Source organism: Bradyrhizobium rifense (genome assembly GCF_008123425.1).
GTDB classification, from domain to species: Bacteria; Pseudomonadota; Alphaproteobacteria; order Rhizobiales; family Xanthobacteraceae; genus Bradyrhizobium; species Bradyrhizobium rifense.
Genome location: NZ_VSSS01000049.1, coordinates 1 through 57,671, shown reverse-complemented (window position 1 = coordinate 57,671; position 57,671 = coordinate 1). Strand labels below are relative to the sequence as shown.

The following is a 57,671-nucleotide window of genomic DNA, read 5'->3' as shown; positions in this document are numbered from 1 at the left end:
CTCGCAAGGCGTCTGAACTGAATTCGTGTGGATCGCGCTGGCATGATTGGGATGGTTCGCTGCAAACGTGGCGCGCGGTTGATGTTGAGAGAGCCTTTTTCTCCCAGGGAAGAAAAGTTTGAAGTAGTGGGGCGTTCAAGCGTCATGCGCTCTGACCGAGCGGCATTCTCGTGAGGGCAAAAAAGCTAGCTTGCTGGGCAGAAGGTGGGGGCAATCGTTCAACGAGCAATGGAGTATATTTTTACGTACTAACGATCTTTCCTGCTTGTTCTCGCAACGGCGGGCCTGCAGGCCGGAAGCCGAAAACCTATCGCCATGCCGCGACACGACCGAATGATGGCGCGTTGCTGGCCCGGCTGACGGAATTGGCCTGCAAGCCGCCGCTTCGGCTACCGGCATATGGGGCTGATATTTGCTCGGTAAGAGGTCCGGATCAATCGGAACAAACTGTACCGGCTCTACAAGAAGAGCGGCTGATCGTGCGTAAACGTAGTGGCGGCACACGAGCTCTGTCTGGGTAACGGACGCCGATGACGATCCCGCAAGATCAGAACCTACGTTAGCCGCCCGACTTCGTGATGCTTAAGCGAGGACGGCAAAATTGGACAAGGTTCAAACTTAAGCTTTCGCACGCCAAAAAAGAAGGAGCCGTCTGATAAGGGTTTTCCGCCGCTACCTTTCGTAGGTTTTCTAGGTGAAAACCAAGCGCCAATAATGATTAATGATCGGGTCGTTTCGTTTAGCGATTCCCAAGGTTCATCGAAAAGCGTTGCCCTAGAATCAGTATTTAAAGACACGACTCCGAGATTTTTGTTGTTTGACACATCTGAAGGCGCCCTTTGGGCGATGGGGGCGGCAGGCTCTGGGAACATTGTTATGCAACGTGCGGAGCTTGATCCTGACAAATCCCAGTTTCTCGCACAGGATTCTATGAAACTCCCGGTGGGACTCATGTGGCCGGTCTTCTCTCCGTGGAAGAGCTGGCTTGTAGACATAGATCAACATCAGCAGGTGTCTGAACTCCGGGTTCGGGACAGAACCGGCAAAACTCTCAATTCGTGGACTCTGCCGAAAACCGATTGGCAGGATCCGACTAGCTTCGTTGTCTTGAGAAACCAGCCGTTAAGGTCGATCAGCTTCGTTCGCAATTCCAACTGGGTCGCAGCCCGAACCGGACCATCCTCAATTGCTATTTATGATGTTAACAAAGATGGGGAAGCTCCGTTGGCGACTCTGAAACTACCAGAGGAGGCGCAAGGAGATCCACTTCGGCCTTCCTGGTTTAGCAGACGTCCTCCGACAGCGAGCGTACTAGACAAAGGAGTACTCACGCTCGCATGGGCTACTCGGCGAGTAATTGAGGTTGTTAGGTGGTCTCAATCAAGCGGGAAAACGACTTCCGAAGAGCCGCTGGTATATTCGCCGGATTCTGGCTCTACGATTGCGGATCTGAGATTCTTTCCTGGTAACTATCTCCTCGTAACTGTGACGGAGCCGGGCACTTTCGCCGTTGGCTTCAGATTATTCGATTTGAATCTGGCAACGCAAAACGAAATTGAAAGCATGAATGATGCGAAACTACTTCGGACGGCTTGTGATCGACTAAGCCCGGATCGCGGCGGCGCTACGGAGATCGCCAGGATCTGCAGCACCTTAGGGGGCTAATTATGGACCTGATTGGCCGAATTAGCGCCCTCGTTTCGACAACGGTATCTGGCCCACTCCCAGTTCCCACAATTGTGGATTTTGGTGCCGACGGTTCGCCTCGCTCAAAGCAAACGGACACGATTGAACCGTTCAAACACTATTTTCGGTTCGACATAAATCAAATGTATATCGCAAAGGGTCGAGAGTTTTGGATAGATTTTGATCCTCTTGTAACCGACAGACCACTTGGCTGGCGATCGATGTACGTCCATCAAAGGTGCATTTGTAGTTCTGCCGCTAGACAACGTCGGGCTACCTCCTTGATCTTCAGTGCGCCGTTAGACAGTTCGCTAACCGGTAAGGGGCTAGAATCGTTCGAGAAGATGTAGCCTGAAAATCGCAGTGTCGGTGGTTCGATTCCGCCCCTGGGCACCATTGCTACGATATTCCGCGATTTTCTACGACATTGTAAGATTCAGCTCCGCCTCAGGAGCGCAATGCCGTTCGACAACTGATTGATTGCAGCACGCTGCGTTGGCGGAGCTTGGTCACTTGGCGAGGGCTCATTCGCAGAATGAGTAACATTGAACGACTGCTTCTGGCGGATAGTGTTGCAAAAGTCCCAAAACGCCGTGCGACTGAATTTCCGCTAAACGACAAAACAAGCGGCAACCGTCAATCGATGTAGCCTCAAACACGCCACCGAAGTCGCCAGTGAGTTCGCCACAGAATGAATTGGTCCCCCACGCAGAAATCGTGGTCATCGTGTCGGTTCCTTCAGAGAGGGGTCGAGATAAGGCCGGAGCTACGCTGCTGGTGGGTGACCGGACAGCATATCGAGGCTTCCCGTCTTGTGGCCTGAGCTGAAGCTCTGTGCGAAACCAGCCTCGGTCGCCGGATGGGCGGCCCGTCGACGTGCTTCGTTCACATTCAAGTAGCTGCCTTGGGTGGGTTGCGGAATCCGATGGCCAGTCGGTTGTAGGCATTCATCAGCCCGATCGCGATCGTCAGGTCGGCCAGTTCCTTTTCAGAGAACGCCGCCGACGCAGACTCGAATTCGCCATCCGGTATAGTGGTGTCGGCGACGCGCGTGACTGTTTCAGCCCAAGCCAGAGCCGCACGTTCGCGTGAGTCGAACAGGGAGCCTGCCTCGCGCCAGGCAGTGACGAGCACCAGCTTTTCGACGGCCAAGCCGCCCTTAAGCAGGTCGCGAGAATGCAAGTCGATGCAATAGGCACAGCCGTTGATCTGCGAGACGCGCAGATAGACCTGATTGACGAGCTGAGCGGGCAAATTCGATTGCGCGATATAGGCGTGAACGCCGCCAAGGGCCTTTACGCCGACCGGAGCAATGGTGGTGTAGTTCAAACGTTGGGTCATGGGACGTTCCTCAAGGTCGGGTTAGATAACGCCAGCGTTTAGGCCGGACCAACCGGTTCTGGCGGGCGGATGACTGGGCGGATTCACCACACAACCGAACTCCCGAGAGTTCGACGAGGCTGGTGTGAAACGCGACCGGCGCTGGTCAGAAGAGTTACGCGAACGCGAGAACGTCCGAAATCGGCCGACGCGGCTTCTGCGGCCAATTCGCCTCCGTCGGATAGCCGACGGCAACGAGGAGTGCCGGGACCTCATTATCGCTGAGACTAAACTCACGTGACACGCCGACCGGATCAAACCCGATCATCGGCGTAGTGCCCAGACCCATCGCCTGCGCGGCGTGAATCAGTCCGCTTGCGCCAAAGGTCGCCGATCGAATTGCCTCATCGCGCTGGGTCTGAGGCTTCTCGAAGTAAAGCGATTTTGCTGCGGCTTCCCAGCCCGGCACCATCTCGACAGGCATGAAACCTGCCGCCACCGAGCCCGCCAGTCGATCAGCCATCACGTCAGCCACGGCCAGTTCACCGACCATGATGAAAGTGACGGCAGCTTCGGTAACCTTGGGCTGATTAGCCGCAACCGCCCGCAGCCTTGCTTTGGCTTCCGGCGACCGCACCGCTATAAAGCGCCAATTCTGCAGGTGGAACGCGGTCGGGGAGAATGTCGCCAAGCGCACCAGCTCACGAATTTCATCGTCGGGAATGCTTTTCGACGCATCGTAAAGGTTGGTGGTTTTCTGGCGCTCGATCGCTTCAATCACAGAGGTATTCATCGCGTTATTCCTTTAGTTGAGCATTGTTTCGTGGATCGGGGCCGCGGGCGTCTTCGGACGGTGCAGCGCATGAAATTTGATCAAGGGAGATCGGCGGCCGTCACACGCAGCACTGCCGCGCCGGTGGTTCGGCGCTCTTCGAGATCATGGTGAGCTTCGATTAGCTGGCTAAACGGATAAAGATTGCTGGGATCGACCTTGAGAATTCCCGTCGCGATTGCGTCGAATAGGTCGGCTGCGGCGATCGCCAGATCTTCTGCGGTGGACGTGTAGTGAGGGAGAATGGGCCACGTCAGATAAAGCGCGCGTGGTGCCAACTCGAACGGGTCCAGTGGTTCCGGGAATCCAGACGCCTTCCCGAATTGCACAAGCGTTCCGCGCGGCCTGAGAACCGCCAGCGACCCACGGAACGTGTCCGCCCCGACGGAGTCGAAAACAGCTGCCACGCCATTGCCTGCGGTGAACGCGAGCGCTTCGGCGACGAAGTCTTCGGAGGAATAATTGATGACGTGGTCGCAGCCGGCATGACGTGCAAGCTTCGCCTTAGCGTCGCTGGACGCTGTGCCGATCACCGTTAGACCAAGTGCTTTCGCCCATTGAACGAAAATCTGACCTACACCGCCCGCTGCTGCATGATACAGAACGGTGTCACCGGGTCGGAGCTCGAGCACCTCTTTGAGCAGATAGCGAGCGGTGAGCCCCTTTAGAAAGGCACTAGCTGCCTGGTCGTCAGAAACACCTGCCGGAATGCGGACAAGCCGGTCTGCGGAATGCAAGCGGGCCGTAGCGTAGGCGCCAAATGCGATATCGCCATAGACGACGCGGTCACCCACGCTGACGTTCTTGACGTTTTTGCCAACGGCTTCGACTACCCCGGCGGCCTCGTCGCCGATGATCGCTGGAAAGGCAGGGACCGGAAGAGTACCTCTACGATAATAAACGTCGACGAAGTTGAGACCTATGACGGTGTTGCGGATCAATGCTTCATCGTCGCCCGGCTCACCCACGACGATGTCCTCGAACCTCAGGACTTCGGGAGGACCATATTCGTGAATACGGGCGACTCTCGCGGTGGTTGGCATGACATTTCGCCTTTCAAAGCGCCAGTGATCATCGCTCGCCTGCTCGCAGAGCGGCGCGAATGTTACTTGGCAGTTGGTGGAGGATGGTCGCGGCCGGTGTGATTTGCCGCCAAGGCGGAGGACCGGCCGCGGCAGCGTCTAAAGCTTGATGCGATGTCCGCTGGCTGACGAGATCGCTGCCTGTTCAAGCAGCCGCTGCATGAAGAGGGCGTCCTCGAAGCTGGGCACGGTTCGCGAGCCGCTTGCGAGATCGCGGGCATGAACCTCGAAGAGATCGGCGAGCTCCAGCACGCCGCTAGGAAGATCAGAGGGTGGCAACCAGTTGTACGATGCGGGCACTGCGAGTGGCGCCATCTTGGTGTCCGCTACGCGGGCACCGAATAGATTATATTTTTCGCCCACGTCCCCGAACGCCGAGGTGTTGGTGATCTGCAAGTCACCATCATCACCCGTGATATCGATCTGAACGCCGGTGCCATGATGCTTCCCGCCCTCGATATGAACGGCGAACACGGCTCCGCTTGCGAGGATGCCTTGCAGCAGCAATTGATCCGGAACCTTCGTGCTGATCTCCTCGCCCGTTTCGACGATTTTGATTTCCGGCCACTGGTTGACAGAAACGGCCGAGATCTCAGTCGGACGGCCTACGATCGAGAAGAGGGGGTCCATCAAGTGCGCGCCGAAAATTGAGGTAACGCCCATGAAATTTTCGGGGAAGGCGCTCCAACGAATCGCCTTGCTGCGATTTTTGCCGAAACTGCTCACCGTCACATGCATCCTGACCGAGCGCACACGACCGACGTAGCCATCGCCGAGAAGATCCTTCAGATAGCGCAGCCCTGGCGCGAACCGGCGTTGGGTGCCGAGAATGGTTTGCACACCAGCTTTTGCCGCAAGGTCGACCAGTTCAGCCGAGGTCTTCGAGACCGGCGTCAAGGGCCACTCGCAGTACACGGTCTTCCTCGCAGCGATCGCTGCGCGTACCGCTTCCTCGTGCTGCGGACCTGTCGTGAGCACGAGGACGATGTCGACGTCTGGATGGCGAACCAATTCATCGAACGACCCGACGACATGCCTGATACCGAAGGTGTCCGCAGCAGACTGCGCGGCGTCGCGACGCTGGCTATAGACAGCCGCCATTTCATATTGCGGCATGAGGCTGAGCACGCGAACGGGGCCGTTCAAAGCCCAGTTTCCGACGCCGATCAGGCCAACACGGATGATCGTGTGGTTGGCAGAGGGGGCACTGCTGTCGGCTATCGTCGATGAGGTGGACATGGGCTTCTCCTGCTTGTTGAAGCCAATATCGGTTGTATTTGCCTCGTCGATAATTAGGCTATTCTCGATTGGACCTTTCGGGATTTGCGAGAAATGGACACGCTGGAGGCCCTCCGCCTGTACGTAGCTATAGCTGAGACGGGCAGCTTTTCAGCAGCCGCCCGCCAAGTGTCTGTTTCGACCTCAACGGTGACGGTCGCGCTTCAGCAGTTGGAAGAGCAGGCGCGTGTTAGTCTGATCACGCGATCGACCCGCAGATTGAGCTTCACGTTCGAAGGGCGACGTTTTCTCGCCGATGCTAGAAAGCTCTTGGCAGACTGGGACGCATCCATCGCCGGGGTTCAGGACGGGCCCTTGCGCGGCCCAATCCGGATGACGGCCACGCAACATTTTGGCCGGACCGAGGTAGCGCCGCTGATCGATCGCTTCCTCGACTTACACCCCGCCGTACAAATTGCGCTGCACTTGTCCGATGGTGTCGTCGATCTCGTGGAGCAGGACATTGACCTAGCACTCCGCAATGGCCCCTTGGCGGATTCGGCTCTCAAGGCTCGATTGATGCTTCGAGGGCGCCGCGTGGTGTGCGCCGCGCCATCCTATTGGGCAAGCCATGCTGCACCCAATCACCCAGATGACCTGGCCGCGCACAATTGCCTCGTCCACCCGCGCCCTGGATCGACCTTTTCTTCGTGGTCTTTCACCGTTGAGGGACGACCCGTTACGGTTCGTGTTGCGGGCGATCGCGTTGCTAACGATGGCGGCGTTCTTCGCCAATGGGCGCTCGACGGCCACGGCGTCATCATGCGAAACGATTTGGACATCCGCAAGGAGCTTGCCTCTGGCGCACTTGTCACCGCTCTCGACACGTTCGTGACTTCCAACGCCAATCTGTACGCTGTCACCGCAGGCAGCGTCTCCAGTCAGCGTGTGCGAACGTTCATCGATTTCCTGGCGAAGAATCTGGTCGCGGACTGACCTTTCCGGTGCCGCTTTAACGACATTGCTCGCAAATCCCGAAAAGTCCTGTCGACGTTCATCCGATTATCATCGTCTCGACAATGCGCGATATCCCACGTGCGCCAGAAACGACGGGCGGAGCCGCTGCCTTCGGTCTGGTGTGCTCAGCGCTGTGAGCGTGAATCGAGATGAAGGACGCCCGTGATGAAGAAGATCCCCGTCTATGTGAACCCGTACGATAAGGTCCACTTTGGACCGTCGACTGTCATGGCTCTGCACCGCTTCGGCATTTTCGATCCCGACGTCGCGCGCAGGGTCCCGACGCTGTCGCCTTTTTCTGCGAAGCTGACAGCTCATCTTCGTTTCCAAGGAATCCCCTTCGAACCCGTCGCCGAGCAGGGCGTTGGCAATGCGCCGCGTGGAAAGGTACCTTTCATCACGGTCGATGGCGTGAAAGTCGCCGATTCCGACCTGGTCATTGGCTTTCTGAAGACGGCCTTTCCAGATCCCGACGCCGGTTTGAGCGACCATCAGCGCGCTGTCGGCCACCTCGTCCAGCGGACGCTGGAGGACCACCTCTATTGGATCGCGCTGATCTACGAATTCTATGATCAAGAAGGTTCGGACTGGTTCTTCGAGCACGCCTTCGGCGGAATGGGCCCCGGCCTTCAGGGGCTGCGGGACGACATGGAAGACCGCACCTACGGGCAGGGCATCGCGCGTTATACGCCCGACGAAATCGTGGACAAGGCGTCCAAGGACCTCGCGGCCGTCGCCGAAATTCTGGGCGAAAATCGGTATCTTCTCGGGACCGACCGGCCGACGTCTTTTGACGCGGTCGTCTTCGGAATGACCATCCTGGTCTATCAGCTCCGCGAGATGCATCCCAGGCTGACCGACTACGCCCGAAGCCTCCCGAATCTCACACGGTACATCGGCAATTTGCTCGCCGAGTTCTTCCCCGACCTCGATCGCGACTTCTAGGTCTATTGCCTAGAGTTTGCGGAGTCCTGGCCCTTATTTGAAGGAAACACGCTCATGGTCGAGCAATCCATTCCGGCTGACTCCGTGTCAGCGCTTCGCGAGAGTGCTCTCGCCGCCGCTGGCGTCCGCGGCATTTTTACAAACCTGATCGACGGAAAGGGTGTCGGTGCTCGCAACACCCTGGATGTTCTTGATCCCGCCACCGGCGAGCTGCTCGCCAAAGTGCCCGACATTGAGCGCGACGGAATGGATGCAGCGTTCGCGGCCGCCCGCCGAGCCTTTTCCTCGTGGAGCAAACTGACCTGGGAGGCGCGACGATCGATCCTCGAGAAGGCGTTCGAGAACGTCAAAGCGCATCGTGAAGAGCTCGTCACCCTCCTCATGGCCGAGGGGGGCCGCCCGAGAAGCCTCGCCCTGTGGGAAGTCGCGGCTGTTTTGGATGACTTCGCGCCGGGCGTTCTCGCGCAAAGCCTTCCCGACGTGGAAACCACCCAACCGGGCGTTGGCCGGGTCACCCGGCACTATGCGCCCCTCGGTGTCGTCGCGGCCATCAGTCCCTGGAATCTGCCATTACTTCTATCGTACGACAAGGTCGTTCCCGCCCTGATCGCGGGCAACACAGTCGTCCTGAAGCCGTCTTTCTACACACCGCTGACCGTGTTGCGCGTCGCGGAACTGGTGCGCGACATTCTCCCCGCCGGCATCCTGAACGTGGTGACTGGAGGCGACAATGTCGGCCCCTGGATGACGTCCCACCCCGAAGCCGACAAGATCTCGTTCACGGGCTCCACTCAGACCGGCCGGCGGGTTTTCGAGTCCGCCTCCCAGACGCTGAAGCACCTGACCCTCGAGTTGGGCGGCAATGACGCCGGGATTGTGCTGCCGGACGTCGACGTTGATGCGGCGATCGCTCCCATTTTCTGGGGGATGTTCTTGGTAAACGGTCAGGGTTGCATCACGATCAAGCGGCTGTTGGTGCATGAAAGCCGCTACGATGAAATGGCCGCGGCGCTCTCGAAATTTGCCGCCGAGCAAGTCCTGGGCGATGGATTCGATCCCGCCACCACGATCGGGCCCATCCAAAACCGGGCGCAACTTCTGCGGCTGCAGGCGACCTGGGCGGCCATTCAAAAAGATAGTGTCGCCGTTCTTTACCGCGGCGATGAGATCGAAGGGAAAGGCAATTTCTTTCCAGTCACGATCCTCGACAACCCATCGCCCCACGCCGACTACGTGAAGCTCGAAAACTTCGGTCCTCTGAGGTCGCTGATCAAGTACGGCACCATCGACGAGGCGATCGAGATCGCCAATTCCACAGACTACGGGCTTGGGGGATCGGTTTGGGGCCGCGACCCGGCCGAACTGGACGCGGTCGCTCATCGGATGGAGGCCGGGACGGTTTGGATCAACCAGCACTTGGTCGTAAATCCGAACGTGCCGTTCGGCGGTAACAAGGACTCGGGCTTTGGCGTGCAGTATGGCGCCGAAGGCCTGAAGGAATATTGTTACTTGCGGGTGATTTCAGCCAAGACCTGAGGTCCATATCCGCGATTTGGCGTGAACTGCAACGGTCCCTATCGGTTCACGCCAACGCCAAAATCCCGCCCTGTTTCAGCCGTCCCTCGCGCCAGCAATTGAAGCGGCCGGGAGATCAACCAGGAAGAAACCAAATGACCTCAGTGTCCGATACCTTTGACTACATCGTAGTGGGAGCAGGCAGCGCCGGCTGCGTCGTGGCCAGCCGCCTGGTCAAAGACCATGGGGCGACGGTGTTGCTTTTGGAGGCCGGGCCGCTCGACGACAATATGCTGATCCACATGCCCGCTGGCGCCGTCAAAATCGTGTTCGGCAAATCGCCCTACATCAAGCGCTACACCTCGACGCCCCAGCCCGCGCTCGAGGGTCGAGCCGTCGACATCATGCAAGGGAACGTCGTTGGCGGGGGAAGCTCGGTGAACGTTATGACCTACGCTCGCGGCTCCAAGGACGACTATGACCGTTGGAACACGTTGTCCGGCGATGCGGGCTGGGGCTGGGATGACCTGGTCCCCTACTTCCGCAAGCAGGAGGGCAACGTCAGGCTGGAGAATGCCGCGCACAGCGGAGACGGGCCTCTCAAGGTTTCCGACCCGGCCTACATCTCCGAGGCCGCCAACATCTTCGTCCGGACGTTGCAAAAACTGAAAGTCCCTTTCACCGACGATTTCACGGGCGGTGAGCTGCACGGCGTGGGGTACGAACAATCGACGACCTTTCGAGGAAAACGCCGCAGCTCGGCGGACTCGTTCTTGAGGCCGGTGATCGGCGACGAGCGGTTGACCCTGGTTACCGAAGCGAGGGCCAACCGGGTGCTGTTCGACGGTCAGCGGGCGATCGGGATCGAATACGTCAAAGACGGGAAGGTCCATCAGGCGAAGGCGACGCATGAAGTCGTCTTGACGGCCGGGGCGCTCGCCACGCCCAAGCTCCTGATGCTTTCAGGGATCGGACCCGCCGATCACCTGGCCCAGTTCGACATCCCAATCGTCGCCGACCTGCCCGGCGTCGGCCAGAATCTGCAAGATCACAACGAAGTCTTTCTGTCTCTTTCGACGAAGGGCCCGTTTGGTTATTTCGGCGAGGACGCAGGGATCAAGCTGATCCGGAACGTCATTCAGTATTTCGCTTTTGGCACAGGCCCTATCGCTTCCACGGGATCCGAGACGATGGCGTTCGTCAATTTGGACGATCCCGCCGGGCCGCCCGATATCCAAATCTATTGCATTGGTCTGATGTGGCCGACACTGACGGTCAAGCCACGCAACGCCGTTACGCTTCTGGCCAATTTGGTTCGCCCGCTTTCCTACGGGTCCGTCCGCTTGAAATCGGCGCTTCCAGAGGATGACGCTGAGGTCGATCCGAATTGGATGAGCGATCCAGAGGACACACGACGCCTATTGAAGGCGCTAAAGTATCTCCGGACGATCGTCGCAACAGCACCGTTCATTGACATCGTGGAAGAAGAGCTGTCGCCGGGACAGGCAATAACGGACGACGCGGAGCTCGTCGAATACATGAAAGCGACGACGCAGAGCAACTTTCACCCGGTCGGCACCTGCCGAATGGGTAGGGCGGAAGACCCCACGACCGTGGTCACGCCCGACTTGCGGGTCAAGGGGATAGACGGCCTTCGGGTCATGGACGCCTCCATTATGCCCAGGATCATCAGCGCCAACACGAACGCCACCGTCATGGCGGTCGCCGACAAGGGCGTCGATCTTCTGACTGGGACCTACACAGGGCGCGTTGCCGCCGCGCAGTAACCGGACGCCTTGGCCCTGGAAGCTCGCGGCAATTTCGGTCGAGGCGACGGCCTGTTTGGTATGGCGGATCATCGAAAGGTGGCCAGACAATCGCTGGTGGCCATCGATCCTCGATTTAATGCCGATCCACCAGTTTTCGATTACAAGAAACCGTTCCGGTTCTAACAGGAGGAAAAACTGACAGTGCGTCGCCGTGACGACCGCAAGCGGGCGATCGGTATCGGGCGCCACGCCACCATACTAAGGACAAACAGGGGTTCGTCGTGTCGGTGGTTGCGTTGGATTCCTCCCTGGGCACCATTTTCCCAGACAGATGCGTCAACGCGACCGGGCCGCGGCGACACAGAGACCACACTTCAGGGCCGCACCTCCCCGCTGCGCGACAGCGACACAAGCAGGGCGCCCGCCGCCGTCGCCGCCGCGAGATAACCAACGGCGCCGAACGGGCCGAAGCCGTCGACCAGAATGCCGCCAACGACTGCGCCGACCGTGATCGCGACCTGGAAGGCCGATACAAGCAGGCCACCGGCAGATTCGGCTTCGTCCGATGCTACCCGCACCATCCATGTCTGGAAGCCAACCGGGAGCACGCCGAAGGCAAAACCCCAGAGGCCAACCGCGACGCCCGAGACAAGGCCCGAGCTGCCAAAAACAAGAAGCACCAGCGCGAGCACGGCGATGGCTGCAGATCCAGTGACGATCGCTACCTTCGCGCTGCGGACGACAAGCGTGCCGCCCGCGAAATTGCCGAGGAAACCGCCCACGCCATAAGCCAGCAGGACGAGTGAAATCGTCGTGACCGGAAGCTTTGGCACTTGCTCGAGGAAGTGGCGGACGTAAGTGAAACCGGCGAAATGGCCCGAGATGCTGATGGCGACTGCGATCATCACGAGCCGGACACTTGGCCGCCGCATCAATACAAAAAGCGTGCGCACATCCGGCGACGTGAGCGGCGGCAAGCGCGGCAGCGTCAGCACCTGAAAGACCAGCACGACGGCGCCGACCACAGCCGCAAGCAAAAACACGTTCCGCCACCCCCAGAGATCGCCAAGATATGCCCCGATCGGCGCAGCGCTGACTGTGGCAATCGATACTCCGCTGAAGATCAGTGAGATCGCGCGCGGCAGCGCGTCCGCCGGGACAAGCCGCATCGCGGTAGCCGTTGCCATCGCCCAAAAGCCGCTGAGACTGATGCCGAGCAACGTGCGGGCGAACAAAAGTATCGTCAGGTTGCTTGCTGTCGCCGACAGCAGATTGGATACGATCAACAGCACCGTCAGCGACCACAGGACGACGCGGCGATCCATGGCGCGTGTCACGATGGCTGTTGCAAGCCCGGCGACGATCCCGACAAGGGACGTCGCTGTCACCACCTGCCCGGCAGCGCCGACCGAGACACCGAGATCGGCGGCGATCGGCGTAAGCAGGCTGGCAGGCAGGAACTCAGCAGTGACCTGGCTGAACGCGCCCAGCATCAAGGAGACGACAGCCGCCCACGCCGATGCAGTCGGCGCATTGGTTATTGGAGAAACATCGGCAGCAAGTGCGGCATTGGCGGAATCGGGCATGATCGTCTCCAGAGGGAACGCCCATAGATGGACGTGACCGTTTGGAGTTTCCATGCTAGGAAACCCGCAATGCTTGATAATTCGTCCAAAGATACCTCCACGCACCCCCTCACTGAGATGCTCCGGGGGCTGAAGCTCGAGGGCGTCGATTACGCGCGCTGCCGCATGACGGCACCGTGGGGTCTATTATTTCCCGCGCAGTCAAAGGCCCAATTCCACTTCGTCGCGGGACGAGGCTGCTGGCTGCGAACTCCCGACGGCACGTGGGTCCCCCTTGAAGAAGGTGATGCGGTCTTGCTGCCGCGCGGCGCGGAACACGCATTGGCGAGTTCGCCTGATGCCTTCCCCGCGCCCGTGGAGCATTGCCACTTCGAGCCGGTTTGCTGCGGCATCCTCGACACCTGCAGCGACGGCAATAGCGATGGCGAAGAAACCGTGCTGTTCGGTGCCGGCATGACCTTCAACCTCGACAGCCAGCATCCCCTGCTTCTGATGATGCCTGAGCTGATGCAGATGCACGAACTCGCCACCGACGAGCCCGCCATCCCGCATTTGCTCGAGGCCATGACCGCCGAACTCGCGCTGGATCGCGTCGGTGCGGGTGGAATGCTGACGCGGCTGGCCGATGTCGTTGCCGCGGCGCTGATTCGCAACTGGGTGGAGAAAGGCTGCGGCTCCGAAGGTTGGGTCGCGGCAGCGCGCGACCCAGGTATCGGGCGCGTTCTCGCCGCGATCCATCGCGATCCGACCGGGGATTGGACAGTCGAGGCGCTGGCGGACGTCATGCATGCGTCTCGCTCGGCATTTGCGTTGCGCTTCGCCAATGTGGTCGGCCAAACGCCTGCCCGGTACGTGGCGCAGTTGCGGATGCAGGAAGCAAAGCAGTGGCTGCTTCGCGACCGCTTGAAGATCGCGGTCGTCGCACGCCGGCTTGGATATGAATCGGAAGCAGCGTTCAGTCGTGCCTTCAAGCGTATCATCGGCGCGCCGCCAAGCTATTTTCGCGCTGCACCGATTGCGGCTGACCACGGGGAACGGCCGGGTCGGACAGATCGCCCATCTGACAATTGAATGCGATCGAGGGCCTCTTGGGAAGTCCGGCGCTCGGCCTTCTCGGCGGCTACTTGAGTCTCTGGCAGACGGGCGCCGACTGCGAACCGGGACGCCAGGTCAGCTTGGGTGACCTAGCGCGCGGGCATTCAGCGCGCTCACTGTCCGCTGGACCTGCGTGATCAATCGCAAGATCGCTGAATTGAGTGCACCGTCACCGCAATCCCCCGAATTCCGTCGTGACGCACTTGCCGGGTCGGCAGCGATGACATCAGAAAACGACGAAAATTTCAGAATCGGCCAATCGGGCTAACAATCGGCTAGCCGAATTCTGCATCGGGCGAGAACGAGCCTGCCGCGTCCGGTAGCTTTCTTTGGGGATGGCGGCGCCGGAGTCGGACCGGAGCGGTGAAACGCCGCGCACGGTAGAAGTCACCTCGCGGTTGCGCCAGCCAGTGGCTCGTGTCAAGGATGTGCCGCATAACATCAGCTACGTCATTTGGGGCTTGTAGTCGGATGGATGACAGGACGCGGTCGTTACGCTCGCTCGTCATCGAACGGCCCCCACCGGCCGGGCCTTCGTCACGGCGGCAAAGATGGCTGCTGCCAGCCGTGGGGATAACGGTCTCCCTGCTTGTGCTGGGAAGCGGCGCAGCGTTTTGGCTCGTCGGTTCGTTGCCGTCCGCGCAGGCACCGGCAGCCGAGGTCCCATCCACCCAGATCGCACAACAGGAGCATCCAGCCCAACCAGCCGCGCCCAGCGCGGGCAGTCTGATCGCGTCCGGATATGTGGTGGCGCGCCGGAAGGCGACGGTCGCGGCCGAGGTCACGGGCAAGGTCGTCGAACTGCTGGTCGACGAGGGCATGGTGGTGGAGGCCGGCCAGGTTCTCGCCAGGCTCGACGATGTCCTGGCGGACAAGGACTACGCGCTGGCGCAGGCACGCGCCGAGGCCTCCGATGCGGCCGTGGCCGCGATTGCGGCCGACTTGGCCGACGCCGAACGAATCCTCAATCGAACTCAGACGCTGTCGGGGAAAAATTATGCCACCGAGGCCGATCTGACCAAGTCGCAGGCGAGAGCCGGCGTGCTGCGTGCCCAGCTCCGCCAGGCGCAGGCTCAGCTGGCGGCGGCGCGACTCGAAGCCCAGCGCTCCGGCGAGGTGCTCGGCAAGCACCGGATCCGCGCCCCGTTCACCGGCATCGTGGTCGAGCGCAGCGCGCAACCCGGCGAGATGATCTCGCCACTGTCGGCCGGCGGCGGCTTCACCCGCACCGGCATCTGCACCATCGTCGACATGGACTCGATCGAGATCGAGGTTGACGTCAACGAAGCCTCGATCGGCCGCCTGCATGCCGGCACCCGCGTCGAAGCCGTACTCGATGCCTATCCGGACTGGCGCATCCCAGGCGCCGTCATCGCCATCGTGCCGACCGCCAATCGCGAGAAGGCGACCGTCAAGGTTCGTGTCGGCATGGATGTGAAGGACACGCGCGTTCTGCCGGACATGGCGATCAAGGTGACCTTCCGGGAAGACGCCGCGCCTGCGGCGGCACAGTCCGATTCCTCCTCAACCAGCGAGAGCAGTACCCATGTCATCGCCAAATAGCCCGATGGTTGGCATCGTCGATCTTTGCAAGCGCTACACCAAGGGCAAGGAGACGATCACCATCTTCAATGGTCTCAACCTTGCTATTCCACGCGGCGATTTCGTCGCCATGATGGGACCGTCGGGGTCCGGCAAGACCACCTTGCTCAATCTGCTCGGTGGCATCGATCGGTCCGACACCGGCGAGATCGAGGTCGCCAGTGAACGCCTTGACCGCCTGTCCGAGAGCGAACTTTCGCGCTGGCGGGCATCCCACATCGGCTTCATCTTCCAGTTCTACAATCTGATGCCGATGCTGACCGCGGCGCAGAATGTCGAATTGCCGCTGTTGCTGACGCGGCTCGGCCGAAAGGAGCGGCGCCAGCGGGTCGAGACCGCGCTCGGCGTGGTCGGGCTAGCCGACCGGGTCAAGCACTATCCCAAGGAAATGTCGGGCGGGCAGCAGCAGCGCGTCGCCATCGCGCGCGCCATCGTCTCCGACCCGGCCCTGCTGTTGTGCGACGAACCGACCGGAGATCTCGATCGTGACACCGCTGACGAGATCCTGTCGATCCTGCAGGTGCTCAACCGGGATCTCGGCAAAACCATCGTCATGGTGACCCACGACCCGGCGGCGGCGCGATACGCCAAGAGATCGCTGCATCTCGACAAGGGCAACTTCATCGAGAAGGAGCTCGCGGCGTGAACGACTTGGTCTTGATTCGCAAGAACCTGTTCCGCCGGAAATTGCGGGCGATTCTGATGATGGTGTCGATCCTGATCGCATTTGCGATTTTCGCCGTGCTGGCGAGCTTCGAACGCGCCTTCAACGCAGGCCAGGACCGCGCCACGCCGGACCGCTTGGTGGTCCTCAACAAAATCAACTTCACCCAGCCCTTGCCGATTTCCTACTACAATCGTGTTGCTGCCGTCGACGGCGTCGCCCAGATCAACCACTTCAGCTGGTTCGGGGGCTATTATCAGGAACCGAGGAATTTTGTCGCTGCCTTTGCGGTGGATCCGGAGAACTGGATGAAGCTTCGCGACAGCGACTTCGTGTTTTCACCCGAGATACGCGCCGCCTTCATCCGCGAGCGCACCGGCGTTCTGGTCGGGGCGCGAATGATGGAGAAGTGGGGCTGGAAGATCGGGGATCATATTCCGATCTCGAGCAACATCTGGTCCCAGAAGAATGGCTCTCACGCCTGGGACTTCACCATCATTGGCAGCTTCACCGCCCGCATTCCGCAGGCCGACACCAACGTCATGGTGATGAGCTACGACTATTTCAACGAGACGCGCTCGTTCGGCAAGGACCTGATCAGTTGGCTGGCGCTGCGCACCACCTCTGTGGCCGCCAACGAGCGCGTGACCAACGCCATCGACGGGATGTTTGCCAATTCCCCCTACGAGACGAGGACCGACAGCGAGAAGGCCTTCAGCAAGGCGTTCGCCGCTCAGCTCGGCAACATCGCGCTGATCGTCGAACTGGTGGTCGGGGCGGCTTTCGTGACGATCCTGATGATCGTCGGCAACACCATGGTGATGACTGTGCGCGAGCGCACGCGCGAGATCGGCGTGTTGAAGACGCTGGGCTTTTCTGGTGGCCGCATCTTGCGCATGGTGCTTGGCGAATCGATCCTGTTGGCGCTGCTCGGCGGCCTGCCCGGCCTCGGCGTCGCGCTCCTTCTGATCGCCAGAGTGCGGGACAGCCTGATGAGCTTCGTTCCGACGCTGTCGCTATACCCCGATATCGTTGCAGCGGCGGTTGGACTGATGGTCGTGTTCGGTATCATCACAGGTCTCGTACCGGCGCTCAACGCGATGCGCCTCAATATCGTCACCGCGCTAGGCCGGAACTGACTCGATGCGCTCGATTTTCCTGCAGATTCTCGCCGTCACCACCATCAACCTCAAGAGCCTGCCGCAGCGTCTGTGGCTGTCACTAGCGACTGTGATCGCTGTCGGCCTCGTCGTCACGGTACTGCTGGCTTTCCTCGCCATGGCCAATGGGTTCCAGCGCACCATCGCGGACTCCGGCGCGGAGGACATCGCTGTTGCGTTACGCAGCGGTTCGCTTTCGGAGATCAACAGCGTGGTCCTGCGCGATCAAGTCAGGCTGATCGAGGATGGTCCTGGCATCGCCAGGGGCGCCGACGGCAAACCGCAGACTTCAGGCGAACTCTACCTGACGGTCGATGGAACCAAGCGCAGCACCGGGACCAAGGCGAGCCTGCCGCTGCGCGGTCTTGGCCCCCAGGGCCCCGCGCTACGCCGCGGCGTTGTCATCACCGCCGGCCGGATGTTCAATCCGGGCACCAACGAGATCATTGTCGGCAAGGCGCTGGGCAAGGAGTTCGAGGGCTTTGATCTCGGCCAGACGGTGACCTTCAACAGCACGCGGTGGACGGTGGTCGGAATCTTCGCCGCCGATGGCAGTGTGTTCGAATCTGAGATATGGGCCGATCTGCCGGTGCTGCAGAGCCTGTTCAAGCGCGTCGGCGCCGTCCAGACCGTACGCGCGCGGCTGATCAACCCGGCGGCGATCGAGGCGCTGCGCGCATACAGCGACAGCGATCCTCGTCTCAAGCTCGACGTGATGTCCGAGGCCGCCTATTTCGCCCAGCAGGCGTCGAATACGTCGGACCTGATCCAAAAGCTCGGCTGGCCCCTGGCGATCGCGATGGCGTTCGGCTCGCTGGCGGGTGCGCTCAACACGATGTACTCCTCGGTCGCGGCGCGGGCGACCGAGATCGCGACCCTGCGCGCGATCGGGTTCAGCGGCTTTTCGACCTTCGTCGGCACGCTGGTCGAGTCGCTGATCCTGGCTGCGGTCGGCGGCGTGATCGGGGCCGCGGCCACCTATCTGGTCTTTGACGGCTTCACTGCCTCGACCATTGGCGGAAGTTTCAGCCAGGTGGTGTTCAATTTCCAGCTCAGTCCGCGCCTGATCGGCCAGGGTCTGTTGCTCGCGCTCGTCGTCGGCTTGTTCGGCGGACTGTTTCCCGCGCTCCGCGCCGCCCGCATGCCGATCGTTGCCGGGCTCTACGGATCGTAGGCTTGCCGAACATCGGGAAGATTTCCCAACGCACTGCGGGCAGGGCTCGTTGGACTGCGCTTCCCTGCTCTGATCCGATCCGGCTGAACGGCTTTCTCGGGGGCGGCGCGATGAGTTCGCTCTTCGGCTAGCGAAGAAGCATGCATGTCGTGAACAGCGCCCCGGATCCACGAGCACCGCTCCAGCGATGGGTTGCAGCGATGAGCAAGAGCTTGCGCACGAATGCTGCCAGAGCGGCAATCCTTGTGGCCGGACTTTTCATCGCGCCCGCCTTGCTCGCCGGTGATCGTCAATATGGTCCAGGCGCAGGTGATACTGAGATCAAGATCGGCCAGACGATGCCCCATAGCGGTCCGCTTTCGGCATCCTCCGTGATCGGCAAGGTGCAGGCAGCCTATTTCCGCATGATCAACGATCATGGCGGCGTCAACGGACGCAAGATCACCTTGATTTCCTACGACGATGCGGCAACGCCGTCCAAGACCGTCGAGCAGGTCCGCAAACTCATAGAGAGCGACGATGTGTTGTTCACATTCCAGACGCTCGGCAATGCCTCGAACATCGCGGTCCAGAAATATCTCAATGACCGCAAGATCCCTCAGCTTTTCGTGGCCGGGCGGTCGACGCGTTTCGAGGATCCGATCAACTTCCCCTGGACGACGGGATTTGCTCCCAATCTGCGCACGGAGGTTCGCGTTTACGCGCGCTTCATCCTGGATAACTATCCGAATGCCCGAATCGGCCTGCTCTATCAGAACGATGAGAGCGGCAGGGATTATCTGACCGGGTTGAAGGAAGCGCTCGGCGCAAGAGCAGCCGAACTCATCGTTAGTGACGTTTCATACGATGTGTCGGACTCGACGGTCGACTCGCAGGTCGTGCGCCTCAAGGCGGCCGGTGTCGACGTCCTCGTCAACATGGCTGCCTCGAAATTCGCCGCCCAGGTCATCAGAAAGATGGCGGAGCTTGATTGGAAGCCCGTTCACCTTCTTGGCGTCGGCTCGTCCTCGATCGACGCGGTCCTGAGTCCCGCGGGCATCGAGAACGCAAAGGGCATCATCTCGGCGAGCTCGTTCAAGGAAGCCGATGACCCGACCTGGCGTGATGACGAAGGCATGACGCGATGGAGCGCCTTCATGGACGGTTATTATCCGGGAGGCGACCGGAAAAGCATCTTCACGGTCTACGGCTATAGCGCCGCTGAGCTGCTGGTGCAGGTCCTGAAGCAATGCGGCGACAATCTCTCGCGCGAGAATGTCATGGCGCAAGCGACGAGCCTGAAAAACATGAAACTTGATCTGCTGCTCCCGGGGCTCTCCGTCAACACCGGCCCGACCGACTATCGCGTGGTCAAGGAGTTCCGAATGATGCGTTTCACGGGCGATCGATGGGAGGCGTTTGGGCCGATTGTCACCGATTGATCCGTGCGGCTGTTAGCGGCCTTCTATCCCGGCCCCGCCCCCTTCTTCCCACGCCCCAGCGCAAACTGCCCTACTGGGCCCTCGACGTGGAATTCCAGTCCCGTCATTCTTGCAAACAGCTCGATGTTGTTGGTGCCGATGGCGCAGCCGTTGAGGCCCATGTCGGTGGCGGCCAGGTAGAACGTCTGGAGCAGGCAGCCAGTGTCTTTCAGGATCAGCGAATAGGCGATCGAAGAGTATTTCCAGGAGATCCGCCCGAAGCGCGCGGCGATCGTGATCAGGATCTGCGGCGGACCGGATGCGTCCATGGCGAACTCGGCGGCCATCGAGAGCGCCCGGAGTTGCTGGGCGGAGGCGTCGATCGCGACCAGGGCGTGGCCGCCGGCGTCGTAGTGATACAGTCCACGCGCAAGCCCCTCGCAGTTCGAGACCGTCAGGTACAGCTCCAGCTCATACGCGCTGCCGGCCGCCGGATACGGCCTCGAGCTGTAGGTGACCTCCGGGCCACTATCGGCATCTGCGCCGCTCTTCCATTCCGACAGCACGCGGGCGGTGGTGTCGAGAAACTGCGCGAGCTCGGCGAGCGTGACCGGATGCTGGTCGTCGAAATCCCGTGTTGAATGGCGCGCGCGCAACAGTTTTGCGAAGGGCGACGCCGGCTCCGACGTCGCGAATTTGCGCAGCGAGATTGTCTTGCCGGGCCAGGGCGGGCGCACGGCTGGCAGCGGCGGAATAGCCCCCGCATGCGCGTAGGTGCCGCCGACCGGATTGGCGTGCCGGCCCTCCGTGCTCCGCGCGTGAAACACGAGGTCGTGGAAATCCCAGAGAGCGAGATTGCGGTCGCGTTCGTTCGCCCCAGGGCCGTCTCTGTCTTTCGCATCGAGCCTGATCAGCATCTCGCTGTCGAGCAGCAATCCGAGCAGATCGAGGTTCAGGGAGGCCATCTGCTTGCGAAGCTTGCCGATCTGTTGCGGCTGCGACAGGGCCGCCAGCGTGGCGGCGATGGCGGGATCGCAGATCCGGAACAGCGCGCCGGCGCGCGGCGATTCCAGCACCATCTCGTTGCCGCGCCGGCGCAAATAAGCGAAGCGCGACAACGCGACCGTATCGCTGCTCGACAGCTTTGCGCGTTGCGGCCAGTAGTCGGAAATCTGTGGTTCGATCACCACCAAATCCTGCGCGTCACGGGGAGAGAACAGGCGATAGTCGAGCAGCCCATGCTGCGCCAGTCGCCGCACCAGAGCATGAACCTGTCGCGCGAGGGCGCTCTTGCCGGCAAGGGAGGCGAGCGGCAAGCCGATGGCGAGATGCCCTGCGCGAGCGATGGCCGCTGGACTGAATTGTCCGAGACTAACCGAATAGTCGTTCGAGACCGCGGCAATGCTTCCGTCGGCCTGCATGTGAAGGGAGAAGCGGCCGTTCAGTCGGCCGGCGATGATTGGCGCTATTGTCCTCGTAGGCTTTTTCCGGGGAGCGCGCAACGAGACCAGCCTTCAGGTGTGTGGCAGGAACGGAGTCAGTTCGCTTTCCAGTCGCGGGCGATCCAAGAGCCCAAGCTTCACCGGGACATCGTAAAGCCGGCCGGGCCCGAAGCGGCGATAGAAATGCCGCAAGCCCGGGACGAGCACCCTGACTACGGGCACCTCGACGTCGGGGCGGGTCTGGTCGAGCACGAGGAAATCGTATCCTGCGCGAGTTGCGATCTCGACGCAGGCATTGACCTGGTCGCGCGTGTTGTCCGCAACTGTGATGCCAGGCGCGGGCGGGATAATCGGATTGTCACTCGGGATCAGGAACGGATAATCGTCCAGCCGCAGCGGCGTGACACCGTCAAGCGTCGACTTCTCACCGCTTCCGCCGCCCATCATCCCGATCGACATGAACTGGGTCAGTTCGGTGAGCGAACGCAGCAAGGCGATACGGCGATCGAAATGCGAGCCGGACCCGAACTCGATGTTCTCGTGTCCGTTCTGCATCCAGTGCATGATCGCAACATAGGAGGGAATGCCGAGATCGCTGGTGATGTCGAGCACCCAGAGCCGGCGCCCCCCATCGGCAAACTGGCTCTGGAGATCCCGCACATAGGAATCCTCGAATTGCGTGAGATCAAGTTCGGCGCGCCGCACGCGGTTGTACCACCAGATCGCGTAGGCATCGCGTTCGACCAGCTCGAGGAAGCCTTGAACGATGGCCTCCTCGCGGGTGTTGCCGGCCGCGCATCCGTTGGAATCCGTGTGGAAGCCGCCATAGAAGAAATACAGCAAGCCGGTCGGAAGATATTTGAAACGCTTGTCGCGTAACGACCAGACCGGCGACCATTCGGTCCTGGTCGCGGGATCGAACGGCTCGGGAACCGGATGTGAATCGTCCGGCAGCGGGACATGCCTGTTTTGAAACTGCGCATCGCTGAAGAACTGGACGTCGTTGGGAAGAAGCGCGTCACCGGGAGCGAAATCGGCAAAGCGGCGCGTCGTCCTGATCTCGTCACCCTGGAAAATGCCGGAGTAGCGCTCGATCGACTCCATCAGCGCACTGGCCTCGCCCTGCTCGGCGGTCGAGCCCTTGCCGAAGCTGCCGCCGCTCAGGCCGGACCTGAGCTGGTCGATGTTCCAGGCCGGCGCAGAGAAATTGTGGTGCGCGAAGAAATTGGTGTTCATCGGCAGGTCGGCCTCGATCCGCTCGAGCCGCGACACCACGCCGGTCAGTGGGCTGACGTGCTTGCGGAACCGCGCCACGGTCGCTCGCGACGTCACGGTGCGATATCCGCCGCTGGTCATGACGAGCTTTCTGCCCTCGGCAAGCTCGATCGGCACCGCTGCCCGCCGCGGATTCCTGAGCTTCTTGCTGCCGCAGGTCGAGCATTGCGGTCGCTTCGCGACGTAGTGCTTGGCGATGGCAGCCCCGGTCAGGTCGAAGCTTGCGATGTGATCGCTGAGATCGGTACGAAATCCGGAGGCGACCGCCTTTGCGATTTCGACAGCAGCGAAGTGGATCGCGGTCTCGCCTACGGTGTCGCTGACCAGCGGCGATATCGCGACCGCTTGCGCCGCGCCGCGGTCGAGAAATCCCTTGATCTCGCGATTGCGGATCATGCGATCGTGCAGGCAGGTCCAGCAGGCGCTCTCGCCCGGCCTGAACACAGGTCCCACCAGCGGAAACACGCCGGACGGCTGCACCAGCAGCCAGGGCGTCCCGCCGGCGACGCGCTCCCCGTTCACCTCAGCGAGCTGCTGTTCGAGGTAATCGTTCACGAGCGTGATGATGAGCCTGGGCGATCGCTTGGTGATGTGAACCCCGAGCCTGCTCAACGCCGCGCTCAGTTCGCCCGCGCCTTTGACATCGATCGATTCGACCCGCACAGGCCAATGGCGCAGGTTCTCTTCGGCGACCTCCGGAGGCAGGCCGAGGCTTGCCCAATAACCATCAACGGCGCCTGCGTAGGCGTGCGATGCTGCGCTGACGACGTAGCGGCGCTCCAGCAGCCGCCTGATCGCTTCCTCGATCTCGATGACAGGAAAACGCTTCGAAAGCTGGCGGACGATTTCGGGCGCAGACTTGCCGTTCTTTCCGATTGCGCTCGCCAGGGCGCAATAGAGCTCGCCGTGCAGGAAGAACTTGCGGTTCTCGGAATAGAGACAGACCGCATTGGGAGGAAGCAGATAGGCGGTGAAGTTGGGTGCGAATCGCAAAATGTCCTTGCGGGTCTGCTTCGCAGCGCTGCTCTTTCGCTTGACTGTCATCGGGTCAGCACGCGGATCCTGTTGCCGTCATGTCCGATTGCCGGCGCACGACGGCCGCCTGGCGCGGCCCGATTTGTGCGCCGAGTGCGACCGGCCTTCGAATAAGTTGGAACACACTCGCTCGCCATCGGCAAGCTGAGGAGCCGGCGAAACGAACCCCGTGGCGACAACAGCAAATCGGCCGGGTCGTTAGCGAACCCGGCCAATGAAATTACGACCTGTCGATGTCTGGTCAAGAAGCGCCAGCGCCTAGCACCAGCGGCAGCGACCCCACGATGCGCAGCACCCTGTGCATGCCACCGGCGCAACAACGGCGCAGCCAATGCCAACGCCACAACCGACGCCGCAGCGGCAGGCCCTGCAGCCCGCGCAGCCCCGGCAACCTCTGCAACCGCCGCAACCTCTGCAGCCACCGCATCCGCGCGCTAGCAGCACGCCGCTGAAGGTTTTTTCATCGCCGGCGAGGTGGAAGGTGGCGAGGTTGACGTCGGCGAGTTCTTCCTCGCTGAGCGCGTTGAACTGGCCGGGCGTAAAATTCAGTTTTTGTTGAGGCTCGTCTGCCGGCACCGCGGACGCCATCGCGCTTCCCGCCAGCGAAAAAGTCAGTCCGGCGAATCCGAGCGCCGGTACTGCAGCTTTGGTCATTCGCTTCTTTTTCGAAGCTTGCTTCGGTCGCTGCATGGCCGCATCCTCCATGGGTCGAAGAACGATCTTCTACGATCATCGTACGCCGAGCAATCAACGCGAGCAAGATTCACGTGAACACGAAATGTAATGGCGCTCGTTCAGATTACATTCATCTTCATGAATGGCATTGCCGCAAATTCCTGTCCAGATTCCTGTTCAGATTCCTGTCGATGTCACCGGGCTGCGGCGCATGATGCAGTGCGCAACCGTCTGTCCGTCCGAACGGGGAGACTAGCTTGGTCGATCAACTCGGATGCTTCGTTTGGTATGAGCTTCTGACGACGGATATGCCGTTGGCGGCTGCTTTTTACGCCGGGGTGGTCGGCTGGGCTGTGAAAGATGCCTCGAGCCCGGAACTGGCCTACACGCTGCTGACTGCAGGCGACACTCCGGTCGTCGGGCTCATGGATCTCCCCGAAGAAGGGGTGCGAATGGGAGCAACGCCGAGATGGCTCGGCTACGTCGCCGTCGATGACATGGATGCGCGGGTCGCGCAGATCCGCCGGCTTGGGGGCGCGATCCTGGTCTCGCCGACCGATAGCAACATCGGCCGCATCGCGGTGGTCGCCGATCCGCAAGGAGCGAATTTTGCGCTGGTCACCGGGCTGACATATGGCCAACCGCAACAGAGCGGATTGGACCAGCCCGGGCGCGTGGGCTGGCATGAGTTGCTGGCTGAAGACCGAAGCAAGGTCTTTCCGTTTTACGGCAAGCTTCTCGGCTGGCAACAGGCCTCCACTGAGGCCGACCCGACAAGCGTGTATGAATTGTTTTCGGTGGCCGGGCAGACGATCGGCGGCATGCTCACCAAGCTTCCGAGCGTATTGCAGGCGTGTTGGCTCCACTACTTCAATGTCGACGACGTCGGCGCGGCAGCCCGGCGGGTCCATGAAGGCGGGGGCCGGGTTCTTCTGGAGCCGATCGAGTTGCCCGATGGTTGCTGGATCGTGCGATGTGTCGATCCCCAGGGCGCCCTGTTTGCGCTGCAGGGGGCGTGGGATCAGAAGGGCATCGCGCGGTCCTCTGCCCCGGAGGTCACCTGGTCCGCCAAATGGGGTGACATTGCTTCAAAGGGCAGGATGGTGCTTCCCAAGACGAAGCGCTAGGACGAGACGTTTCGCGGGTCATCGCTCCTGTTATTTCAGGCCACCTTGTGAGCCGGGAACCCCACTTTTCAGCTCAGCCGCGCACGGCGTGGCGTGTTGCTGATCCGGAACCGGATCGCGCCCGCCGTTTCCTGGCATTCCGCTTGCTCAGTCAACACCAAAGCCAGGCCTCAGTGAGGAGGCCGTTTCAGGTTGAGGCATGTGATGCAGGAAGTGTCCCGTTCTGGTGCTGATGGTGAGCTCCGGCTCGACGCGTTGATCGCAGATTTGTGGTGGCGCGTCCGGCTGCTTAATACCGACATTCTCGAGGAAGAGGCTAGGGCTGGGGTGTTCGACGCGCGAGAGCCGACCTATCCGCCGCTCGCAGCGAACCTTCGCGCACGACGCGACAATCTGGTCGCGACGATCGGCGTGCTTGAGCGGCGTGCGGGATCGACGTCCGAAGCGGCTTGAGAGCCCGCCTCACACCGGAAACGTCAGCGACTTTGCCAGCCTGACCAGGTCGAGCTGGCGGCGGCAGCCTGTCTTCTCGAACACATGAAGCAGATGGCTCTTCACGGTGGCGACGGACACGCCGAGCAGTCCCGAGATCGCGTCCCGTGTATGGCCCTCGCAGATCAGCTCGAAGATCCGAATTTCGGCCGGCGTCAGATCGTAGAGCTGGTTGAGAGCGACGTGAGACATCTGCGGTGGTCCGGAGGCTGACGCCACGAACAGGGCGGCGGCAGCGCGCTGGATCAGGCCGGCCCGCATGTGGCCGCGTCGCAGCGGCAGAACATGGATGACGAGCGGGTCGCCGCTTCCGCGAAGGATCGGGATGCCGATGCCTTTCTGGCCGAGCGCCGCCTCGTCCTTTGCGGCCTGCGCGATAGCCGATTGCAACGAGGTGGTCGTCGTCGCCGACTGAACCGCGATACGGCCATGTTGCGTCAAAATCGGATCGCCGGCCGAAAGCATCGCGGTGGCGGCTGCGTTGGTGTGAACGATCTTCGATTCCTCGTCGACCAGGACGACGCCGACCGTCAGGGCCTCCACGGTCGCGGAGAATGTCTCGGCTTCGACGGTCTTCATGTCGAACAGATTGCTGATGGTCACGGCGCGGCGGATGTGGGGTGCGAGAAGGCGCAAGCCGCTGAGCTGCGCATCGTCGATGGCGCCGGCGGACTCATGCTGGCTGAAGATCGCGTTGCCGACCATCGTCCGGTCGCGCACGAGGCCGACGGCGACGGCGTCGAACAGGCCCTTGGGCATGGCCCATTCACGATAATAGCGATTGCTGGAAACGATGTCCCGCCGGACGGCCTGGGATTGAACGATGGGTTCTCCGAGCGGGTATTGTTGAATGCGTTCGGCGCCGCCCCAGAGCTCGATGATGTCGGGCCCGTAGCCGATCGCGTTCTGAGACATCTGGGTCAGGTCGCTTCCTGAGACTGCATTGACGACGGCCTTCATGTTGGCAAGGCTGGCCACCGAAAGCGCGCCGGTGGCAAAGCCGAACTCGGTACATATCTCGTCCAGAATTCCGGCCCAGCGTTCAGGTGCGATCACACAATCATAGATACCGCCGATAAGATCCGAGAATTTTTCGACCGAAGCCTGTTGCATTCCAAACCACTCAACTGAAAAATCGTCGCTTGAAAGTCACTTTAGGAACCGCGTCGCCGCTGACGGTGGCGCAGCCCATGAGGCAAGTCTCACTCCTCAAGGTCTTAGCACCGTGAGGCCGCGACGCAATGGGAGCGTCGAGCACCAGCACTTGGGTCGCCCATTGGGGCGCCGCTTTCGCGATGATGATGGGTCTCGTGCTCTTGCCGCCGCGAATCCACTGCCATGCGAGCGCGCCGTTTGACTAAAACTGCGGCAGACGGCGGCGCCGCGTATGCAGGGCGTATCAAGCTGCACAATCTCACTTGATTTTGGCGAAGCTGACGACCCCACCCCCTTGTGCACCGAGCGGTCGAACATTGTGAACTCGGTGACCGTCAGCGGCTGCCCCGGGGATCGACGGCCGTTTTGGCGACAGTGTGTTCGGTTTTCACATTGTCTTCAGAAATTCGACCAGCGCCCGCCGCTCCTGCGGCGTCAAAAGGCGCCCGATCACGCCGTCCTTTTCATTTTGCTTTGTCCCATCGCCGTTGAACTCGTGCCCGGAGTTGGTATTGCCACGAAGCCTCGTATCGAGCTCGAACCCGTTCTCCAACTTGTCATAGCGATATCCGACATTGACCACGTCATATTCGCGGTTTCCCAGGTAGAATTTCGTCGGTCGCTCCGCGACGGGCGACAACAGGGCATATAGATTGGGCACCGAGCCGTTGTGCAGATACGGCGGCGTTGCCCATATCCCGTCGAGCGGACGCGCCTTGTAGCCCAGCGGAGCCTGGATGCCGTTATCCCGGTATCCGTTCATCTCCTCGCGCTTTTCTGGCGCAACCGGTGGCGTCTGGCCGTCATACCAATGCTTGATGGTCTTTTCGGTGACTGCACCGAGCGCTTGGCCGAAACTGTCGGACGAAATATCGAGCTCCCGCGGAACCGTGACCTTGCGATCGAACATATCCTGGGCCTGCGCTCGGTCCGTGCCGATATGCGCGAACGGGACGACCTCGACGCGAAGATAACGCTCGCCTGGATAACGCTCCTCCGTCCGCTTGTCTGGCAGCGACCAGCGATCGGACTTCCAGAAGTCGGCACTGCTCACCGGCGGCAGGTGGCATGCCTGACAGTGCTCCTTGTAGAGTGCCTCACCTTGCCCGGCGAGCTTCTTGTCGATCGGAGGAAGCTCGGAAGGCCATTGTGGCGACCTCAATCCTGTGAAGCCTGTGCTTTCATTCGGCTGCTCGCCGGCCAACGATTTCTCGATCCTGTCCAGGTTCACAATTTCGACGCCTGAATTGAAAAGCCCGCCCTGCACGCTTGTCAGATTGATCATCGCGGACACGCCCATGGCTTCACCGACGTTACGCACCATGGGTTGTTCGATCGATGCGTTGTACTGGACCCAATCGAACCATGAGGCGTCCCAGATGCGCGGGAAATGCACGGGCGCCGATGTGGCGGCATAGTTGGCGGGAATCTTGAGGTCGACCGCAAAGACCTCGTTGCCGATGCGGTTCAACGCGTCGAGTCTGCCGAACCCCTCGACGACGCTTTGTGGAGCAACCACGGTGTCGAGCTCGGCGAGCCCCTTGCCCTGCGCCAGGATCTTGTCGAGTTGCGCGAGCAACTGAGTCTTTTCCACTTCGCTTGGGTCTGCTCCGATCACCTTTTCGGCAAACCGATCGAAGCGGAACGGAACGAAGCGCGTGAACGCCAGCGAGAGGCCAAGTGCGGTGCGGAACTTGCCGAGATCCGTAAGCGCCGGGCCGCCGTCGACCAGCAGTTCGGTCCCCTGGTAGGTGAATCGTCCGGTGTGGCACGCCGCGCAGGTCAGCCCGATCCGCGTCATGTCATTGTACGGGGCCCGTGGATTCTTCCAGGGCTTTGCGGTGGCGTCGACCATCGCCTTGCCGCGCGCCATGCCTATAGGCAATCCGAGCTTGGGATCCGACGGATCGGGAATGAATCCGAAACGATCGAGATAAGTGGGGTCGCTCAAAAGTCCCGCCGACGTCAGCGACAAGACCGGCTGTTCAAGGGCCATGAACCATTCGTAAGGGATGTGGAAAGTCGCCGTCCCTTGATCCGCGTGGTGAACCCATTCGCGCTTGTCCGTCCAGTTCTGGTCGAGCCAGCGGGTCTTCTGGGCGACCGGATACTCCGGCAACTTCACCATGATCCCGTCATAGACCTTGGAGACATAGGGGTAGCCCACCACTCCCGCGACCACGATGACCGCGGCAACAAGAACCGAGAAGAGCAGGGCCAGCGAGGCGACGATTGAATTCGGTTTCCACGCCATTTTGTTCTCCCTGGCAGGCGGTTGAAGAACTCAGCCTGAATCGATCATGAGGCTGTGTCCGCCAGGGATCGCAGCGCGGCGATGCCCGGCAGGAAGAAGTACTCTCCGCCGCGTGTACTCACGAATGCCGGCAGATTGGGCAATCGACGCCGCGGCGCTCCGGCGCGAGGGATCGTGAAGCTTCCGCTTCCGTCATTGCCGCCGATCATCGGATCCTTGTCATTCCCGAGGCCAGCGAAGTCACCGTCGTTGATCCAGACCTTCTGAACGAATTCGAATTGACGCGCGATGTCGGCGTTCACCAGCAACATGATGGCGCCGCGCTCGGCGCCGTCATCGGCAGCCGCATCCGCAGGCAGGCGCGATCCGTAGGGCAAACCCTGGCGCAGCAGCCGATGCCGATGGACGGATGTGCCATTCGGGCCCGTCAGCCCCGAGCGCGGATTGAGGCGCCGCACGTGTGCCCCCAACGGGCAGTTCATTCCCCGCAAGTCGTCGAGGTACGTAAATTCATTATTTCGCTTCGGATCCGCGGCGAGCGCTGCGTCGTCCTGATCTGCTGTCAAGGCCAGCGGTGCGCCACTTTGCCAGCGTCCCATCAGCTTCGCCGCCAGCAGCGCGACGTCGGCTTCATTCGTGGCAGAGCGCCGCAGAAAATCCCGGAAAGCCCAGACATGCTGGTGTAGCTTGCGCAACACCACGAAGGTGCCGTTGCCACTAAGACTGGTCGGGCTGGGCAAGTCAGGGACTGCACCGGTCTCATCGGGCCGCCCGAGTACGAACTCACCAGCCTTCAGGGCTCGCCAACCACCTGCCTCCGGAATGCCCGCGCCGGGCAGGACGGGCTCCCCACTGCCTTCGATGGCTGGTTGCGTAATTCCGTCACGATAGCCAAAGTGCTCGATTGGAACAGGCCTGCCATCTTGCCCGGCCAATAGTTTCGCATCGATGGCACCTACGGCGGTCAAGCCGTTATCGCGCAAATCAGACAGCAATGCTGTCGAAGCGGTGTCGCGATCCGCTGATGTCATCGCACTCACCACGACGAGCGCGTGCACTCTTTCGTTGAACGGTGCGTCCCACCGCGTCGGTGCATTATCGCCGACATCGCCGAGCCGATCAGCGCGCGCAGCCATTCCCTGCTGGAATTCCTGTGGGAAGCTCAGCAAGCTGGCCTCTGGTAGACCTATCGCCGACAGACCTTGCCACGAGAGGGCGACGTTGAAAGCCTGCGGCGAAGGCGATGCGTCCAGACCCGCCACACTGGTGCATCGCCCGGCGACACCACTGAACCATCGCCGGGCTCGCGCCTGGTCGCTCACGTTCAGCAGATGATAGTGCGCAAACGGGAAGCGATACGGCCGCATCGCCATCCCCTGGATATCGTTCCGATCCAGGTCGCCGGCTGCGGATTGGGCAGCCATTCCCGTCAACCGATCTGGTCAAGGAACGTGTCGAACTTGGCCTTCCAATCCAGCGCCTTGTTGATGTCAGCGACGGTAGAGTTCGGATAGGCGCAATAATAACCGGTGGTTTCGATGGCGCTTCCGAGAATATAATCACGCAGCTTTGGATAATCGCGCGCTCCCGGATATCCTTCGCAATGGCCCCAGATCGCGTCGATTCCATCGGGGGCCCGCTCGGCAAAATCGCGCATATAGTCTTCCACGTCGCCGTCAAAATTCGTCGCAAACAATAAACGCGTGTCGTCATCGAAGATGACCCAACGCACGATATGGATGGTTCCGAGAGACGAGATTTTACCGCCGTTTGCGGCGGTGAGCCCCTGAAGTGTCTGACGTAGCGCCGGAGCGTGACCAGAAACGATCTTGGTAATGGCGGTGAGAGCGCTGATCTTTCCAACCTTCAATACAACTGTCATGGCAACTCCTCCCTGGGATGAGCTGGAACCGTTGCGAATGGCTCATGTGCAGCGGGCAGCAGTGCTGGCTTTACGCCCGAGCTTTTAACGCAGAATGCAGCTACAGCGTGTGATGTGTTTCACACCGAAAAGGTCCCGGTTGCTCTTGGAGCATGGTCAGGGATAACGATGCGGGCTAACTACCCCTACCGTCCCACCTTCGCGAGGTTCGCCAAACTCGCCGCGAGCTCATCGCTCCGGAACGGTTTTGTCAGCCGCGACAAATCCGGCGTGATGCCTTCGTTGTTGGCGTAGCCTGAGACGACGAGGATCTGGAGCTCCGGATATTGGTTGCGCAGTGCCAGCCCGAGATCCGTTCCGCTCATGCCGGGCATCAGGTGATCCGTGATCAGCAGGTTGGGCCGCAGGCCGTCTTTGACGCGCTGGAGCGCGTCCTCCGCGGAGCCGGATTCGACGACCCTGTAGCCGAGCTCGCTCAGCATCTCGGCGGTGCTCATGCGCACCAGCGGCTCGTCGTCCACCAGCAGTGCCGTGCCGACAGGCAGTGGTCGCAGTTTGGGCTGCGTGACGGCATCGATCGCGCCCGCGACGGCGTGGCTGACCGGCAGCCACAACTCCACCGTGGTGCCCGACCCCACGGCGCTCTTGATCGTCAGCGCGCCGCCGAGCTGGGAGGCAAGACCGTGGACCATCGACAGGCCGAGGCCGGTGCCTTGTCCGATGCCTTTGGTCGAGAAGAACGGCTCGACGGCGTGGGCCAGCGTCTCCTCGTTCATGCCGATGCCGTTGTCAGCGACCGAGATGCAGACATAGGTGCCGGGCGCGAGTTGAGAGCCGTGCGCACTCTCTATCGTCCGGGCCTTGGCGGAGATGCGCAAGCTTCCGCCGTCGGGCATGGCGTCGCGCGCGTTCACGCTGAGGTTCAGGATCGCCATCTCGATCTGGTTGGGATCGGCCATGGCCTCGGGAAGCCCTTCCGGCGTGTCCACCGTCACCTGGATCTGCGGTCCGGTCGTGCTGGAGATCAGCTGGCCCATGTCGGTGACGAGCCGACTGATATTGACGGGGACAGCCTGAAGCGGTTGCCGGCGGGCGAAAGCAAGAAGGCGCTGCACCAGCGTCTTGGCGCGCTCGGCGGCCTGGGCGGCGCCGGCGATCAGCCGATGCTCGCGTTCGCCGCCGATGCCCTTGCGCTGAAACATGTCGAGCAGGCCGACGATCGGCGTCAGCAGATTGTTGAAATCATGCGCGACACCGCCGGTGAGCTGGCCCATCGCCTCCATTTTCTGGGCCTGACGCAGCGCCTCCTCGGCCTGTGCGAGCCGCGCCTGCTCCTCCAGACGATCCGTCACGTCCGTCCCGGTCAGGAACGCGCCGATCCGCTTGCCGTCCGGGGCAAATAGCGTCTCGAACTTCATCTCGTAGACACGGCGATCGAAACGGGGATCGCCGAATTCCTCGATGTTGGTGAAGGCTTCGCCGGCAAGAGCGCGGCCCCAGATCGCCGTGGCTGCGGCGAGATGCTCGGGCCGGTCGGCCAGGAATTCGTGCAGGGAATCGCCGACCTTCGGCCGCTTGCCGTAGATGCGCTGATAGGCGTCCGCACAGGATGCGTTGATGGCGAGCCAGCGATAGTCGAGATCGAGCGCCTGGATCTGCCCGTCGGTGGTCTCCACGATGGTGGCGAGCAAATGACGCTCAGTGGTGCGTTCGGCGACGCGCTGCTCGAGCGTCGTGGTCAGCTCCCTGTACCGCGCCTCGCTCGCCCGCAGCCGGCTCTCGCCGAGCACGCGCTCGGTGGTGTCGGACACGATGCAGAGCACGCCGCCGACCGAGCCATCATCCTCAGGCACGGCCGAATAGGAGACGTCCCAATAGCTGGTCTCGCCGTAGCCGTGACGTTCGATATAGAAGGGGCGATCCTTGGCGGCGAATGTCTGTCTCGTGTTGCGCACGCCGGCCAGCAGCGGTTCGAGATCGTCCCAAAGCTCGCCCCAGTTTTCGATTGCGGGCCGGCCGAGGGCGCGGGGATGTTTTGTGCCGATGCCGGGAGCGTAGGCGTCGTTGTAGAGCGCGACGAATTCCGGACCCCAGAACAGGACGATCTGGGCTTGCGCGGCCAGCAGCATGCTGACCGTCGTTTTCAGGGCCTGTGACCATTGGCTGGGAGGGCCGAGCGGCGAGTCCGACCAGTCGAGCGCACGCATCGTGGCACCCAACTCGCCGCCATCGGCGGGGAAGCCCACATCAGTTGACTGCCGAACAGCTTTCTCCGACAGCACCGGACCCCCTCGCGACGCGTGACACGGGCATCCTTGCCCATTCGAGCCCTGACATCGAGGACTCGTACTCAAGAGCTCATAACGCGCAGGCAATCTTCCGGTTCCATTCCACTCGATTCGTGCCGCCCTTGTGCTATTGCTGCTCCGCGTAACGATGCGAGGTCGCCATGCTCCCCATTCCCGCCGACATCTTCACCGAGCCCGAGGACGTCTCGCCCGACAGTCTTGCCAATCTCGGGCCGCTCCGCCGGCTCGCCGGCACCTGGCAGGCGAACAAGGGCATCGATATCAATCCGAAGGCGGAGGGGCCGGAGCGGCGGACCTTCATCGAGCACATCCGGATGGACCCGATCGATCCGCAGGCCAACGGGCCGCAGCTGCTTTACGGACTGCGCTATCACATCCACATCAACACGCCCGAGGAAGACATCACCTTCCACGACCAGGTCGGCTATTGGCTGTGGGAGGCCGCGACCGGGCTGATCATGCAGACGCTGGCAATCCCGCGCGGGCAGGTGCTGCTGGCCTCCGGCCTGGCCAAGCCAGATGACAAAAAGATTTCCGTCACGGCGAAGCGTGGCGACACCGCTTACGGCATCTGCTCGACCGACTTCCTGGAACAAGCCTTCCGCACCGACAGTTACCGCTGCGACATCACCTTCAACGACGATGGCAGCTGGAGCTATCAGATCGCGACCGAGTTGTTCGTCCGCGGTGCGCCGTTCAATCATCATGACAGCAACACGCTCAAGCTGGTTGCGCCGCCAAAACTCAATCCGCTCGCGGTGATCGTGAACGATCGGGCCAAGAACGATAAGCCGGCCTGAGAAGCCGGTTCGGAGAATTTGCATGAAGCCCTATGTTATCTGTTTGATGCACTCGAGCCTCGACGGCCGCACCCATCCGAGCCGCTGGCGTCCGAAGGGGGCCGGCACCGACTGGTTCGAGACAATCCATGACGAGCTCGGCGGCGATGCCTGGGTGATCGGCCGCGTCACCGGCTCGGAGTTCGCCAAGGGCAAGCCCTATCCCGCCACGCCGAGCGAAAAACTCCCGCGCGAGAACTGGTTTGCGCGGCGCGATGCGAAAACCTATGGCGTGGTGCTCGACGCGCACGGCAAGATCGGCTGGGGCCGCTCGGACATCGGCGGCGATCCGATCGTCGTGGTGCTCACCGAGAGCGTGCCGGATTCGCATCTCGCCGGCCTGCGCGGCGAGGGCGTGTCTTATATCTTCGCCGGAAAGTCGGAGATCGACCTCGCATCGGCGGTCGAGATCCTCAATCGCGAGCTTGGCGTCAAGCGCCTGCTGGTGGAGGGTGGCGGCGTCGCCAATGGCGCGTTCCTGCGCGCCGGCCTGATCGACGAATTCAACCTGATCCTCAGCCCCGCGATCGACGGCGCCAGGGGTGCCCCGTTCGTGTTCGATTCGACCGACGCCGACGGCGACAAGCGCGCGCCGCTGACCGCGATGACGCTGGAGAGCACGCGGCAGCTCGGCGGCGGCGTACTGTTGCTGCGCTACCTGATCCAGAACGACGCCGCGGGCCAATAAGCAACGGCAATGTCTGATACGTCAGAGCATATCGTCATCGTCGGCGCGGGCGCGGCCGGCCTGATGGCGGCGCGCGAGCTTGCGCGCGCCGCCAAACGGGTCACGATCCTGGAGGCGCGCGACCGCTGCGGCGGACGCATCCATCCGCTGCCGGCATCGGAGTTCGGCTATCCCGCCGACGGCGGCGCCGAGTTCGTTCATGGCGAGGCGCCGGTCACGCGCGATCTGCTGAGCAAGGCGGGGCTGTCGGTGCAGGCCATCGAGGGCACGCAACGGAGCTTTGACGGCACAAAACTCTCGCGTGAGGGCCGGGACAATCCCCATGAGGCCGAGCTTCATGCGGCGCTGAGGGACCTGAAGGACGACCTCACCGTCGCCGAGTTCCTGCGCCGACATTTTGCAGGCGACAAATATGGGCAGATGCGGCACACGATCGAACGGATGGTCGAAGGCTACGACGCCGCCGACCCCGAGCGCGCCTCGACGCTGGCCTTGCGTGAGGAGTGGATGGAGGGCGGACTTCACACGCAGGGGCGCGTCGTCGGCGGCTACGGCGCGTTGATTGCGTTTCTGGCGGCCGAATGCCGCAAGCATGGCGTTGTGATCCGGCTCAATTGTGAGGTGGTGGCGATCGAAGAAGGCGCCACCGTTGCGGTCCGTTGCGCGGGCGGCGAGACGTTCGCCTGTGACAAGGTGATCCTCACCGTGCCGCTGCCGCTATTGCGCGAGATCGCGCTGCCGCAAGCCGCGCGCGAAAAGGCGGCTGCGGCAGCCGACATCGGCTTCGGCAATGTCATCAAGATCCTGTTGCGCTTCAGCCGGCCATGGTGGCGCGACAGGGCGGCGGATCTCGCTGATCTCACCTTCCTGCTGTCGGATGAGACGATCCCGGTGTGGTGGACGCAGAATCCATCCGAGCATCCCGTGCTGACTGGCTGGTTCGGCGGGCCGCGCACGGCAGAGCTGTCGCATCTTGATTCCCAAGGGCTGATCGACGCCGGCATCGATTCGCTCGCCACGATCTTCAGCCTGTCACGCGATGATCTCGTACGCGACCTCGTGGCGTCGGAAGCCGCCAACTGGGCGCATGATCGCTTTGCCCGCGGTGCCTATTCGTGGGCGACGCCGCAGACGCGGGCTGCGCAGGAAATTCTCGCGCGCGCCGATGGCCCCGTGCTGTTCTCCGGCGAGGCGCTCTATCGCGGCCGCGACATGGGAACGGTCGAGGCTGCGCTCGCGAGCGGCCGGGAGACGGCTCGCCTCATCTTGCAGGGTTGAGAAAGGCCCGCATCTCTGCGGGCCTCTGGGCTCACCAGCGATTGCCGCTGAAGCCGAACGTCACGCCGGGGCCGCCGCCACCATAGTAACCGTACGGCCCGCCGCCGTAATAGCCCTGGTGCCGTGGATAGTAGCCGTAGCTGCGATAGTGCGGACGGTAGTAGCCGCCGTGGTGAGGGTACCAGCGGTGATGACGATGGCCGTAATGGCGGTGCCTGTGCTGCGCGCTGATGTCGGTTGACTGGCCAATTTGCGCGTCGGGCTTGGCCTTGCCGCCGCCAGCCGCGTTGGCCGTGGACGCGGTGAGTGCCACAGCACCGATGGCCATCGCGACAAAGAGATACTTCATGTCATCACTCCAGTTGAGATGTCGAGTGACAACAGATGGGTGTTTGCCGCGTTCCGGCGAGTGCGGGCGTCGAAACGACGCAGACAATCAACGCGGAAAACGCGCTGAGATTTATTGTCGCACCCCTGCGAGCGAGCTGATCACGTCGTTCGCAGTCACGATGCGGGCGAATTCACCGTTCAGGTTCGACAGCGTCATCGCGTGAATTGATTCGGCCGAATGCGTGTCGCCGTCGGGGCCGACGCGATCGAATGTCCAGGTTGCGTCGCGCACGAGCCTTGCGTCGAAGCCGAGATTGCCGGCCATTCGCGTCGTCGTCTCCACGCAATGATTGGTGGTGGCGCCGCAGATCACGAGTGTGGCGATGTCGCTTGCGCGCAGGCGCGTTTCGAGGTCGGTACCGATGAAGGCGCTGTTGACGCGCTTGACGATCACGACCTCGCCGGCCAGCTCGCGCGCCTCGTCCTTGACGGCGTAACCGGTGCGCGAGGGCAAAAACGTCGAGTTCGGCTTGGTGCCTTCGTGGCGGATGTGGAAGATCGGCGCGCCGTTCGCCCTGAACGCCGCGAGCAGGTCAACAATGCGCGCCACCGCATCCGGATTATTGCGCCGCTTGCCCGCCGCCTCCCATTCGTCGAATGCGCGCTGGACGTCGACGACGATGAGGGCGGGGAGAAGATTGGGCATGGCGTGCGGATTCCGGAGCTTTGTGGAGTATGCGAGGCGATCGCTGACCGACGCAATGTCAATCTTCCCTCGTTTCGAGACGACGCATGACACGGTGCCGTAGGGTGGGCAAAGCGAAGCGTGCCCACCACTCACACGGCGGGATCAAGAAGGTGGGCACGGCGCTTCGCACCTTGGCCTACCTTACGCAGAGAAACCTCTCACGGATGCGGATCGGGAAAGCCGTGCCGCTCGGACAGCGCGGCGAGGATGGCGTCCTTGTCGGCGATCAAGGCGCGCCCGTGATGGCTGCCGGTCTGGTGCGGCGAGGTCGCCCCAATCGCGAGCACGAGCAGCGGCAGCGACTGGTTCTCCTCGCCGGCCAGCGCGATCACCTCCTGCCGCGGCTTCGGCCAGGCGATGCGTTCGACGTCGAGCCTCTCGGCCAGCGCCGGAAATGAGGCGAGCACGCCCTCGATCAGCGCGCAATGCCAGCAATAGAAGCGTCGGCCCGGATAGGCCGGATCCTCGAAATTGGGGCGCAGCAAAAACAGGCGATCGCGCGTCATGGTGGCTCCGAGAGGGGAATCGATGCCGTCGCGGGAGAACTCCATGACATGGCTGGCCTATTGGCCGCAAGACGCGAGCGCTCACTTCGATTTGAAACACGGCCACGGCCGCGCTTGATCCAGCGCAACCTTCATCGTCGCTCGCCGGTGCAATGTCGCGCCGATAGTCGGACGGCAATCGAGGCAAGGCATGAAGGCACATTTCATCGGCGGCGGCATCGGATCGCTCGCGGGCGCAGCATTCCTGATTCGTGACGCGAAGTTCGCGGGACGGGACATCATGATCTACGAAGCGCAGCCGCTGGTGGGCGGCAGCCTCGACGGTGCGCTGCTCGACAGCGGCGCCTACTCGTTGCGCGGTGGGCGCATGCTCACCACCGACCATTACGAATGCACTTGGGATCTGCTGTCGGACATTCCCTCGCTCGAACGCCCGGGACACAGCGTGCGCGATGAGACTGTGGCGTTCAACACGGAGAATCCCGCGCACTCGCGCGCACGCCTGGTTGATCGCAACCGCTTCAAAGTGGACGTCTCGCACATGGGCTTCACCGCCCGCGACCGGCTCGAGCTATTGCGGCTGGCGGAGGCCTCCGAAGAGACGCTCGGTGCCAGCCGCATCACCGACTGGCTGTCGCCGGGATTCTTCGAATCCAATTTCTGGTACATGTGGCAGACCACCTTCGCGTTCCAGCCATGGCACAGTGCGGTCGAGCTGAAGCGCTATCTGCACCGCTTCATCAATGAATTCCCGCGCATCGAGACGCTCGGCGGCGTCAAGCGCACAGTCTACAATCAATATGACTCGATTGTGCGGCCGCTCGAGGACTGGCTGAAGCAGCAGCGCGTGCAGTTTGTCCGGGGGGCCCGCGTCACCAACATGGCGTTCGAGCAAGAAGGTGAGAAGTTGCGGGTGCGCCAACTCATGCTCGATCGCGATGGCCGCACCGCCAATGTCCGCCTCGAGGACCGCGACCTCGTGTTCTTCCAGAACGGCTCGATGACGGATGCCTCGAGCCTCGGTTCGATGACCGAGCCGCCGGTGCATCTGACCAAGGCCGACAGCCAGGACTGGGCGCTCTGGGAGACGATCGCCAAGGGACGTCCCGAATTCGGCAATCCTTCTGCCTTCAACGCCTCGATTCCCGAATCCTACTGGCTGTCCTTCACCGTCACGTGCCGCGACCCACGCTTCTTCGACCAGATGGAGGCATTTTCGGGCAACAAAGCCGGCACGGGTGGATTGGTGACGTTCAAGGATTCGAACTGGCTGATGTCGGTCGTGCTCTATCATCAGCCGCACTTCGCCGGCCAACCGAGGAACGTCCAGGTATTCTGGGGCTACGCGTTGCATCCCGATCGCCTTGGTAATTTCATTGCCAAGCCGATGTCGGATTGCGGTGGCGCCGACATATTGATGGAGCTCTGCGGCCATCTGAACTTCGACCGCGCCGTGTTCGACGATGCGACCTGCATTCCCTGCCGCATGCCCTACATCACCAGCATGTTCATGCCGCGCAAGGTCACCGACCGGCCGTTGCCGGTGCCCGCGAATTCGGTGAACCTCGCCTTTGTCAGCCAGTTCGTCGAGATTCCTGACGACGTCGTCTTCACCGTCGAATATTCGGTGCGCGCGGCACAGACCGCGGTCTATCAACTGATGAAGGTCGACCGCCCGGTGCCGGCCGTGACCCGCCACGACAAGTCGCTTGCGGTGATCTTCGCGACGCTGGAGAAGGCGTTTTCTTGATGGCCGTTACTTGAACGGATCCTGGATCGACGGTGATGACTGCCGGATACGGCGCACGCTCACAGGCTTGCCGTCGGAGACGAACAGCAGCTCGTATGTGCGGCCCTCGTTGTCGGTCGCAGAGCAGGTGACGTCGTTGACCTTCTTGGCTGCGAAATTGCCGGTCTGGCGACAGCTGCCGATGGAGGTTTGCTCCGCCGGCACCGGCAGGCCGTCGACCTTCGGCCGATTCTTGGAGTTGAGCAGCATGCGGTCGATCGGCAGCTCGTAGGAATTGTCGTCGGCCCGCTTGCCGTTCTCGCCGGAGAACGACACGACGTGGTTCTCGTCGGAGGGATCGTCGACGGCGACCGCGAAATTGACCCTGCCCTTGTCGTCATGGGCGAAGGCCACGGTCTTGCAGGCAAAGGGGCGCCCGGCAACCTTCAGCGTTTTGCAATGACCCGACATCAGCGCCAGCATGTCGATGAAAGAACTCAGCCGGGCAGGCGGATTGTTCACCGGGATCGGGCTGGAAGACCCGGCAAAACAAGGACTTGCTAGGGAGACCAGGATTGCAGCCAGGACCGGTCGGCGGAGGCGCATCGTCAGACTCATGTGCCAGGGGGCCACGGAGCGGCGAGAGTTCCGCCCAATAACCATCGAATCGCAAATTGGTTGCGATCCCGTTTGCTCCGCCAATCCCGACTGGAATACCACCGCGCCACCCATCGGCGATTCGCCCCGATCAACCCCAACCCGTCCCGGCAGGCACTTGCCGCCAGACCGGTGTTTTTTTCGTGGCAGAGCTAGCCCATCGCCGCCTGCCAGCGCGTATCGCGCAGGGACGGGCGGCGGTGCAGGCGGGCATCGAGCAGGCTGCGGGCGCGCGGCAGCTCGCCGCTGCGCATCAGGGCCACGAGGAATGTGTCCTCGATCAGCTCGCGCTGGGCGTGGCTGCCGCCGATGCGCACGACCTCAGTGAGGACAGGCGCGAGCTCGCGCACGCAGGCGGCGTAATCCTCATCCGCGAAGGCCGCCAGCGCGCGGCAGATCGCGGGCACCACGGGGCCGGCCGGCAGCTTGCCGTCGGCAAGGCGCTGCTCGATCACGCCAAGGCGCGCGGAAAGCGCCTCGCGATTTTGCGTCGCGGCTGCAAACAACGCCATATGGACGTCGGCGAAGGGCAGGCTCGATTTCGGGAACAGTTTTTGCGCGGTGGCGTCGGCCTCGACCCAGAGCGCCTTTGGCACCGCGTGGCCGTAGGCCGACAAACGCCAGAGCAGCGAGGCACTGTCGGTGATGACGTTGAGCGGCGGTGCCTGTGTGGCGGAGGGCTGCAGCACGTCGTCATAGATTTTGAGCGCGCGGGCCGCATCACCATGCTCCAGCGCGCCGAGCGCCTGGTGCCAGAGAATATGGCCGTGCAGGATGCCGGCGCGGTCATAAGTCGGAAGCCACTCGTCGACGAGACGGTCGGCCGCCTCGATCGAGCCATCCTCGAACATCGCGTGCAGCACCGCGTGTGCGGCGTGGGCGTTGGCCCGGCGCAGATTGAAGCCGCGCTCGGTGACCGCACGGCCACGGGCGACGTTGCCATTCTCGGTCATCGCCCAGCCGGACATGGTGAGAAACCACCAGTCCTCGCCATAATGATGCGCGACACGTTCGCAAAGCTCGTGCCGGGCACGGTCGTGATCGGCCATGCCGGAGAAGGCGAACAGGCCGAACGCGCCGAGCGGTAGCGACAGCACCACGGCATCGCGCGGCCAGCTCTCGATGTGCTCCGACATCGCCGCGATGGCCTCGGGCAGCCGGCCCTCGATCGCAAGCGCCAGCGTCTCGACATGCGAGCGCTCGCGCTCCGTACCGCGTTTCGCGACGAGCTTGCGCGCCAAGGTGGCCTTGCTCCGCGCGAGGTCGCCCTGCTGGTAGAACGCATGCACGCGGGCGCGGGCGATGTGGGCCAGCGCGAAATCCGGATCGGCCGCGATCGCGCGCTCCAGCGTCTCCGCCGTGCCGGTCCAGCCGGCGAGCATGAGGTCGACGCCTTCGCGATAGGCGGACGCGGCCTGATCGGAGGTGGTGGAGAGCGGCAGGCCGTAGCGGTCTTCAAGCGCCATCGTTGTCTCCGAGCCTTCAGGCCGTCCGCGCGCGGCGTCCTTCGATCGGATAGGCCGGGTCGTTGTAGCCCGGCGTCGACGGATGGCCGGGCACGACCAGGCGGTCGATCAGGGCCTCGTCATCCGCGGCGAAGCGGTAGTCGAGCGCGCGGATATAGCCGTCCCACTGCTCCTCGGTGCGCGGACCTGCGACGATCGACGAGACGAAGGCTGAGTTGAGCACCCAGGCCACCGCGAACTGGCCGGCGGTGATGCCGTTCTTCTCGGCGTGGCTCTTGATCTCCTGTGCGAGCTGGAGCGATTCCGGCCGCCATTCCGTCTGCATCATGCGGGTGTCATTGCGGCCGGCGCGCGTTTCCTTGTCGGGGGCTGCGTCCGGCTTGTACTTGCCGGTGAGCACGCCGCGCGCCAGCGGGCTATAGGGCACGATGCCGAGGCCGTAATTGGCGCAGGCCGGAAAGTGCTCGACCTCGGGCATGCGGTTCATCGCGTTGTAATAGGGCTGGCTCGCCACGGGACGGTCGATGCCGAGCCGGTCGCAGATGTTGCAGATCTCGGCGACGCGCCAGGCGCGGTAGTTGGAGACGCCGAAATAGCGGATCTTGCCGGCGCGGATCAGATCGCCCATCGCGCGCACCGTCTCTTCCAGCGGCGTCGTGTGGTCTTCCTTGTGCAGATAATAGATGTCGATGTGGTCGGTGCCGAGCCGCTTCAGGCTCTCCTCGGCCGCCTGCAACACCCAGCGCCGCGACAGCCCGACGCGATTGGGATCATCACCCATGGGATTGGCGAGTTTCGTCGCGAGCACCCAGGCGTGACGGTTGTTGCCGATCGCGCGGCCCACGACCTCCTCGGAGCCGCCCTTCGAATAGGCGTCCGCGGTGTCGATGAAGTTGATGCCGGCCTCATGCGCCTTGGCAATGATCCGCGTTGATGCCGCTTCATCCGTCGGGCCGCCGAACATCATGGTGCCCAGACAAATCGGCGAGACCTTGAGGCCGGAGCGGCCGAGTTGGCGGTATTGCATGGGGCTGTTTCCTTAGGGCTGAGCTGGGGAGCAGCATAGCCAGCTACTCCCGTCATTGCGAGCGCAGCGAAGCAATCCAGAAATGCGTCTGCGGAAACAGCCTGGATTGCTTCCGCCTTCGCCGAGGCTTCGGCGGACAAGTCGCTGCGCTCGCAATGACGAGTGGGGCGCCTATGCCGGCCCCTTCAAAATCTTGAACACACCATTCGCCATCACCACGCAGCGGTCATCTACGCTCACTTCGGTGCTCATGAAGATCAGGCTGCGGGTCGCGCGCACCACGCGGGGGCGGGAGATCAGGATGTCGCCGATCTGGCCGGCCTCGACGAAATGGGTGTCGAGCTGCACCGTCGCCATGTACTCCTTGCCGGAGACGTAGCGGGCGGTCATGCCGCAGGTGCGGTCGGCGAAGGTCATCATCACGCCGCCCTGGACCATGCCGCGGCGGTTGTGGTGCTTGTCTTCGGTGGCGAGTGCGAATTCATATCGGCCGTCGACCTTGCGCTCCCACAACGGGCCGACCAGATGCATGAAGCCCGTGGTCTCAAGGATGGTCCAGCCGTCTGATTTGAGCTTTGCGGCGGTCTTGCTGGTCATCGCTCCGTCCATCCTTGCAGCGCTTGATCTCTCCTCGTTTCATCGAGCGCGGTCCTGGTGTAGTCAAGCATCATGAGAGCTTTCGGCGATGCCACCAGACGGAATATCGCAGACGCTTGCGCTTCATTCGCGCGGCTGCCCGATGCGGCCGAGCCCTCGACACTGAAGCGCGCCGCGGTGGTGCTGGCGCTGACCGCATCTCATGACGGTGACGACACGGCGTTTCTGCTGACCAGGCGCGCATCGAGTTTGCGCTCCCATCGCGGCCAGTGGGCGTTGCCGGGCGGACGCTGCGATGCCGGCGAGACGCCGGTCGAGGCGGCGCTGCGCGAGCTCGATGAGGAGCTCGCACTCAAACTTCCAGCCGACGCCGTGCTCGGTCTGCTTGATGACTATCCGACGCGCTCCGGCTATCTGATCACGCCGGTCGTGATCTGGGCTGCCGAGAGCAATGCGATCACGCCGAATCCGGACGAGGTCGCCTCCGTCCATCGCATCGCGCTCGACACGATCGAGCGCGACGACGCCTTCGACTTCACGGATATCCCCGAAAGCAGCCGTCGCGTGATTCGCTTCCATCACCAGATGAGCCTGATCCACGCGCCGACGGCGGCGCTGATCTACCAGTTCCGCGAGGTGCTGGCGGGGCGGCAGACCCGCGTCACCGACCTGGAACAGCCGGTTTTTGCCTGGAAGTGATGGTAAACGGCGCGTTAACGTGACGGTTACCGGATGCCTGCTAAGAGGGCAGCATGCATCATTCGATTCGAACAAAGCTCGCGCTGGTTCCACTCGCGCTGGTCCTGCTCATCCCCGCCGCACGCGGCGGCGAGTCCGACGCGCTGCCATCAGCCGTCAGCAATGCCAACGCACAGCTCCTGTCGCAGTTTTTTGCGCAAAGCGGCGGCGCATCGCCGGCGGTGCTCGAATATCGCCGCAAGCTCGCCGAGTATCAGCAGATCCGCGGCGCGTTCGATGCCGAGGCCGGCGCCTATTGGAGCCAGGTCTCGGAGAAGCGGAAAGGCCGCAACGCCAAGCGGCGCAGCGGGCAGCAGATCACGCTCGACGATTATGTGCTGGACCAGCCGCCGGTCTACACCGGGCCGAAGCGGCCGGTGAATCCGGAGCCCGAGGAAACGCCGGAGCGCCCCACGCGCAAGCCGCTGCCGGTGGCTTCCGATCTCCTGCGCGCCGCACAGGATCTCTATCAGTTCACGCCGCAGCGTCCGGCCAACGAGGTCGAGTTCAAGCGCGCCTATGCGCGCTACGCGCTCGCCTCCGGGCTCACGCGCGAGCAGGCGGTGCGGGTCTATTCGTTCGAGACCGGCGGCACCGGCAATTACGACGTGCAGGCAGGCATCGAGCATGGCGGCAAGCGCGCGATCTCGACCGCGATGGGCTACAACCAGCTGCTCACCACCAACAGCGTCGAGCTGCTGGCCGAGCAGGGCCATGAGTTCATTCGCGCGCTCTCCGACAAGGTGGCGCGCACCTCAGGGCCGGCGCGTCAGTCGCTCGAGCACAAGCTCGGCGTTCTGAAGAAGATGGTGGCCCATGCGAAGTCGGTGCCGGACACCTGGTCGGAGCACGAGAAGATCGGCGACACCGCGCAGGGCTGGGCCATGCATGCGATGGTGCTCGACATCGACATCGGGCCGATGCTGCAGACCCACAAGCTCCTGACCTCGGTGCTGTTCGCGCGCGCCAAGGGCTACGCCCGTCCGCTCACCGCCGCCGAGCTCGAGATGATGAACCTCACCGGCGACGGCACCGGCCTCGACATGGTGACGATGCCGCAGGCGATGCGCGAGCAGGTGCCGACCTCGAACTTCTTCCAGCGCGGCGGCTACGAGCGCAACCCGGTCGCCATCCGCCACAACACGGTGGCGAAGCTGCTCGCGGTGACGGCTACGCGGATGGACTCGAACAGCAACAATGCCGGCGCGCGGGAGCTGGCGGCAGCGTTTTAGGACGGTGCCACTTCACCTCGCCCCGCTTGCAGGGAGAGGTCGGATCGCTCTTGCGATCCGGGTGAGGGGGTACAGGTCCCCCGACAGTCTAATGTGCGGAGAGAGGCCCCTCACCCCAACCCTCTCCCCGTAAGAACGGGGCGAGGGAGCGCACCGTCATCGCGCCCTAGTGGTCCGACCCGAACTTGAACTTGCCGTCGCCTTCCAGATATTGCCCGCTGCGCATGTAGAGCTGGCCGTTCTGACCGATGAAGAACAGCGTGCCCTTGGGCACTTTCTTGGCGCCCTTCAGGAGCTCGCCGGCGTTGCTGGTGCCCATCTTGTAGGAAAACGTCTTGCCTTCCTTGTCATAGGCATAGCCGGTGTCCGGCTTGAGCTCCCACGGCGTCGCCGCGTTTTGTGCGCATGCGGGAGCGGCGAGCGCGCCCAGCGCGGCTGCAATCGCAAATGTCTTGATTGAAAATGCCATCATCCATCCTCCCCGTCATGGGGTGCCCTGCTTGAACAAATCACGAACGACGTTTCCGGGTCAATCCGCGATGACGCCGCAGCGCATCACGTCTCGCCCAGCAGTTTGTGATTTTCCCTTCGTCCCCTCGCGACTATGTTCCGCTTTCAGTCTAGAACGCAACACGACAAAGATATTGGTGGGGATGATTCGAATGCGCCACGTCGTTAAATTCTGCTGGATTGCCGGGTTGTCGCTGACGGCGCTCGCGCCGGCCGCCCGGGCCGATGACTTCCAGCTCAGCCACAACCAGCGGATTTCGTGCAGCCGCGGCCTTGCCCCGGGCAAGCTCAACACCGCGACCTGCAAGTCCTACACCTATCTCTTCAACACCAAGACCTCGGAATATTTCCGCTGCCAGGTCTCGCTGGCGCTGACCCGCGACAACAAGGAAGTCATCAACGTCCAGACCGACGGCGGCTGCACCAAGAAGCCGCGCATCTTCGAGACTGACGGGCACTATGATTTCGACGCGACCGAGACCGAGCCGCCGAACACCAACTCGTTCTTCGGCCCCGGCGGCTACTCGATCTGGGCCGCCGACATGGCCGCACAGAAGATTCGCGGCTGCATCACCATCTCCTCCGGCCTCGGCTCCGACATCTCCAAGTGCCTGGACATGACGTTCCAGTGACGGTGACGGCACGGCGCGCGTAGCCCGGATTACGCTTCGCGCCATCCGGGCTACAAAGAAAAATAATAAGGGAGAGGTGCGATGGACCGGCTCAAGGGCAAGGTTGCGATGGTGGTGGGCGCCGGTTCGATCGGGCCCGGTTGGGGCAACGGCAAGGCCACCGCGGTGACCTTTGCGCGTGAGGGCGCCCAGGTGTTTTGCATCGACCGCAACGGCGCGGCCGCCGAGGAGACTGCAAAGATCATCACCGGCGAGGGCGGCAAGGCGACTGCGTTCACCGCTGACGTGTCGCGGCCTGCCGAGATCGAGGCGATGGTCGCGGCGTGCCTCAAGGCCTATGGCCGCATCGACGTGCTCGACAACAATGTCGGCATCGCCGAGATGGGCAGCGTGGTCGAGGTGACCGAGGAGAGCTGGGACCGCGTCTTCTCCGTCAACCTCAAGAGCGCCTATTTCGCCATGAAGCACGTCATCCCCGTGATGGCTCAGCAGGGCGGCGGCTCGATCATCAACATCTCCTCGATCGCCTCGATCCGCCACATGGGCATCTCCTACGTCACCTACGGCGCCTCCAAGGCTGCGATGAACCAGATGACGCGCACCACCGCGATCGAGTTCGCGCGGCATCATGTGCGGGTGAATGCGATCCTGCCCGGCCTGATGAAAACGCCGATGGTGGAGCATTCCGCAGGCCTCGCCAACAGCTACGCCAAGGGCGACGTCGAAGCGATGTGGCGCGCCCGCGACGCGCAGGTGCCGATGGGCCATATGGGCGACGCCTTCGACGTCGCCAACGCCGCGCTGTTCCTGGCGTCGGACGAGTCGAAATATGTGACGGGGATCGAGCTCGTGGTCGATGGCGGGATCACGTGCAAGGCGGGGGCCTGAAGCACTTTAGGCAGCCCCGTCATCCCCGCGCAATGGCGAAGCCATTGTCGCTGGAGGCGCGAGCCATGGGGCGCAACGCGCGCCATGGGGAGCCTCGAAGGATGAACGGCCGAGCTGCAGCCGGGCCGTCGCCCTTCGAGGGCCGCTGAAGAAGCGGCCACCTCAGGGTGACGGATCACATCATCCCCCCGCACTCAACTCCGCCCGATCCAGCTCCTCCTCCAGCCGGTGAAACGCGTCATCGCCGATCACCTCGGTCGCGCGGAGGCCAAAGATCGATTTGCGTGCGGCTTCGATGGCGCGGCGGCGCAGGGGATCGGCGGGCAGTTCGCCATTAGTGATGCCGCCATGCGGATCGTCGTCGGCCCGCATCAGGACGGCGCGATATTCGAGCCGCAGGATTTCCGCTTCTTCCGATGGATCGTCCTCGATCGCATCGAGCGCGGCGCGATAGGCGATGGCGCGGGCGCGCGCGACTTCGACGCCGACGGGGTCGTCGTCCTTCAGGCCGAACGCCAGGATCAGCGGCCGCAATGTCAGGCCCTGGATCACCAGTGTGCCGAGCACGACCGCGAATGCGCAAAAGACGATGAAGTCGCGATAGGGAAAGTTCTCCGGCAGCGCAAAGGCAGTGGCGAGCGTGACCAGGCCGCGCATGCCGCACCAGGAGATGATGAGGCCGCCCTTGGGCGAAGCGACCTGTTTCGGATCCTTCGGATGATAGATGCCATGTGCGATCAGCACGCGCAACGTCGTGCGGTAGAATGTGATCCAGAGCAGCCTGACCAGAATCACCGTGAGCAGGATCCAGGCGGCCGCCACGCAATATTCCCAGCGCACCTCCTGGTCGAGCCGCGTCCAGATCGGCCGCATCTGCATGCCGATCAGCATGAAGGCAAGCACGTTGAGCACGAACACCGTGGTCTCCCACACCGCGTAGGATGGCACCCGCAGCCGCGCCGGCATGCGCGCCGGCGCCGTCTGCGCGATCGTGATGGCGTAGACGACGATGGTGAGGATGCCGGAGAGGCCGAGATGCTCGGCGGCGATCCAGATCATGAAGGTGGTGGCGAACTGCACGATGATCGCGCTCGGCGCCTCCCTCACGCGCTCCATGATGGACGGCATGATGCGCCCCACAAGAAGGCCGGCCAGCACGCTGCCGACCAGTCCCAGCGCGATCGCCGGCGCGACCTCGCTCCATTTCAGGTGCTCCATGACGACCGCGCCGACCGCGATGCGATAGATCAGCAGCGAGCTGGCGTCGTTGAGCAGGCTTTCGCCCTCCAGCACCTTGACCATGCGGTAGGGCAGCTTGACCTGGCTCAGGATCGCGACCGCGGCCGCGGCGTCCGGCGGCGCCACGATCGCGCCGAGCGCCACCGCGGCGGCCCAGGGCATGTCCGGAAACAGCCGGTGTGCGACGAAGGCCACGCCGACCGTGGTCAGCCCGACCGCGGCCACCACCAGGGTCGAGACCGGAACCCAGTTGTTGCGCAGGTCGCGTAGCGAGGTGTCGAAGGCGGCATCCATCAGCACCGGTGCGACAAAAAGTGCCAGCGCCAAGTCGGGCTCCAGCGCCCAGGACGGGCTCGACGGGATGAAGGCGACCAGCGCGCCGCCGATGGCGAGAAAGGCCGGGTAGGGGACCTTGATCCGCCGCGCCAGCGCCGATAATGCAACGGCGCCGAGCAGAAGCCCGATGATCCATTCGAATGTCGACACGACGATCCCCGAAACCGATGTGAGCGGCGCCACAAGCTAGCACCAATCCGGCCGTATGATGGATAGTACGGCCTCAAGGCAAGAGTTTCCGACTGCAGCGAGCATGCGTTTTCAAAAACTTCTTCAATTGTCCGGAGCCGTGGTGCTCTCAGCGCTTTGGCTCGGTGCCGCTCGGGCCGCGACCGGGGGCGAGCCGGCCGCCGCGCAGATTGACGTCGCCGCATGCCTGTCCGCAGCCGCGGCCGATGACATGGACAAGGCGACCCCGGCCTGCGCCGCCGTCATCGACAACGAGAAGACGGCAAAGCCCGATCTGATCAGGGCGCTGGTCGCGCGCGGCGCGCTACTGGCACAGCATGACCAGATCGACCGGGCTATCGCCGACGACAGCCGCGCGTTGCTGCTCGATCCCGGGCTTGCCGACGTCTTCAATGCGCGCGGTGAACTCTGGCTGAAGAAGGGCGACAAGCCCAAAGCGGTGCAGGATTTCGGCGCGGCGCTGCGGATCGATCCGAACCACGAAAAGGCCAAGGCCAATCACAAGGCGATCGCGCGTGAGCTCGAGCGGATCGGCGCGCAGATGGCGGTCGCCGGCAAGCCCAGCTTCAATTGCGCGGGCGCACGCCGCCCGGTCGAGAAGGCGATCTGCGGAAACCGCGAGTTCGCCGACCTCGACCGCGAGGTCTATGCCGCCAATGCGCGCGTGCTGCGCGAGGCGCGCAACGAAGGCGAGGCCAGGAAACTCCAGCGCGAGCAGGACGATTTCATTGCCCGCCGGAACGCCGGGTTCGGCCGGCCGGGGTACGATTTGAAGAAGGCGATGCAGGACAGGCTGCAACGGCTGAATGGGGTGGATGGGTACTAGCCGCCATTTGAACCCGATCGCTGCCCCCCCGCGACAATGGTGAAAACCTGATGTCACGGAGTGCTTAGGCATGCGCACGCATTCTTCCGCGCAAATATCCAAAATCTCGCTGAGCGTCTTCCTTCTCGGCGCGGCGCTCAGCCTTGTCCTCGCCGCCCCGGCCTCGGCCGCAGCCGATTGCGTAATGGGTAGCAAGGCCGCGCCGGCCGAAATCATCTCTGCGTGCAGCGCCATCATCGACCAGGCCTCGAATCCAGGTTCAGACCGCGTCGCGGCGCTGCTGGTTCGGGCCGATGCCAATGCGCGGACCTCCGGCGGTCTCACCCAGGCGTTGCGCGATATCGACCGCGCCATCGCGCTCGACGGCAAGAACGCCCGCGCCTGGCGCCTGCGCGGCGATCTGTTGCGCGAGGGGGGCGGCGATCTCAACCGCGCCACGTCCGATCTCAGCAAGGCGATCGAGCTCGATCCGCAGGATGCCGAAGCCTATGAGCTGCGCGGCGTCGCCCATACCAATCAGCGCCGGCTCGACCGGGCGCTTGCCGATTACGACAAGGCGATCAAGCTGAAGCCGGATTATGCGCAGGCCTGGTCCGACCGCGGCGCGACCTATTATCTCAACGGCGACAACGACAAGGCGGTGAGCGATCTCAGCCAGGCCTTGCTGCTCGATCCGAACCGGGCGCGCAGCTACACCAATCGCGGCGCGGCCTACAAGAAGCTCGGCCAACTCGACAAGTCGATCGCCGACGACAGCGAGGCGATCAGGCTCGATCCGAAGGTGCCCGAATATTACGACAATCGCGGGCTCTCCTATGCCGCGATGAAGGACTACGACAAGGCGATTGCCGATTACGACCAGGCGCTGCGGCTAGCACCGCGACCGAACTTCTTCACCAATCGCGGCGATTCCTACCAGTTCAAGGGCGAGTTCGGCGCGGCGCTCAGCGACTACAATGACGCGCTGAAGCTCGATCCGAATTTCGCGAAGACCTACAACAACCGCGCCGTGCTCTACACGAAAATGGGCGACCGCAAGAAGGCGCTGGCCGATTACGAGACGGCGCTGCGGCTCGATCCCGGCAACACCAACGCCGCGGACGGCCGCCGCACCATGATGACGGAGATCGTGAAGTTCGGCGCCGAGCCGGCGCAGCCGTTGGCCGCGAATTCCGGCAACGGCCCGTCATTCGATTGCGCCTCTGCGAGGCGCGAGGTAGAGAAGGTGATCTGCGCCGATCCGCAGCTCGGCATGCTCGACCGCCAGCTCGCCGAGGCCTATCAGCGCGTGCTGAAATCGATAAGCCGGCGCTCGGCCGCCGATCTGCGTAAATCCCAGCACGATTTCCTCGCCACTCGCGATGTCAGCTTCCGCCGCCCCGGCTACGATCTGAAGAAGGTCATGCAGGACCGGTTGCAGCGATTGAATGCGATGGAAGGCTAGGTTCGCGTCTCCGCCGTAAGAACGAGGAGAGGGAGGCCATACACCACCCTTTTCAGCTTGAACCGCGGCCCGTTCCCGGGAAAATACCCCTCAAACAAGGCCGGCACTTGATCACTGTCATGGCGGGACTTCTTCCCTGCCGTCAGGTCAAGGCGAGGCCAATAAAGGGAACGGGAGCGCGGGAATGAACGTCCAAGGAAAGAGCCTTTATCACGACGTCTATGCGCGCTCGCTGGCCGACCCTGTAAGCTTTTGGGCCGAGGCGGCGAAGGAGATCGACTGGATCGAGCCGCCGAAGACAATCTTCGACCCCGCGCAAGGCGTCTATGGCCGCTGGTTCAGCGGCGGCGTCGTCAACACCTGCTACAACGCGCTCGACCGCCATGTCGAACGCGGCCGCGCCGACCAGGTCGCGCTGATCCATGATTCGCCGCTGACCAATTCGGTGACCAAATTCACCTATGCCGAGCTGCTCGCCGAGGTGCAGGCGCTCGCCGCCATCATGCTGGACTTTGGCGTCGCCAAGGGCGACCGCGTCATTCTCTACATGCCAATGGTGCCGGAGGCCGTGGTTGCGATGCTCGCCTGCGCGCGTATCGGTGCTGTGCATTCCGTGGTGTTCGGCGGCTTTGCCGCAAAAGAGCTCGCGACCCGCATCGACGATGCGCAGCCAAAACTCATTCTGTCCGCAAGCTGCGGTATCGAGCCCGGCCGCATCGTGCAGTACAAGCCGCTGCTCGACGAGGCGATCAGGCTGGCGTCGGCGAAGCCCAAGGCCTGCATCGTGCTGCAGCGTCCACAGCTGATCTGCGATCTTACGCCAAGACGCGACTATGACTGGGCGAGCCTGCGCCGCAAGGCGATGAACGACGGCAAGAAAGCGCCGTGCGTGCCCGTTGCCGCGACCGATCCGCTCTACATCCTCTATACGTCAGGCACGACTGGTATTCCCAAAGGCGTTGTGCGCGACAATGGCGGGCATCTGGTCGCGGTGAAATGGTCGATGTTCAACCTCTATGGCGTCAAGCCGGGCGAGGTGTGGTGGTGCGGCTCCGACATCGGCTGGGTGGTCGGCCACAGCTACATCATCTACGGCCCGCTGCTGCATGGCGCGACCTCGATCATGTATGAGGGCAAGCCGGTCGGCGCGCCCGACGCCGGCGCGTTCTGGCGCGTCATCAGCGAGCACAAGGCAGTCGCCCTCTTCACCGCGCCGACCGCGTTCCGCGCGATCCGGAAAGAGGATCCGGAAGGCAAGTTCATCCGGCAATACGATCTGTCGATGTTCCGCACGCTGTTCCTCGCCGGCGAGCGTGCCGATCCGCCGACGGTGGAATGGGCGGAGCAACAATTGAAGGTGCCTGTCATTGATCATTGGTGGCAGACCGAGACCGGCTGGTGCATTGCCGGTAATCCGGTGGGCTTGGGGATGCTGCCGGTGAAGCACGGCTCGCCGACGGTGCCGATGCCGGGCTACCAGGTCGATGTCGTTGACGAAGCGGCAAAACCCGTCGGTCCCAACACCATGGGCTCAATCGTCATCAAGCTGCCGATGCCGCCGGGCTGCCTGCCGACGCTGTGGAATCAGGATGCGCGCTTCAAGGAGGCCTACCTCACCGAATTCCCCGGCTATTACAAGACCTCGGACGCCGGCTACAAGGACGAGGACGGTTATGTCTTCGTCATGGGCCGCACCGACGACATCATCAATGTCGCCGGCCACAGGCTCTCCACCGGCGGCATGGAGGAGATTCTGGCCTCGCATCCCGATGTCGCCGAATGCGCCGTGCTCGGCATCAAGGATGCGATCAAGGGCGAGGTGCCTTGCGGCTTCCTGGTGCTGAAGGCCGGCGTGAAGCGGCAGCCCAGCGAGATCGAAAAGGAGATCGTGGCACTTGTGCGCGACCGGCTCGGCCCGGTCGCCGCGTTCAAGCTCGCCATCACGGTCGGCCGCCTGCCCAAGACACGCTCGGGCAAGATCTTGCGCGGCACCATCAAGAAGATCGCCGACGGCGAGGCCTGGACCATGCCCGCCACGATCGAGGATCCCAAGGTGCTGGACGAGATCGGGGAGGCGCTGAAGGGGCGGGTGTGAGGCGCCAGATGGGGCTTGAATAGGCCGCATTTTTCCGCTCAACCCTCATCGCGCGGAGTGCGCCTCGCGAAGGATGAAGGGCCTGTTATGAATTCGAAGCCGTTTGTTGCGATTGTTTTCGCGGGCCTCGTTCTCTCCGCCTGCTCGCCGCGTTACCAGACGCCGACGGCGATGGGCGGTGACGACGATGATGCGGTGTGCCAGAGCCGCGGCCTCGCGGTCGGCTCGCCGGAATACGTGGCCTGCCGCAAGGATCGCGACGTGCAGCGCAATGCGGCCACCTCCCGTGCCGATCGTCGCCAGCGCGATCTCGGCGAATACATGCTGAACCACCCGGATCGGCCGTAAGCCGCCAAAGTCCGTAGCCCGGATGGAGCGTAGCGCAATCCGGGACAAATACATCGACGCGCGAGCGCTCCCGGATTTCGCTGCGCTCCATCCGGGCTACGAAGGAAGCCGCAAACAAAAACGCGGCAGGTTGCCCTGCCGCGTTTGAAGTGCATTCGATCGCAAACGAAGAGCGAGGACTACTCCTCCTCTTGCTCCTGCTTCTTGCCGCCCAGCGTCTTGAGCTTGGCGAACACGGCATCGACGTTGAGGTCGTCGCTCGACTTCTCCGACGGCTCGTACTCGTCCTTCTTGGTGGTTTCGGAGGCCGGCAGCAGGGTGGCGCCGCCATAGGCTGCGTCGATCGGCTTCTCCTTGGCCGCGCGCGCCACTTCGAAATCGAGCTCGATCTGCGAGCAGAGGCCGAGGGTCACCGGGTCGATCGGGGTCAGCTGCGAGGTGTTCCAGTGGGTGCGGTCGCGGACGCTGGCGATCGTGCTCTTGGTGGTGCCGACCAGGCGCATGACCTGGGCGTCCTTGAGCTCCGGATGGCTGCGCAGCAGCCAGAGGATGGCGCTGGGGCGCTCGTGGCGGCGCGACACCGGGGTGTAGCGCGGGCCCTTGCGCTTGGGCTGGGGCGGCAGCACGACCTTGCTCTCCTGGAGACGGAGCCGGTAGTCCTGGTTCTTCTCGCCCTTCTCGATCTCCTCGCGGGTCAGCTGACCGTTGGAAATCGGGTCACTGCCCTTGATGCCCTGCGCGGCGTCACCGTCGGCGATCGCGCGCACCTCCAGGGGGTGCATCTTGGTGAAATCGGCGACCTGGTCGAAGGTCAGCGCGGTGTTGTCGAGCAGCCAGACGGCGGTCGCCTTGGGCATCAGAGGTGCGTTGCTCATGGCAAATCTCCTTTGTGCTTCGCCCACCCCTTTGGAGGCGAAACCGGTGGTCATCAGCGATGACAGGGAATTCGCGCTATATAAGCCCGGAGGGGGTAGCCACGCAATGGTTCTGCTATAGATAGTGCCTTGACAGCGCCCGAAAGGGGGCCCAATTCCCTCTCAAGTCGCTATAAAGTCCAAGCAGACCGTCTTAGGCCCTTTTCCATTCATCGACCGTCCCCCGCCAGAAGGCGAAGGGGTGATTCGGTCCCGAGATCGCTCAATGTCAGCCAAACCAGACCTCAAGTTAGTGCTTTGTTCTCCCCGCGGCTTCTGTGCCGGGGTGGTCCGGGCGATCGACACCGTGGAACGGGCGCTCGATAAATACGGCGCCCCGGTCTATGTTCGCCACGAGATTGTGCACAACAAATACGTCGTCGATGGGTTGAAAAAGAAGGGCGCCATCTTCGTCGAGGAGCTGGCCGAGATCCCGGAAAATACCACCGCGCCGGTCGTGTTCTCGGCCCATGGCGTGCCGAAATCGGTTCCGGCCGACGCCACGTCCCGCAATCTGTTCTCGCTCGATGCGACCTGCCCGCTGGTGACCAAGGTGCACCGCGAGGCCGCGATCCACTTCAAGCGCGGCCGCGAGATCTTCCTGATCGGCCATTCGCATCATCCCGAAGTGGTCGGCACGCTCGGCCAGCTGCCGGTCGGCGCGGTCACCCTGATCGAGACCGCCGAAGATGCCAAGACCATCGCTCCGAAGGACCCCAACAATCTGGCCTTCGTGACCCAGACCACGCTGTCGATCGACGACACCGCGGAGATCGTGGCGCTGCTCAAGGAGCGCTTCCCGAACATCAACGGGCCGCACAAGGAAGACATCTGCTACGCCACCACCAACCGCCAGCTCGCGGTGAAGAAGGTGGCGCCGGTGGTCGACGCGCTCATCGTTGTCGGTGCCCCCAATTCGTCAAACTCGCAGCGCCTGCGCGAGGTCGCCGAACGCGAAGGCTGCAAGGTTGCGGTTCTGGCGCAGCGCGCCGCCGACCTCGACTGGACGCGGTTCGAAAACATCACCAGCCTCGGCATCACCGCGGGCGCGTCCGCGCCGGAAGTGATCGTCGAGGAGATCATGGACGCGTTCGCCGAGCGCTACACGCTGCATGTGGAGACGGTCTCGGCCGCGGAAGAGAACGAGTTCTTCCCGCTGCCGCGCCAGGTGCGCCCCGAAGCCGCCGCCGAGTAGACCTTTATGGCGGTCTACACCGACGTTGCCGCCGACGAGCTTGCGGATTTCCTGAGGCAATATGATCTCGGCGAATTGCTCTCCTACAAGGGCATTGCCGAGGGCGTCGAGAATACCAACTTCCTGCTGCACACCACCAGCGGCTCGTTCATCCTCACGCTCTATGAGAAGCGCGTGGCGAAGAACGATTTGCCGTTCTTCCTCGCGCTGATGACGCATCTCGCCGAGCACGGCCTCAATTGCCCGCTGCCGGTGAAGGCGAAAGACGGCGAGGCGCTGCACGAGCTGCAGGGACGGCCTGCCGCGATCATCACCTTTCTCGAAGGCGTCTGGCCGCGCAAGCCGAACGCGACGCATTGCGCCGGCGTCGGCGAGGGCCTCGCCCGGATGCATCTGGCCGGCGAGAACTTTGCGGTCAAGCGTGCCAATGCGCTATCAGTCGCGGGCTGGCGGCCGCTGTTCGATGCGGCCGCACACCGCGCCGACGAGGTGCAGCCGGGCCTGCGCGTGTTTCTGGCGGCCGAGCTCGACTATCTCTCGGGCGGCGTCTGGCCGAGCAATCTGCCTGAGGGCGTGATCCACGCCGACCTCTTCAACGACAACGTTTTCTTCCTCGGCGACAAGCTCTCAGGCATCATCGACTTCACCTTCGCCTGCAACGACATGTTGGCCTATGATGTGGCGATCTGCCTGAACGCCTGGTGTTTCGAGCCGGATCATTCCTTCAACGTCACCAAGGCGCGCGCCTTCCTCAACGCTTATGGTCGGGTGCGAAAGCTCTCCGAGGCGGAAGAGGCTGCGCTGCCGCTGCTGGCGCGTGGTGCTGCGATCCGCTTCCTGCTGACGCGGCTGGTCGACTGGCTCAACGTGCCGCCAGGCGCGCTGGTCAAGCCGAAAGACCCATTGGAATATTTTCGCAAGCTGCGCTTCCACCAGACCGTCTCTAGCGCACGCGATTACGGGCTGCTGCCGTCAGGACTGGTCGCGTGAGCGAGCTTCCCAATGTCACGATCTATACCGACGGCGCCTGCTCGGGAAATCCCGGGCCCGGCGGCTGGGGCGCGATCCTGAAGTTTGGCGACAAGGAAAAAGAGTTGAACGGCGGCGAGCGCCACACCACCAACAACCAGATGGAATTGATGGCGGCGATCTCGGCGCTGGAAGCGCTGAAGAAGCCGTGCACCGTCGATCTCTACACCGACAGCCAGTATGTCCGGCAGGGCATCACCGGCTGGATCCACGGCTGGAAGCGCAATGGCTGGCGCACTGCCGACAAGAAGCCGGTCAAGAATGTCGAGCTATGGCAGCGCCTCGATGCCGCGCTGAAGGCGCATGACGTGCGCTGGCACTGGGTGAAAGGCCACGCCGGGCATCCCGAGAACGAGCGGGCGGATCAGTTGGCACGGGATGGGATCGTGAAGGCGCGGACGCAGACGCGGGTGGGGGAGTAGGCGACGCGCTGTCGGCGTCGCCCGGTTTCGTAGGGTGGGCAAAGCGAAGCGTGCCCAC

The 57,671-nt window shown here is 62.7% G+C and carries 51 protein-coding genes (1 of these 51 running past the window's edge); 28 read left to right on the top strand and 23 right to left on the bottom strand.

Translation table 11 applies throughout. The features are described 5' to 3' along the window. Positions 1-122 carry the 3' portion of an 8-oxoguanine DNA glycosylase OGG fold protein gene (locus FXB40_RS29805; protein WP_148775682.1) on the top strand. Its footprint begins 667 nt before the window's first position, so only the last 122 of its 789 coding nucleotides appear in the window; the start codon falls outside the window, past its left edge; it ends in the stop codon at positions 120-122. 2,455 nt (positions 123-2,577) lie between these two features. Here FXB40_RS29805 and FXB40_RS29800 read toward each other — a convergent pair. From FXB40_RS29800 to FXB40_RS29785, 4 genes are all read right to left on the bottom strand, one after another. Continuing rightward, positions 2,578-3,027 carry a carboxymuconolactone decarboxylase family protein gene (locus FXB40_RS29800; protein ID WP_148775681.1) on the bottom strand — a complete coding sequence of 150 codons (450 nt, stop codon included), beginning with the start codon at positions 3,025-3,027 and terminating at the stop codon, positions 2,578-2,580. Positions 3,028-3,181: 154 nt separating this feature from the next. Next, entirely contained in the window at positions 3,182-3,799 is a 618-nt protein-coding gene (locus tag FXB40_RS29795) for a nitroreductase family protein (RefSeq protein ID WP_148775680.1), read from the bottom strand. 80 nt (positions 3,800-3,879) lie between these two features. After that, positions 3,880-4,881, bottom strand: a complete 1,002-nt coding sequence (locus FXB40_RS29790; RefSeq protein WP_148775679.1) for a quinone oxidoreductase family protein — start codon at positions 4,879-4,881, stop codon at positions 3,880-3,882. A gap of 138 nt (positions 4,882-5,019) precedes the next feature. Then, a complete protein-coding gene (locus tag FXB40_RS29785) occupies positions 5,020-6,159 on the bottom strand; it encodes a Gfo/Idh/MocA family protein (protein ID WP_148775678.1) in 1,140 nt (379 codons plus the stop codon). Between the two features lie 93 nt (positions 6,160-6,252). Here FXB40_RS29785 and FXB40_RS29780 point away from each other — a divergent pair, with 93 nt between their 5' ends. The 4 genes from FXB40_RS29780 (at position 6,253) to FXB40_RS29765 (ending at position 11,402) form a co-directional block, all read left to right on the top strand. After that, a complete protein-coding gene (locus FXB40_RS29780; RefSeq protein WP_148775677.1) occupies positions 6,253-7,134 on the top strand; it encodes a LysR family transcriptional regulator in 882 nt (293 codons plus the stop codon). 186 nt (positions 7,135-7,320) lie between these two features. Further along, complete coding sequence (locus FXB40_RS29775) at positions 7,321-8,100, top strand: glutathione S-transferase family protein (RefSeq protein WP_148775676.1); 780 nt, start codon at positions 7,321-7,323, stop codon at positions 8,098-8,100. Positions 8,101-8,154: 54 nt separating this feature from the next. Continuing rightward, positions 8,155-9,636, top strand: coding sequence for an aldehyde dehydrogenase family protein (locus tag FXB40_RS29770; RefSeq protein WP_148775675.1), 1,482 nt, complete (start codon positions 8,155-8,157; stop codon positions 9,634-9,636). A 134-nt stretch (positions 9,637-9,770) separates the two neighbouring features. Beyond that, positions 9,771-11,402 (top strand): GMC family oxidoreductase, encoded by a 1,632-nt coding sequence (locus FXB40_RS29765; protein ID WP_148775674.1) that lies wholly within the window; start codon positions 9,771-9,773, stop codon positions 11,400-11,402. Positions 11,403-11,758: 356 nt separating this feature from the next. On the opposite strand, the gene FXB40_RS29760 is transcribed toward FXB40_RS29765, so the two are convergent. After that, a complete protein-coding gene (locus tag FXB40_RS29760) occupies positions 11,759-12,970 on the bottom strand; it encodes an MFS transporter (protein ID WP_148775673.1) in 1,212 nt (403 codons plus the stop codon). 69 nt (positions 12,971-13,039) lie between these two features. On the opposite strand from FXB40_RS29760, the gene FXB40_RS29755 reads away from it, so the two are divergent. From FXB40_RS29755 to FXB40_RS29730, 6 genes are all read left to right on the top strand, one after another. Next, positions 13,040-14,041, top strand: a complete 1,002-nt coding sequence (locus FXB40_RS29755; RefSeq protein WP_148775672.1) for an AraC family transcriptional regulator — start codon at positions 13,040-13,042, stop codon at positions 14,039-14,041. A 450-nt stretch (positions 14,042-14,491) separates the two neighbouring features. After that, positions 14,492-15,628 carry an efflux RND transporter periplasmic adaptor subunit gene (locus tag FXB40_RS29750; protein ID WP_347339786.1) on the top strand — a complete coding sequence of 379 codons (1,137 nt, stop codon included), beginning with the start codon at positions 14,492-14,494 and terminating at the stop codon, positions 15,626-15,628. Next, positions 15,612-16,313, top strand: a complete 702-nt coding sequence (locus tag FXB40_RS29745) for an ABC transporter ATP-binding protein (RefSeq protein WP_148775670.1) — start codon at positions 15,612-15,614, stop codon at positions 16,311-16,313. Before FXB40_RS29750 ends, FXB40_RS29745 begins: the two co-directional genes overlap by 17 nt. Continuing rightward, entirely contained in the window at positions 16,310-17,470 is a 1,161-nt protein-coding gene (locus tag FXB40_RS29740; protein WP_148775669.1) for an ABC transporter permease, read from the top strand. Before FXB40_RS29745 ends, FXB40_RS29740 begins: the two co-directional genes overlap by 4 nt. A gap of 4 nt (positions 17,471-17,474) precedes the next feature. After that, on the top strand, positions 17,475-18,665 hold the full coding sequence (locus FXB40_RS29735; RefSeq protein ID WP_148775668.1) for an ABC transporter permease: 1,191 nt from the start codon (positions 17,475-17,477) through the stop codon (positions 18,663-18,665). Between the two features lie 200 nt (positions 18,666-18,865). Further along, positions 18,866-20,086, top strand: coding sequence for an ABC transporter substrate-binding protein (locus tag FXB40_RS29730; protein ID WP_148775667.1), 1,221 nt, complete (start codon positions 18,866-18,868; stop codon positions 20,084-20,086). A 23-nt stretch (positions 20,087-20,109) separates the two neighbouring features. Here the strand turns inward: FXB40_RS29730 and FXB40_RS29725 are convergent, their stop codons facing one another. The 3 genes from FXB40_RS29725 to FXB40_RS29715 all read right to left on the bottom strand — a co-directional run bounded on the left by FXB40_RS29725 (position 20,110) and on the right by FXB40_RS29715 (position 24,507). Next, a complete protein-coding gene (locus FXB40_RS29725) occupies positions 20,110-21,486 on the bottom strand; it encodes a SagB/ThcOx family dehydrogenase (protein ID WP_187437233.1) in 1,377 nt (458 codons plus the stop codon). 93 nt (positions 21,487-21,579) lie between these two features. Next, the gene (locus tag FXB40_RS29720) at positions 21,580-23,826 is read right to left on the bottom strand and encodes a TOMM precursor leader peptide-binding protein (protein WP_148775665.1); all 2,247 of its coding nucleotides are present in this window, start codon (positions 23,824-23,826) and stop codon (positions 21,580-21,582) included. Positions 23,827-24,075: 249 nt separating this feature from the next. Further along, positions 24,076-24,507: a hypothetical protein gene (locus FXB40_RS29715; protein WP_148775664.1), complete on the bottom strand. Its 432-nt coding sequence runs from the start codon at positions 24,505-24,507 to the stop codon at positions 24,076-24,078. A 242-nt stretch (positions 24,508-24,749) separates the two neighbouring features. Here FXB40_RS29715 and FXB40_RS29710 point away from each other — a divergent pair, with 242 nt between their 5' ends. Continuing rightward, positions 24,750-25,619, top strand: coding sequence for a VOC family protein (locus tag FXB40_RS29710; RefSeq protein ID WP_246208029.1), 870 nt, complete (start codon positions 24,750-24,752; stop codon positions 25,617-25,619). Positions 25,620-25,823: 204 nt separating this feature from the next. Beyond that, positions 25,824-26,072 (top strand): hypothetical protein, encoded by a 249-nt coding sequence (locus FXB40_RS29705; protein ID WP_148775685.1) that lies wholly within the window; start codon positions 25,824-25,826, stop codon positions 26,070-26,072. Between the two features lie 9 nt (positions 26,073-26,081). Here FXB40_RS29705 and FXB40_RS29700 read toward each other — a convergent pair whose 3' ends face one another. The 5 genes from FXB40_RS29700 to FXB40_RS29680 all read right to left on the bottom strand — a co-directional run bounded on the left by FXB40_RS29700 (position 26,082) and on the right by FXB40_RS29680 (position 33,609). Continuing rightward, entirely contained in the window at positions 26,082-27,224 is a 1,143-nt protein-coding gene (locus FXB40_RS29700) for a helix-turn-helix transcriptional regulator (RefSeq protein ID WP_148775663.1), read from the bottom strand. A 430-nt stretch (positions 27,225-27,654) separates the two neighbouring features. Next, positions 27,655-29,520, bottom strand: a complete 1,866-nt coding sequence (locus FXB40_RS29695) for a di-heme-cytochrome C peroxidase (RefSeq protein WP_148775662.1) — start codon at positions 29,518-29,520, stop codon at positions 27,655-27,657. 44 nt (positions 29,521-29,564) lie between these two features. Further along, on the bottom strand, positions 29,565-30,944 hold the full coding sequence (locus tag FXB40_RS29690; RefSeq protein WP_148775661.1) for a Dyp-type peroxidase: 1,380 nt from the start codon (positions 30,942-30,944) through the stop codon (positions 29,565-29,567). A gap of 5 nt (positions 30,945-30,949) precedes the next feature. Continuing rightward, positions 30,950-31,402: a hypothetical protein gene (locus FXB40_RS29685; protein WP_148775660.1), complete on the bottom strand. Its 453-nt coding sequence runs from the start codon at positions 31,400-31,402 to the stop codon at positions 30,950-30,952. Between the two features lie 185 nt (positions 31,403-31,587). Further along, the gene (locus FXB40_RS29680; RefSeq protein ID WP_246208031.1) at positions 31,588-33,609 is read right to left on the bottom strand and encodes a hybrid sensor histidine kinase/response regulator; all 2,022 of its coding nucleotides are present in this window, start codon (positions 33,607-33,609) and stop codon (positions 31,588-31,590) included. Positions 33,610-33,851: 242 nt separating this feature from the next. On the opposite strand from FXB40_RS29680, the gene FXB40_RS29675 reads away from it, so the two are divergent. From FXB40_RS29675 to FXB40_RS29665, 3 genes are read left to right on the top strand one after another with little or no spacing between them, the layout of a single operon-like run. Further along, entirely contained in the window at positions 33,852-34,511 is a 660-nt protein-coding gene (locus FXB40_RS29675; RefSeq protein WP_148775659.1) for an FABP family protein, read from the top strand. A gap of 22 nt (positions 34,512-34,533) precedes the next feature. After that, positions 34,534-35,238, top strand: coding sequence for a RibD family protein (locus FXB40_RS29670; protein WP_148775658.1), 705 nt, complete (start codon positions 34,534-34,536; stop codon positions 35,236-35,238). Positions 35,239-35,247: 9 nt separating this feature from the next. Then, positions 35,248-36,516 (top strand): flavin monoamine oxidase family protein, encoded by a 1,269-nt coding sequence (locus tag FXB40_RS29665; RefSeq protein ID WP_148775657.1) that lies wholly within the window; start codon positions 35,248-35,250, stop codon positions 36,514-36,516. Between the two features lie 31 nt (positions 36,517-36,547). Here FXB40_RS29665 and FXB40_RS29660 read toward each other — a convergent pair whose 3' ends face one another. The 3 genes from FXB40_RS29660 to FXB40_RS29650 form a co-directional block, all read right to left on the bottom strand. Further along, positions 36,548-36,865, bottom strand: a complete 318-nt coding sequence (locus FXB40_RS29660) for a hypothetical protein (RefSeq protein ID WP_148775656.1) — start codon at positions 36,863-36,865, stop codon at positions 36,548-36,550. Positions 36,866-36,976: 111 nt separating this feature from the next. Next, positions 36,977-37,552 (bottom strand): cysteine hydrolase family protein, encoded by a 576-nt coding sequence (locus FXB40_RS29655; protein WP_148775655.1) that lies wholly within the window; start codon positions 37,550-37,552, stop codon positions 36,977-36,979. A 200-nt stretch (positions 37,553-37,752) separates the two neighbouring features. Next, entirely contained in the window at positions 37,753-38,100 is a 348-nt protein-coding gene (locus FXB40_RS29650; RefSeq protein ID WP_148775654.1) for a DUF3088 domain-containing protein, read from the bottom strand. 163 nt (positions 38,101-38,263) lie between these two features. Between FXB40_RS29650 and FXB40_RS29645 the strand changes: the two genes are divergently transcribed. Beyond that, entirely contained in the window at positions 38,264-39,850 is a 1,587-nt protein-coding gene (locus FXB40_RS29645) for an oleate hydratase (RefSeq protein ID WP_283812961.1), read from the top strand. Between the two features lie 6 nt (positions 39,851-39,856). Here FXB40_RS29645 and FXB40_RS29640 read toward each other — a convergent pair whose 3' ends face one another. From FXB40_RS29640 to FXB40_RS29625, 4 genes are all read right to left on the bottom strand, one after another. Beyond that, on the bottom strand, positions 39,857-40,435 hold the full coding sequence (locus tag FXB40_RS29640) for a hypothetical protein (RefSeq protein WP_148775652.1): 579 nt from the start codon (positions 40,433-40,435) through the stop codon (positions 39,857-39,859). A gap of 203 nt (positions 40,436-40,638) precedes the next feature. Next, on the bottom strand, positions 40,639-41,952 hold the full coding sequence (locus FXB40_RS29635) for a tetratricopeptide repeat protein (RefSeq protein ID WP_148775651.1): 1,314 nt from the start codon (positions 41,950-41,952) through the stop codon (positions 40,639-40,641). 16 nt (positions 41,953-41,968) lie between these two features. Next, a complete protein-coding gene (locus tag FXB40_RS29630) occupies positions 41,969-42,979 on the bottom strand; it encodes an aldo/keto reductase (RefSeq protein ID WP_148775650.1) in 1,011 nt (336 codons plus the stop codon). 171 nt (positions 42,980-43,150) lie between these two features. After that, positions 43,151-43,576 carry a PaaI family thioesterase gene (locus FXB40_RS29625; RefSeq protein ID WP_187437232.1) on the bottom strand — a complete coding sequence of 142 codons (426 nt, stop codon included), beginning with the start codon at positions 43,574-43,576 and terminating at the stop codon, positions 43,151-43,153. Between the two features lie 72 nt (positions 43,577-43,648). Here FXB40_RS29625 and FXB40_RS29620 point away from each other — a divergent pair, with 72 nt between their 5' ends. Together FXB40_RS29620 and FXB40_RS29615 are read left to right on the top strand one after the other, a co-directional pair. Next, positions 43,649-44,275, top strand: coding sequence for an NUDIX hydrolase (locus FXB40_RS29620; RefSeq protein ID WP_187437231.1), 627 nt, complete (start codon positions 43,649-43,651; stop codon positions 44,273-44,275). Between the two features lie 53 nt (positions 44,276-44,328). After that, positions 44,329-45,546 (top strand): hypothetical protein, encoded by a 1,218-nt coding sequence (locus tag FXB40_RS29615; RefSeq protein WP_148775647.1) that lies wholly within the window; start codon positions 44,329-44,331, stop codon positions 45,544-45,546. 166 nt (positions 45,547-45,712) lie between these two features. Here the strand turns inward: FXB40_RS29615 and FXB40_RS29610 are convergent, their stop codons facing one another. Further along, entirely contained in the window at positions 45,713-46,015 is a 303-nt protein-coding gene (locus tag FXB40_RS29610) for a hypothetical protein (RefSeq protein WP_148775683.1), read from the bottom strand. Positions 46,016-46,208: 193 nt separating this feature from the next. On the opposite strand from FXB40_RS29610, the gene FXB40_RS29605 reads away from it, so the two are divergent. Together FXB40_RS29605 and FXB40_RS29600 are read left to right on the top strand one after the other, a co-directional pair. Further along, positions 46,209-46,688 (top strand): hypothetical protein, encoded by a 480-nt coding sequence (locus FXB40_RS29605; protein WP_187437230.1) that lies wholly within the window; start codon positions 46,209-46,211, stop codon positions 46,686-46,688. Between the two features lie 81 nt (positions 46,689-46,769). Next, positions 46,770-47,576 carry an SDR family NAD(P)-dependent oxidoreductase gene (locus FXB40_RS29600; RefSeq protein ID WP_148775645.1) on the top strand — a complete coding sequence of 269 codons (807 nt, stop codon included), beginning with the start codon at positions 46,770-46,772 and terminating at the stop codon, positions 47,574-47,576. Positions 47,577-47,756: 180 nt separating this feature from the next. Here FXB40_RS29600 and FXB40_RS29595 read toward each other — a convergent pair whose 3' ends face one another. Continuing rightward, on the bottom strand, positions 47,757-49,334 hold the full coding sequence (locus FXB40_RS29595; RefSeq protein WP_148775644.1) for a cation:proton antiporter: 1,578 nt from the start codon (positions 49,332-49,334) through the stop codon (positions 47,757-47,759). 70 nt (positions 49,335-49,404) lie between these two features. Here FXB40_RS29595 and FXB40_RS29590 point away from each other — a divergent pair, with 70 nt between their 5' ends. The 4 genes from FXB40_RS29590 to FXB40_RS29575 all read left to right on the top strand — a co-directional run bounded on the left by FXB40_RS29590 (position 49,405) and on the right by FXB40_RS29575 (position 54,053). Continuing rightward, complete coding sequence (locus tag FXB40_RS29590) at positions 49,405-50,166, top strand: tetratricopeptide repeat protein (RefSeq protein WP_187437229.1); 762 nt, start codon at positions 49,405-49,407, stop codon at positions 50,164-50,166. 70 nt (positions 50,167-50,236) lie between these two features. After that, positions 50,237-51,610 carry a tetratricopeptide repeat protein gene (locus tag FXB40_RS29585; RefSeq protein WP_148775642.1) on the top strand — a complete coding sequence of 458 codons (1,374 nt, stop codon included), beginning with the start codon at positions 50,237-50,239 and terminating at the stop codon, positions 51,608-51,610. A gap of 184 nt (positions 51,611-51,794) precedes the next feature. Further along, entirely contained in the window at positions 51,795-53,705 is a 1,911-nt protein-coding gene (locus FXB40_RS29580; RefSeq protein WP_148775641.1) for a propionyl-CoA synthetase, read from the top strand. Positions 53,706-53,792: 87 nt separating this feature from the next. Next, on the top strand, positions 53,793-54,053 hold the full coding sequence (locus FXB40_RS29575) for a hypothetical protein (protein ID WP_148775640.1): 261 nt from the start codon (positions 53,793-53,795) through the stop codon (positions 54,051-54,053). A gap of 179 nt (positions 54,054-54,232) precedes the next feature. Here FXB40_RS29575 and FXB40_RS29570 read toward each other — a convergent pair whose 3' ends face one another. Then, positions 54,233-54,928, bottom strand: coding sequence for a DUF1013 domain-containing protein (locus FXB40_RS29570; protein ID WP_187437228.1), 696 nt, complete (start codon positions 54,926-54,928; stop codon positions 54,233-54,235). A gap of 265 nt (positions 54,929-55,193) precedes the next feature. Here FXB40_RS29570 and ispH point away from each other — a divergent pair, with 265 nt between their 5' ends. From ispH to rnhA, 3 genes are read left to right on the top strand one after another with little or no spacing between them, the layout of a single operon-like run. Continuing rightward, a complete protein-coding gene (ispH, locus tag FXB40_RS29565) occupies positions 55,194-56,162 on the top strand; it encodes a 4-hydroxy-3-methylbut-2-enyl diphosphate reductase (protein WP_148749947.1) in 969 nt (322 codons plus the stop codon). 6 nt (positions 56,163-56,168) lie between these two features. Continuing rightward, the gene (locus FXB40_RS29560) at positions 56,169-57,152 is read left to right on the top strand and encodes a homoserine kinase (RefSeq protein WP_148775638.1); all 984 of its coding nucleotides are present in this window, start codon (positions 56,169-56,171) and stop codon (positions 57,150-57,152) included. Next, positions 57,149-57,613: a ribonuclease HI gene (gene rnhA, locus FXB40_RS29555; RefSeq protein WP_148775637.1), complete on the top strand. Its 465-nt coding sequence runs from the start codon at positions 57,149-57,151 to the stop codon at positions 57,611-57,613. Before FXB40_RS29560 ends, rnhA begins: the two co-directional genes overlap by 4 nt. The last annotated feature ends 58 nt before the right edge of the window (positions 57,614-57,671 follow it).

Coding starts and splice junctions, on each gene's coding strand:
- FXB40_RS29725 (WP_187437233.1), bottom strand. CDS start 21,486: ATGCAGGCCGACGGAAGCATTGCCGCGGTCTCGAACGACTATTCGGTT.
- FXB40_RS29680 (WP_246208031.1), bottom strand. CDS start 33,609: ATGCGTGCGCTCGACTGGTCGGACTCGCCGCTCGGCCCTCCCAGCCAA.
- ispH (WP_148749947.1), top strand. CDS start 55,194: ATGTCAGCCAAACCAGACCTCAAGTTAGTGCTTTGTTCTCCCCGCGGC.
- FXB40_RS29665 (WP_148775657.1), top strand. CDS start 35,248: ATGTCTGATACGTCAGAGCATATCGTCATCGTCGGCGCGGGCGCGGCC.
- FXB40_RS29575 (WP_148775640.1), top strand. CDS start 53,793: ATGAATTCGAAGCCGTTTGTTGCGATTGTTTTCGCGGGCCTCGTTCTC.
- FXB40_RS29705 (WP_148775685.1), top strand. CDS start 25,824: ATGCAGGAAGTGTCCCGTTCTGGTGCTGATGGTGAGCTCCGGCTCGAC.
- FXB40_RS29635 (WP_148775651.1), bottom strand. CDS start 41,952: ATGGCGCTTGAAGACCGCTACGGCCTGCCGCTCTCCACCACCTCCGAT.
- FXB40_RS29780 (WP_148775677.1), top strand. CDS start 6,253: ATGGACACGCTGGAGGCCCTCCGCCTGTACGTAGCTATAGCTGAGACG.
- FXB40_RS29685 (WP_148775660.1), bottom strand. CDS start 31,402: ATGACAGTTGTATTGAAGGTTGGAAAGATCAGCGCTCTCACCGCCATT.
- FXB40_RS29690 (WP_148775661.1), bottom strand. CDS start 30,944: ATGGCTGCCCAATCCGCAGCCGGCGACCTGGATCGGAACGATATCCAG.
- FXB40_RS29660 (WP_148775656.1), bottom strand. CDS start 36,865: ATGAAGTATCTCTTTGTCGCGATGGCCATCGGTGCTGTGGCACTCACC.
- FXB40_RS29760 (WP_148775673.1), bottom strand. CDS start 12,970: ATGCCCGATTCCGCCAATGCCGCACTTGCTGCCGATGTTTCTCCAATA.
- FXB40_RS29605 (WP_187437230.1), top strand. CDS start 46,209: ATGCGCCACGTCGTTAAATTCTGCTGGATTGCCGGGTTGTCGCTGACG.
- FXB40_RS29745 (WP_148775670.1), top strand. CDS start 15,612: ATGTCATCGCCAAATAGCCCGATGGTTGGCATCGTCGATCTTTGCAAG.
- FXB40_RS29560 (WP_148775638.1), top strand. CDS start 56,169: ATGGCGGTCTACACCGACGTTGCCGCCGACGAGCTTGCGGATTTCCTG.
- FXB40_RS29750 (WP_347339786.1), top strand. CDS start 14,492: ATGTGCCGCATAACATCAGCTACGTCATTTGGGGCTTGTAGTCGGATG.
- FXB40_RS29735 (WP_148775668.1), top strand. CDS start 17,475: ATGCGCTCGATTTTCCTGCAGATTCTCGCCGTCACCACCATCAACCTC.
- FXB40_RS29675 (WP_148775659.1), top strand. CDS start 33,852: ATGCTCCCCATTCCCGCCGACATCTTCACCGAGCCCGAGGACGTCTCG.
- FXB40_RS29600 (WP_148775645.1), top strand. CDS start 46,770: ATGGACCGGCTCAAGGGCAAGGTTGCGATGGTGGTGGGCGCCGGTTCG.
- FXB40_RS29715 (WP_148775664.1), bottom strand. CDS start 24,507: ATGCAGCGACCGAAGCAAGCTTCGAAAAAGAAGCGAATGACCAAAGCT.
- FXB40_RS29615 (WP_148775647.1), top strand. CDS start 44,329: ATGCATCATTCGATTCGAACAAAGCTCGCGCTGGTTCCACTCGCGCTG.
- FXB40_RS29755 (WP_148775672.1), top strand. CDS start 13,040: ATGCTTGATAATTCGTCCAAAGATACCTCCACGCACCCCCTCACTGAG.
- FXB40_RS29720 (WP_148775665.1), bottom strand. CDS start 23,826: ATGACAGTCAAGCGAAAGAGCAGCGCTGCGAAGCAGACCCGCAAGGAC.
- FXB40_RS29765 (WP_148775674.1), top strand. CDS start 9,771: ATGACCTCAGTGTCCGATACCTTTGACTACATCGTAGTGGGAGCAGGC.
- FXB40_RS29785 (WP_148775678.1), bottom strand. CDS start 6,159: ATGTCCACCTCATCGACGATAGCCGACAGCAGTGCCCCCTCTGCCAAC.
- FXB40_RS29800 (WP_148775681.1), bottom strand. CDS start 3,027: ATGACCCAACGTTTGAACTACACCACCATTGCTCCGGTCGGCGTAAAG.
- FXB40_RS29775 (WP_148775676.1), top strand. CDS start 7,321: ATGAAGAAGATCCCCGTCTATGTGAACCCGTACGATAAGGTCCACTTT.
- FXB40_RS29655 (WP_148775655.1), bottom strand. CDS start 37,552: ATGCCCAATCTTCTCCCCGCCCTCATCGTCGTCGACGTCCAGCGCGCA.
- FXB40_RS29795 (WP_148775680.1), bottom strand. CDS start 3,799: ATGAATACCTCTGTGATTGAAGCGATCGAGCGCCAGAAAACCACCAAC.
- FXB40_RS29580 (WP_148775641.1), top strand. CDS start 51,795: ATGAACGTCCAAGGAAAGAGCCTTTATCACGACGTCTATGCGCGCTCG.
- FXB40_RS29700 (WP_148775663.1), bottom strand. CDS start 27,224: ATGCAACAGGCTTCGGTCGAAAAATTCTCGGATCTTATCGGCGGTATC.
- FXB40_RS29695 (WP_148775662.1), bottom strand. CDS start 29,520: ATGGCGTGGAAACCGAATTCAATCGTCGCCTCGCTGGCCCTGCTCTTC.
- FXB40_RS29590 (WP_187437229.1), top strand. CDS start 49,405: ATGCGTTTTCAAAAACTTCTTCAATTGTCCGGAGCCGTGGTGCTCTCA.
- FXB40_RS29790 (WP_148775679.1), bottom strand. CDS start 4,881: ATGCCAACCACCGCGAGAGTCGCCCGTATTCACGAATATGGTCCTCCC.
- FXB40_RS29630 (WP_148775650.1), bottom strand. CDS start 42,979: ATGCAATACCGCCAACTCGGCCGCTCCGGCCTCAAGGTCTCGCCGATT.
- FXB40_RS29770 (WP_148775675.1), top strand. CDS start 8,155: ATGGTCGAGCAATCCATTCCGGCTGACTCCGTGTCAGCGCTTCGCGAG.
- FXB40_RS29570 (WP_187437228.1), bottom strand. CDS start 54,928: ATGAGCAACGCACCTCTGATGCCCAAGGCGACCGCCGTCTGGCTGCTC.
- FXB40_RS29640 (WP_148775652.1), bottom strand. CDS start 40,435: ATGCGCCTCCGCCGACCGGTCCTGGCTGCAATCCTGGTCTCCCTAGCA.
- FXB40_RS29610 (WP_148775683.1), bottom strand. CDS start 46,015: ATGGCATTTTCAATCAAGACATTTGCGATTGCAGCCGCGCTGGGCGCG.
- FXB40_RS29620 (WP_187437231.1), top strand. CDS start 43,649: ATGAGAGCTTTCGGCGATGCCACCAGACGGAATATCGCAGACGCTTGC.
- FXB40_RS29670 (WP_148775658.1), top strand. CDS start 34,534: ATGAAGCCCTATGTTATCTGTTTGATGCACTCGAGCCTCGACGGCCGC.
- FXB40_RS29730 (WP_148775667.1), top strand. CDS start 18,866: ATGAGCAAGAGCTTGCGCACGAATGCTGCCAGAGCGGCAATCCTTGTG.
- FXB40_RS29625 (WP_187437232.1), bottom strand. CDS start 43,576: ATGACCAGCAAGACCGCCGCAAAGCTCAAATCAGACGGCTGGACCATC.
- FXB40_RS29585 (WP_148775642.1), top strand. CDS start 50,237: ATGCGCACGCATTCTTCCGCGCAAATATCCAAAATCTCGCTGAGCGTC.
- FXB40_RS29650 (WP_148775654.1), bottom strand. CDS start 38,100: ATGACGCGCGATCGCCTGTTTTTGCTGCGCCCCAATTTCGAGGATCCG.